General features: G+C 65.7%; 63 protein-coding genes (2 of these 63 cut by a window edge). 28 read left to right on the top strand and 35 right to left on the bottom strand.

The window, feature by feature from the left end; translation table 11 throughout:
* The 3 genes from OG203_RS41970 to OG203_RS41960 all read left to right on the top strand — a co-directional run.
* On the top strand, positions 1-588 hold the final stretch of the coding sequence (locus tag OG203_RS41970; protein ID WP_405162746.1) for an FAD-dependent oxidoreductase. 2,565 nt of this gene lie to the left of the window's left edge; 588 of the gene's 3,153 nt are visible here — the last part of the coding sequence; the start codon falls outside the window, past its left edge; the stop codon is at positions 586-588.
* Positions 589-679: 91 nt separating this feature from the next.
* A complete protein-coding gene (locus OG203_RS41965; protein ID WP_405162745.1) occupies positions 680-1,237 on the top strand; it encodes a hypothetical protein in 558 nt (185 codons plus the stop codon).
* A gap of 212 nt (positions 1,238-1,449) precedes the next feature.
* Positions 1,450-2,343 carry an esterase/lipase family protein gene (locus OG203_RS41960; protein ID WP_405162744.1) on the top strand — a complete coding sequence of 298 codons (894 nt, stop codon included), beginning with the start codon at positions 1,450-1,452 and terminating at the stop codon, positions 2,341-2,343.
* A gap of 7 nt (positions 2,344-2,350) precedes the next feature.
* Here the strand turns inward: OG203_RS41960 and OG203_RS41955 are convergent, their stop codons facing one another.
* The gene (locus OG203_RS41955; protein ID WP_405162743.1) at positions 2,351-2,944 is read right to left on the bottom strand and encodes a TetR/AcrR family transcriptional regulator; all 594 of its coding nucleotides are present in this window, start codon (positions 2,942-2,944) and stop codon (positions 2,351-2,353) included.
* A gap of 89 nt (positions 2,945-3,033) precedes the next feature.
* Between OG203_RS41955 and OG203_RS41950 the strand changes: the two genes are divergently transcribed.
* A complete protein-coding gene (locus tag OG203_RS41950) occupies positions 3,034-3,729 on the top strand; it encodes an SDR family NAD(P)-dependent oxidoreductase (RefSeq protein WP_405162742.1) in 696 nt (231 codons plus the stop codon).
* A 21-nt stretch (positions 3,730-3,750) separates the two neighbouring features.
* On the opposite strand, the gene OG203_RS41945 is transcribed toward OG203_RS41950, so the two are convergent.
* From OG203_RS41945 to OG203_RS41935, 3 genes are all read right to left on the bottom strand, one after another.
* The gene (locus OG203_RS41945; protein WP_405162741.1) at positions 3,751-5,004 is read right to left on the bottom strand and encodes a lipase family protein; all 1,254 of its coding nucleotides are present in this window, start codon (positions 5,002-5,004) and stop codon (positions 3,751-3,753) included.
* Between the two features lie 191 nt (positions 5,005-5,195).
* Entirely contained in the window at positions 5,196-6,404 is a 1,209-nt protein-coding gene (locus tag OG203_RS41940; RefSeq protein ID WP_405162740.1) for a PucR family transcriptional regulator, read from the bottom strand.
* A gap of 109 nt (positions 6,405-6,513) precedes the next feature.
* The gene (locus OG203_RS41935) at positions 6,514-6,663 is read right to left on the bottom strand and encodes a hypothetical protein (protein WP_405162739.1); all 150 of its coding nucleotides are present in this window, start codon (positions 6,661-6,663) and stop codon (positions 6,514-6,516) included.
* Positions 6,664-7,062: 399 nt separating this feature from the next.
* On the opposite strand from OG203_RS41935, the gene OG203_RS41930 reads away from it, so the two are divergent.
* Positions 7,063-8,067: an LGFP repeat-containing protein gene (locus OG203_RS41930; RefSeq protein ID WP_405162738.1), complete on the top strand. Its 1,005-nt coding sequence runs from the start codon at positions 7,063-7,065 to the stop codon at positions 8,065-8,067.
* Between the two features lie 34 nt (positions 8,068-8,101).
* Positions 8,102-8,365, top strand: a complete 264-nt coding sequence (locus OG203_RS41925; protein WP_405162737.1) for a hypothetical protein — start codon at positions 8,102-8,104, stop codon at positions 8,363-8,365.
* A gap of 78 nt (positions 8,366-8,443) precedes the next feature.
* On the opposite strand, the gene OG203_RS41920 is transcribed toward OG203_RS41925, so the two are convergent.
* Positions 8,444-9,595 (bottom strand): hypothetical protein, encoded by a 1,152-nt coding sequence (locus tag OG203_RS41920; RefSeq protein ID WP_405162736.1) that lies wholly within the window; start codon positions 9,593-9,595, stop codon positions 8,444-8,446.
* A gap of 15 nt (positions 9,596-9,610) precedes the next feature.
* Positions 9,611-11,194: a beta-N-acetylhexosaminidase gene (locus OG203_RS41915; protein WP_405162735.1), complete on the bottom strand. Its 1,584-nt coding sequence runs from the start codon at positions 11,192-11,194 to the stop codon at positions 9,611-9,613.
* A 371-nt stretch (positions 11,195-11,565) separates the two neighbouring features.
* Between OG203_RS41915 and OG203_RS41910 the strand changes: the two genes are divergently transcribed.
* Entirely contained in the window at positions 11,566-13,446 is a 1,881-nt protein-coding gene (locus OG203_RS41910; protein WP_405162734.1) for a lytic murein transglycosylase, read from the top strand.
* A 14-nt stretch (positions 13,447-13,460) separates the two neighbouring features.
* Here the strand turns inward: OG203_RS41910 and OG203_RS41905 are convergent, their stop codons facing one another.
* Positions 13,461-14,111 (bottom strand): TMEM175 family protein, encoded by a 651-nt coding sequence (locus OG203_RS41905; protein ID WP_405162733.1) that lies wholly within the window; start codon positions 14,109-14,111, stop codon positions 13,461-13,463.
* Between the two features lie 341 nt (positions 14,112-14,452).
* Here OG203_RS41905 and OG203_RS41900 point away from each other — a divergent pair, with 341 nt between their 5' ends.
* Positions 14,453-14,692: a hypothetical protein gene (locus OG203_RS41900; RefSeq protein WP_405162732.1), complete on the top strand. Its 240-nt coding sequence runs from the start codon at positions 14,453-14,455 to the stop codon at positions 14,690-14,692.
* 40 nt (positions 14,693-14,732) lie between these two features.
* Here OG203_RS41900 and OG203_RS41895 read toward each other — a convergent pair whose 3' ends face one another.
* Both OG203_RS41895 and OG203_RS41890 read right to left on the bottom strand, forming a co-directional pair.
* The gene (locus tag OG203_RS41895; RefSeq protein WP_405162731.1) at positions 14,733-14,945 is read right to left on the bottom strand and encodes a cold-shock protein; all 213 of its coding nucleotides are present in this window, start codon (positions 14,943-14,945) and stop codon (positions 14,733-14,735) included.
* Positions 14,946-14,997: 52 nt separating this feature from the next.
* Entirely contained in the window at positions 14,998-15,360 is a 363-nt protein-coding gene (locus OG203_RS41890; protein WP_405162730.1) for a winged helix-turn-helix transcriptional regulator, read from the bottom strand.
* A 91-nt stretch (positions 15,361-15,451) separates the two neighbouring features.
* Here OG203_RS41890 and OG203_RS41885 point away from each other — a divergent pair, with 91 nt between their 5' ends.
* The gene (locus tag OG203_RS41885; RefSeq protein ID WP_405162729.1) at positions 15,452-16,246 is read left to right on the top strand and encodes an NAD(P)H-dependent oxidoreductase; all 795 of its coding nucleotides are present in this window, start codon (positions 15,452-15,454) and stop codon (positions 16,244-16,246) included.
* 10 nt (positions 16,247-16,256) lie between these two features.
* Here the strand turns inward: OG203_RS41885 and OG203_RS41880 are convergent, their stop codons facing one another.
* The 5 genes from OG203_RS41880 to OG203_RS41860 all read right to left on the bottom strand — a co-directional run bounded on the left by OG203_RS41880 (position 16,257) and on the right by OG203_RS41860 (position 21,651).
* Complete coding sequence (locus OG203_RS41880) at positions 16,257-17,093, bottom strand: SMP-30/gluconolactonase/LRE family protein (protein ID WP_405162728.1); 837 nt, start codon at positions 17,091-17,093, stop codon at positions 16,257-16,259.
* Between the two features lie 65 nt (positions 17,094-17,158).
* Positions 17,159-17,962 (bottom strand): DUF1460 domain-containing protein, encoded by an 804-nt coding sequence (locus OG203_RS41875; RefSeq protein WP_405162727.1) that lies wholly within the window; start codon positions 17,960-17,962, stop codon positions 17,159-17,161.
* Positions 17,963-18,073: 111 nt separating this feature from the next.
* Positions 18,074-18,349 (bottom strand): hypothetical protein, encoded by a 276-nt coding sequence (locus OG203_RS41870; RefSeq protein WP_405162726.1) that lies wholly within the window; start codon positions 18,347-18,349, stop codon positions 18,074-18,076.
* Positions 18,346-19,905 (bottom strand): M1 family metallopeptidase, encoded by a 1,560-nt coding sequence (locus OG203_RS41865; RefSeq protein WP_405162725.1) that lies wholly within the window; start codon positions 19,903-19,905, stop codon positions 18,346-18,348. Before OG203_RS41865 ends, OG203_RS41870 begins: the two co-directional genes overlap by 4 nt.
* A 186-nt stretch (positions 19,906-20,091) precedes the next feature.
* On the bottom strand, positions 20,092-21,651 hold the full coding sequence (locus OG203_RS41860; protein WP_405162724.1) for a M4 family metallopeptidase: 1,560 nt from the start codon (positions 21,649-21,651) through the stop codon (positions 20,092-20,094).
* Between the two features lies 1 nt (position 21,652).
* Between OG203_RS41860 and OG203_RS41855 the strand changes: the two genes are divergently transcribed.
* Positions 21,653-22,012 carry a hypothetical protein gene (locus OG203_RS41855; protein WP_405162723.1) on the top strand — a complete coding sequence of 120 codons (360 nt, stop codon included), beginning with the start codon at positions 21,653-21,655 and terminating at the stop codon, positions 22,010-22,012.
* Positions 22,013-22,390: 378 nt separating this feature from the next.
* On the opposite strand, the gene OG203_RS41850 is transcribed toward OG203_RS41855, so the two are convergent.
* The gene (locus tag OG203_RS41850) at positions 22,391-23,242 is read right to left on the bottom strand and encodes a ParB/RepB/Spo0J family partition protein (RefSeq protein ID WP_405162722.1); all 852 of its coding nucleotides are present in this window, start codon (positions 23,240-23,242) and stop codon (positions 22,391-22,393) included.
* A gap of 1,124 nt (positions 23,243-24,366) precedes the next feature.
* Between OG203_RS41850 and OG203_RS41845 the strand changes: the two genes are divergently transcribed.
* Positions 24,367-24,978: a hypothetical protein gene (locus OG203_RS41845; RefSeq protein WP_405162721.1), complete on the top strand. Its 612-nt coding sequence runs from the start codon at positions 24,367-24,369 to the stop codon at positions 24,976-24,978.
* A 9-nt stretch (positions 24,979-24,987) separates the two neighbouring features.
* On the opposite strand, the gene OG203_RS41840 is transcribed toward OG203_RS41845, so the two are convergent.
* Positions 24,988-25,134: a hypothetical protein gene (locus OG203_RS41840; protein WP_063713426.1), complete on the bottom strand. Its 147-nt coding sequence runs from the start codon at positions 25,132-25,134 to the stop codon at positions 24,988-24,990.
* Between the two features lie 198 nt (positions 25,135-25,332).
* Between OG203_RS41840 and OG203_RS41835 the strand changes: the two genes are divergently transcribed.
* The gene (locus tag OG203_RS41835; protein ID WP_405162720.1) at positions 25,333-26,592 is read left to right on the top strand and encodes an alpha/beta hydrolase family protein; all 1,260 of its coding nucleotides are present in this window, start codon (positions 25,333-25,335) and stop codon (positions 26,590-26,592) included.
* Positions 26,593-26,655: 63 nt separating this feature from the next.
* On the top strand, positions 26,656-27,198 hold the full coding sequence (locus OG203_RS41830) for a YaeQ family protein (protein WP_405162719.1): 543 nt from the start codon (positions 26,656-26,658) through the stop codon (positions 27,196-27,198).
* A 70-nt stretch (positions 27,199-27,268) separates the two neighbouring features.
* On the opposite strand, the gene OG203_RS41825 is transcribed toward OG203_RS41830, so the two are convergent.
* Complete coding sequence (locus OG203_RS41825) at positions 27,269-28,675, bottom strand: FAD-binding protein (protein WP_405162718.1); 1,407 nt, start codon at positions 28,673-28,675, stop codon at positions 27,269-27,271.
* A gap of 351 nt (positions 28,676-29,026) precedes the next feature.
* On the opposite strand from OG203_RS41825, the gene OG203_RS41820 reads away from it, so the two are divergent.
* Together OG203_RS41820 and OG203_RS41815 are read left to right on the top strand one after the other, a co-directional pair.
* Positions 29,027-29,902: a hypothetical protein gene (locus tag OG203_RS41820; protein ID WP_405162717.1), complete on the top strand. Its 876-nt coding sequence runs from the start codon at positions 29,027-29,029 to the stop codon at positions 29,900-29,902.
* A gap of 105 nt (positions 29,903-30,007) precedes the next feature.
* Complete coding sequence (locus tag OG203_RS41815) at positions 30,008-30,406, top strand: DUF4440 domain-containing protein (RefSeq protein ID WP_405162716.1); 399 nt, start codon at positions 30,008-30,010, stop codon at positions 30,404-30,406.
* A gap of 13 nt (positions 30,407-30,419) precedes the next feature.
* Here OG203_RS41815 and OG203_RS41810 read toward each other — a convergent pair whose 3' ends face one another.
* From OG203_RS41810 to OG203_RS41800, 3 genes are all read right to left on the bottom strand, one after another.
* A complete protein-coding gene (locus OG203_RS41810; RefSeq protein WP_405162715.1) occupies positions 30,420-31,160 on the bottom strand; it encodes a DJ-1/PfpI family protein in 741 nt (246 codons plus the stop codon).
* Between the two features lie 110 nt (positions 31,161-31,270).
* Complete coding sequence (locus OG203_RS41805) at positions 31,271-32,518, bottom strand: FAD-dependent monooxygenase (protein ID WP_405162714.1); 1,248 nt, start codon at positions 32,516-32,518, stop codon at positions 31,271-31,273.
* 89 nt (positions 32,519-32,607) lie between these two features.
* Positions 32,608-33,501: an NAD(P)H-binding protein gene (locus OG203_RS41800; protein WP_405162713.1), complete on the bottom strand. Its 894-nt coding sequence runs from the start codon at positions 33,499-33,501 to the stop codon at positions 32,608-32,610.
* A gap of 68 nt (positions 33,502-33,569) precedes the next feature.
* On the opposite strand from OG203_RS41800, the gene OG203_RS41795 reads away from it, so the two are divergent.
* Positions 33,570-34,379 (top strand): LysR family transcriptional regulator, encoded by an 810-nt coding sequence (locus OG203_RS41795; protein WP_405162712.1) that lies wholly within the window; start codon positions 33,570-33,572, stop codon positions 34,377-34,379.
* A gap of 26 nt (positions 34,380-34,405) precedes the next feature.
* On the opposite strand, the gene OG203_RS41790 is transcribed toward OG203_RS41795, so the two are convergent.
* The gene (locus OG203_RS41790) at positions 34,406-34,843 is read right to left on the bottom strand and encodes a heme-binding protein (protein ID WP_405162711.1); all 438 of its coding nucleotides are present in this window, start codon (positions 34,841-34,843) and stop codon (positions 34,406-34,408) included.
* 450 nt (positions 34,844-35,293) lie between these two features.
* Between OG203_RS41790 and OG203_RS41785 the strand changes: the two genes are divergently transcribed.
* Positions 35,294-35,587 carry a DUF1330 domain-containing protein gene (locus tag OG203_RS41785; protein ID WP_405162710.1) on the top strand — a complete coding sequence of 98 codons (294 nt, stop codon included), beginning with the start codon at positions 35,294-35,296 and terminating at the stop codon, positions 35,585-35,587.
* Between the two features lie 139 nt (positions 35,588-35,726).
* On the top strand, positions 35,727-36,647 hold the full coding sequence (locus OG203_RS41780) for an alpha/beta hydrolase (RefSeq protein ID WP_405168171.1): 921 nt from the start codon (positions 35,727-35,729) through the stop codon (positions 36,645-36,647).
* On the opposite strand, the gene OG203_RS41775 is transcribed toward OG203_RS41780, so the two are convergent.
* The gene (locus OG203_RS41775) at positions 36,634-36,780 is read right to left on the bottom strand and encodes a serine hydrolase (RefSeq protein ID WP_405162709.1); all 147 of its coding nucleotides are present in this window, start codon (positions 36,778-36,780) and stop codon (positions 36,634-36,636) included. The genes OG203_RS41780 and OG203_RS41775 overlap by 14 nt on opposite strands.
* Positions 36,781-36,825: 45 nt before the next feature.
* Positions 36,826-37,701, bottom strand: a complete 876-nt coding sequence (locus OG203_RS41770; RefSeq protein ID WP_405162708.1) for a helix-turn-helix domain-containing protein — start codon at positions 37,699-37,701, stop codon at positions 36,826-36,828.
* A gap of 130 nt (positions 37,702-37,831) precedes the next feature.
* Here OG203_RS41770 and OG203_RS41765 point away from each other — a divergent pair, with 130 nt between their 5' ends.
* From OG203_RS41765 to OG203_RS41755, 3 genes are read left to right on the top strand one after another with little or no spacing between them, the layout of a single operon-like run.
* Positions 37,832-38,734 (top strand): MBL fold metallo-hydrolase, encoded by a 903-nt coding sequence (locus OG203_RS41765; protein ID WP_405162707.1) that lies wholly within the window; start codon positions 37,832-37,834, stop codon positions 38,732-38,734.
* A 42-nt stretch (positions 38,735-38,776) separates the two neighbouring features.
* Complete coding sequence (locus tag OG203_RS41760; protein ID WP_405162706.1) at positions 38,777-40,195, top strand: carboxylesterase/lipase family protein; 1,419 nt, start codon at positions 38,777-38,779, stop codon at positions 40,193-40,195.
* A gap of 7 nt (positions 40,196-40,202) precedes the next feature.
* Positions 40,203-40,394, top strand: a complete 192-nt coding sequence (locus tag OG203_RS41755) for a hypothetical protein (RefSeq protein WP_405162705.1) — start codon at positions 40,203-40,205, stop codon at positions 40,392-40,394.
* Positions 40,395-40,455: 61 nt separating this feature from the next.
* Here the strand turns inward: OG203_RS41755 and OG203_RS41750 are convergent, their stop codons facing one another.
* The 3 genes from OG203_RS41750 to OG203_RS41740 all read right to left on the bottom strand — a co-directional run bounded on the left by OG203_RS41750 (position 40,456) and on the right by OG203_RS41740 (position 42,733).
* Entirely contained in the window at positions 40,456-41,166 is a 711-nt protein-coding gene (locus OG203_RS41750; RefSeq protein ID WP_405162704.1) for a DUF3558 family protein, read from the bottom strand.
* 133 nt (positions 41,167-41,299) lie between these two features.
* Complete coding sequence (locus OG203_RS41745) at positions 41,300-42,223, bottom strand: NADP-dependent oxidoreductase (protein ID WP_405162703.1); 924 nt, start codon at positions 42,221-42,223, stop codon at positions 41,300-41,302.
* Positions 42,224-42,304: 81 nt separating this feature from the next.
* A complete protein-coding gene (locus tag OG203_RS41740) occupies positions 42,305-42,733 on the bottom strand; it encodes a nitroreductase family deazaflavin-dependent oxidoreductase (protein WP_405162702.1) in 429 nt (142 codons plus the stop codon).
* A gap of 118 nt (positions 42,734-42,851) precedes the next feature.
* Here OG203_RS41740 and OG203_RS41735 point away from each other — a divergent pair, with 118 nt between their 5' ends.
* A complete protein-coding gene (locus OG203_RS41735) occupies positions 42,852-43,397 on the top strand; it encodes a MarR family winged helix-turn-helix transcriptional regulator (RefSeq protein WP_405162701.1) in 546 nt (181 codons plus the stop codon).
* Between the two features lie 3 nt (positions 43,398-43,400).
* Here OG203_RS41735 and OG203_RS41730 read toward each other — a convergent pair whose 3' ends face one another.
* Complete coding sequence (locus tag OG203_RS41730) at positions 43,401-43,709, bottom strand: SDR family oxidoreductase (RefSeq protein ID WP_405162700.1); 309 nt, start codon at positions 43,707-43,709, stop codon at positions 43,401-43,403.
* Positions 43,636-43,953, bottom strand: coding sequence for a hypothetical protein (locus OG203_RS41725; protein ID WP_405162699.1), 318 nt, complete (start codon positions 43,951-43,953; stop codon positions 43,636-43,638). The genes OG203_RS41730 and OG203_RS41725 overlap by 74 nt, the downstream gene beginning before the upstream one ends.
* Before the next feature lie 70 nt (positions 43,954-44,023).
* Here OG203_RS41725 and OG203_RS41720 point away from each other — a divergent pair, with 70 nt between their 5' ends.
* Entirely contained in the window at positions 44,024-44,920 is an 897-nt protein-coding gene (locus OG203_RS41720; protein WP_405162698.1) for a LysR family transcriptional regulator, read from the top strand.
* 262 nt (positions 44,921-45,182) lie between these two features.
* On the opposite strand, the gene OG203_RS41715 is transcribed toward OG203_RS41720, so the two are convergent.
* Positions 45,183-45,785 (bottom strand): cytochrome P450, encoded by a 603-nt coding sequence (locus tag OG203_RS41715; protein ID WP_405168170.1) that lies wholly within the window; start codon positions 45,783-45,785, stop codon positions 45,183-45,185.
* On the opposite strand from OG203_RS41715, the gene OG203_RS41710 reads away from it, so the two are divergent.
* Entirely contained in the window at positions 45,771-46,715 is a 945-nt protein-coding gene (locus tag OG203_RS41710) for a hypothetical protein (RefSeq protein ID WP_405162697.1), read from the top strand. The two genes, OG203_RS41715 and OG203_RS41710, sit on opposite strands and share 15 nt — an antisense overlap.
* A 634-nt stretch (positions 46,716-47,349) precedes the next feature.
* Here OG203_RS41710 and OG203_RS41705 read toward each other — a convergent pair.
* On the bottom strand, positions 47,350-48,078 hold the full coding sequence (locus tag OG203_RS41705) for a TetR/AcrR family transcriptional regulator (RefSeq protein ID WP_405162696.1): 729 nt from the start codon (positions 48,076-48,078) through the stop codon (positions 47,350-47,352).
* A gap of 111 nt (positions 48,079-48,189) precedes the next feature.
* Between OG203_RS41705 and OG203_RS41700 the strand changes: the two genes are divergently transcribed.
* The gene (locus OG203_RS41700; RefSeq protein ID WP_405162695.1) at positions 48,190-48,876 is read left to right on the top strand and encodes a hypothetical protein; all 687 of its coding nucleotides are present in this window, start codon (positions 48,190-48,192) and stop codon (positions 48,874-48,876) included.
* A 4-nt stretch (positions 48,877-48,880) separates the two neighbouring features.
* Here the strand turns inward: OG203_RS41700 and OG203_RS41695 are convergent, their stop codons facing one another.
* Positions 48,881-49,825, bottom strand: a complete 945-nt coding sequence (locus OG203_RS41695) for an alpha/beta hydrolase family protein (RefSeq protein ID WP_405168169.1) — start codon at positions 49,823-49,825, stop codon at positions 48,881-48,883.
* Between the two features lie 153 nt (positions 49,826-49,978).
* Between OG203_RS41695 and OG203_RS41690 the strand changes: the two genes are divergently transcribed.
* A complete protein-coding gene (locus OG203_RS41690; protein WP_405162694.1) occupies positions 49,979-50,557 on the top strand; it encodes a TetR/AcrR family transcriptional regulator in 579 nt (192 codons plus the stop codon).
* A 28-nt stretch (positions 50,558-50,585) separates the two neighbouring features.
* On the opposite strand, the gene OG203_RS41685 is transcribed toward OG203_RS41690, so the two are convergent.
* Positions 50,586-51,266, bottom strand: a complete 681-nt coding sequence (locus tag OG203_RS41685) for a nitroreductase (RefSeq protein ID WP_405162693.1) — start codon at positions 51,264-51,266, stop codon at positions 50,586-50,588.
* A gap of 97 nt (positions 51,267-51,363) precedes the next feature.
* Between OG203_RS41685 and OG203_RS41680 the strand changes: the two genes are divergently transcribed.
* On the top strand, positions 51,364-51,945 hold the full coding sequence (locus OG203_RS41680; protein ID WP_405162692.1) for a TetR/AcrR family transcriptional regulator: 582 nt from the start codon (positions 51,364-51,366) through the stop codon (positions 51,943-51,945).
* Positions 51,946-51,975: 30 nt separating this feature from the next.
* Here the strand turns inward: OG203_RS41680 and OG203_RS41675 are convergent, their stop codons facing one another.
* From OG203_RS41675 to OG203_RS41665, 3 genes are all read right to left on the bottom strand, one after another.
* Positions 51,976-52,248 (bottom strand): hypothetical protein, encoded by a 273-nt coding sequence (locus OG203_RS41675; protein WP_405162691.1) that lies wholly within the window; start codon positions 52,246-52,248, stop codon positions 51,976-51,978.
* Positions 52,249-52,414: 166 nt separating this feature from the next.
* Positions 52,415-54,304 carry a flagellar motor control protein ZomB gene (gene zomB / locus OG203_RS41670; RefSeq protein WP_405168168.1) on the bottom strand — a complete coding sequence of 630 codons (1,890 nt, stop codon included), beginning with the start codon at positions 54,302-54,304 and terminating at the stop codon, positions 52,415-52,417.
* A gap of 84 nt (positions 54,305-54,388) precedes the next feature.
* Entirely contained in the window at positions 54,389-54,985 is a 597-nt protein-coding gene (locus OG203_RS41665; protein ID WP_405162690.1) for a GNAT family N-acetyltransferase, read from the bottom strand.
* A gap of 223 nt (positions 54,986-55,208) precedes the next feature.
* Here OG203_RS41665 and OG203_RS41660 point away from each other — a divergent pair, with 223 nt between their 5' ends.
* On the top strand, positions 55,209-55,465 hold the 5' portion of the coding sequence (locus OG203_RS41660; RefSeq protein WP_405162689.1) for a DoxX family protein. It continues 217 nt past the right edge of the window; the window shows 257 of its 474 coding nt (coding positions 1-257); its start codon is at positions 55,209-55,211; its stop codon lies off the right edge, out of view.

Below are 55,465 nucleotides of genomic sequence, written 5' to 3'. Positions count from 1 at the left end.
CGCCGGGCGGTACTGCGGGATGGTCGCTACATCGATTGCGACCTGTTCCTGACCGCCACCGGTATCCGGCCGAATATCGAACTGGCCCGCAGCGCCGGGGTACCCGTCGAACGCGGTGTCCTGGTGGACGATCGGATGCGCACCCACGTCCCCGACGTCTACGCCGCCGGTGACATCGCCGAACTCGACGGACAGGTATTCGGGCTGTGGCCGGTCGCGGCCGAGCAGGCGCAGATCGCCGCCGTGAACGCACTCGGCATCGACCAGACGCTCGCCGGCGCCGTGCCCGCCATGATTCTGAAAGGTGTTGGACTGGAACTGTTCTCGACCGGAAAGGTAGAGCCGGAGTATGGCGATGAGGTGATCGTCATCGACCGTGCCGACTCCTATCGGCGCCTGATCCTGTCCGAGGGGCTGGTCGTTGGCGCCACCGTGCTCGGCCACCATCCCGGCGATCTGGCGGCGGCACAGCAGGCGATGGCCAGCAGACGGCCGGTACCGATCACCGCGCGGGCAGCCCTGCATGCCGGAGATTGGTCGGTGCTGACGCACACCGAAACTGCCGGGCAACCGGTTCGGACGATGTGAGGCGGTGAGATCGCGGTGAAACTCGCATGAGACTCGTGCCGCCGACACTCGATGCGTATTCATCCATCGGTCGAATTCCCGGGGGCACCATATGAAACTTTCCACTCTTTCCGCGGCAAAGACCGCCGCGTTGGCCTTGATCGCCTCGGCGGTGGCCACCACCGCGATCGGCGCGGCCGGTTCCGCGCACGCCGAGAACGGCTACTGGCTTATGCACAACCGGGGCACCGGCCAATGCATGACCACCGAGAACGACCCGCACAACGGGATCGGCGGCACCGCCCGGTTCGCCCCGTGCAACTCCGGCGATCGACGCCAGTGGTGGCTGCGCGCGGTGTCCGGACCGGACACGGTCGCGTTCAGCACCCACGACGTGACGTCCAGTGGCAAACATCAATGCCTCGAAAATGCCACGGGCGGTTGGGGTTTGGCCTTCCTCGCCGACTGCGACTTCGGCAACTACCGGCAGTCCTTCACCCTCGAATACGTCTTCTTCCCGGACGGCACGGCCAGCACCGTCTACAAGGCCCAGTTGGACACCCGCCGCCTCAGCGTCCCCTATGCGGCAGGCACGTCCTACGTCACTATCCGCAATGACTTCCCGAACGAGGACCCGCGCATGCAATGGGATCAGCTCGCCACACCCTGAACCTCGGGATCCGACGGGTGCTGGCAGACAAGCCTGTGCCAGCACCCAAACCGACGGGGAAGAATTGTGCTCCTTTCCACCCTGAAGTTCACTGTGAAGTAGATCGCGACGTATGGGGATGCTGGTCGCCGCGGTGTGCGTTAGGCTCGGCACCGGAATATCGCCGCCGAAAACCGACTGCCCGCTATATTGATATCCGTACAGGAGCTTTTGTGCGTGGATCCCTTTTCAGAATATACGCGGTCGGCCTGAGCGCTTTAGCGCTCACATTTCTGGCGTCGACTACCGCATCGGCCGATCAACCCGCACCGGTCCAGGGTTCGTCCGACGTCGACGTCATACCTCCGCCACCGGGCGCGAACAACTGGTCCTGTCAGCCGAGCGCCGCGCACCCTCGGCCAATTGTCTTGGCGCACGGCACCTTCGAGAACCAGCTGGACAACTGGTTCGCCATGTCGCCGAGACTCGTCGCGGCAGGCTATTGCGTCTACTCACTCGATTTCGGTCGCGGCCTCGCCGGCACGGTGTCGGGCATCGGGCCGATGCGCGCTTCCGCGCAAGAGATCTCGGATTTCGTCGACCGGGTGCTCGCGGCAACCGGTGCGCAGCAGGTCGATATCGTCGGCCATTCCCAAGGCGGCGTGCTGCCCCGGTATTACCTGAAATACCTCGGCGGCACACCGAAGGTCCATACCCTCGTCGGCCTCGCACCCGACAATCACGGCACCACCTGGGGTTTGCTCGGTTTACCGATCACCCTCGTGCCACCGGCCACCGACGTGGTCTGTCCGTCATGCACCGAACAGCTGCCGACCTCGGAGTTCTTCACGCAACTCAATAGCGGCGGCGACACGCAACCCGGCGTCAGCTACACCGTGGTCGCGTCCAAGTTCGACGAGTTCGCGACGCCGTACACCACCGGATTCCTCACCGGCCCCGATGTCGACAACATCACCCTGCAAGATGTCTGCCCTGGCGATCTTTCCGAACACATGGCGATGACCTCCGATCCCGTCACCATCCAATTGGTGCTCAACGCACTCGATCCCGAACACAAGGCACCGGTGCCATGCGGTCTCGGAGTCGGATCGGCGCAGACGAAATAGCGGGAACTCAGTTGGGCCGGAGCAAGTCTTCGACAAGGGCGTCAATTAGTGCGGGCGCGATACTCGAGCCCATCAGAGCGCAATAGACGATCGAGCCGATAAGAGCGTCGAGCGTGGCGTCGGGGTCGAGTCTCGGCGAGATCTCGTCGGCTTCGATCGCGCGCGTGAGCATGTCACGTTCCCGCGCACGGCGTGGACCGGCATAGCGCTCGTGAAAGCTCTCGGCCGTACCGGGATTGTGCTGTGCCTCGGCGATGACCGCGAGCAGGACCTTGCCTGCCGGGTCGTTGGCCAGGAATCGCACGAAACCGCGCAGATAGCCACGAATGGTTTCGGCCGTCGGCTGCTCGGTCGGGACGGGCAGAGACTTCTCGCTGTCCGCGATGAGCGTGTCGAGCAGGATCTCGATCTTCGAGGACCACCAGCGGTAGATCGTCTGCTTGGCGACACCGGCCCGCCGCGCGATCGCCTCGACGGTCAGCGCACCGAAGCCGTTTTCGACCAGCAGATCGTCCGCGGCGTGCAGCACAGCGAGACGGGCGGCCTCGTCGCGCTGGGGGCCGGAGCGCGCCCTGCGCGGCTGAGAGTTGGCGACGGGCATGCGAGACACCATACCCATCAGCGCCGCCGCCATGTACTCTAGACGCAACGTCTCGTCTAGAGTAGCTAGACCATCGCTAAGGAGTGCGTGTGTCCACAACGTCCGACCGCCGAGCCCTCATCATCGGCGCCTCCCGCGGGCTCGGGCTCGTCCTCGCCAACGAGCTCATTCGCCGCGGCTGGCAGGTCATCGCCACCACGCGCCGCAGCGGCGGCGAGTTGCAGGCGAATGCCGATGCGTCCGATGGACGGCTGACGGTCGAATCGTTGGAGATGACAAGCCCCGAAGAGCTTGCCGCGCTGCGCGATCGACTCGATGACAGCCGACTCGATCTGCTCTTCGTCAACGCCGCGATCGACCGGGGCAATCTGCCGATCGGCGAGGTGCCGACCGCCATGTTCACCGAGGTGATGATCACCAACGCGTTGAGCCCGCTGCGCGCCGTCGAGGCACTGCGCGGACTCGTCGCCCCCGGCGGAACCGTCGCGGTCATGTCCTCCGAGCAGGGCAGCATCTCGCAGAACACCGAGGACGGCTACGAGCTGTACAAGGCGAGCAAGGCCGCGCTCAACCAACTGATGCGCAGCTACGCGACCCGCAATGCCGACGACGGACACACCAAGCTGCTCATCGATCCCGGCCACAATCGAACTCAGCTCGGCGGACCCGACGCGCCCCTCACCCCCGAGGAGAGCATCCCGGCCGTCGTCGACGTCCTCGAGGCCCAGGCCGGTGCCCCCGGCCTGCAGTTCCTCGACCGCAACGGCAAGACCGTCGCGTGGTAGAACCGCAGGCCGAGGCGGAGATCAGCCGGGGATCTGGAAGTCGGCCTTGAATCGCGGCCCCGGCGGCAGGCCGCGCAGCACCGCGCTGATCCAGGCCACCGCCGGCGGCCAGCCCGCGGTGGCGTTGACGACATGCTCGGGCAACGGCATGGTGTAGAACCGCAGATCGGCACCGCGGTTCCAGTAGTCGTTCACGGCGGGCAGGACCACGGACGCGGGAATCAGCTCGTCCCATATTCCGTGGAACCAGAAGATCGGGCTGTCCGGAATGTGCTGGCCAAGGCTCTGTTCCCGCAGCACCTGCATCACACCCGGCGCGTTCTCCAACGTCATGCCGGGTTGGAAGTAGTCGCTGATCGGCCGGTACATACCGGACAGCGCCACCGTGTAGACACAACGGCTCTGCATGTCCTGAAGGATGGCCTGACCTTCCTTGTTCAGCAGCTTCGCCGCGTCGAACTGTTCGGGGAACTCGCGCGACAGTCCGGCGAAGCCGAGCCACATGGTGAAGTTGCTGATCCCGGTGAGTCCTGGTTGCTGTTTCATCGCATACTGCGCCTGCAGCCGCAGGTCGCCGGGCGTACCGCCGATCGCGGTGCCGAGCAAACGCACGTCGGGAGCGTAACTTTCGCGCATCTCGGCCGCGCGGATCGACCCGGATCCGCCACCCGAATACCCGTACATGGCGATCCCGGAATCCGAAAGGCCGAGCGCCGCATCATTTTTCATGGCTCGCAGGCTGTCGAGCACCATCTTGCCCTCGTCGAAGGTGTTGAAGGTGTTGAACTTTCCGTCGAAGTCGGGGACGTTGATCGCGAAACCCTGTGCCAGCCAACCCACCGCCAGCGCGGCTTCCTTCATGGTGCCGACCTGCAGTGTGTGGGAGGGGTTGCACGCCGAGTTCGTCGAGTCGATCGCCTCCTGGAAGGAAACCACCGGCCTCGGCCCGCCCATCCACGGAATCCCCGGCGTGATCACCGAAGTCGCGGTGGCGATCGGATTGTCGTGCACGTCGTTGCTGCGGAACAGCAGCTGCTTGGTATCGACGGGGAACGGGATGCCGAGTATCCGGGTCTGCACGGTGCGCGAGCGAATGATCTGCCCCGGCGCGTACGAGGCCAAGTCGTCGGGGTCGGCGTACCACGGGTCCTCGGCGGGCACCGGGATGGGCAGCATGTCGTAGATCTGCGGTTCGGCGGGCAACTGCGGTAACTGGTTCTGATCCGGCGGGAAAGACGGATACGGATCGGCCGCCGCGATTCCGGCGCTTGACATCGCAAGGCACAACGCCGTCAGTGGCACCGCTGCCCATGTGAATCTTTCCCCGAACATGCACCCTCGTCTCGTCGCGTGTGATCGGCATCATGCGAAGACCGAACTCGTGTCAGTACACCCCCGCGCGCGAACGTTCCGCTATTTACAAACGGACAGACTCGCCGCTGAGGCAGTTGTGCACATCCATAGATTCAGGCGGAGAACGCCTTCGATTCCAGCAACTGAGCGGTCCGCGCCGCCGACAAGGTCATCGCCTCCGTCGGCCGCTGCGGATCATATCCGGTGAGTTCGGCGATCCGCGCCAACCGGTAGGTGATGGTGTTGCGGTGCACGAACAACAGTCGGGCCGCGGCGTTTTGGTTGCACTCGTTCGCGAAGAACACACCGAGCGTCTCGGCCAGCACCGGTTGATCCGCGAGCGGCTCCAGCACCGAGGCCAGCTCCTTGCGCACCGACCCATCCACTGCCACCGCGTATTCCAGCCGCAGATCCTGCCGACGGCAGATGACCTCGTCGCGCGAGAGGCAGCGACCGAGTTCCGCGACGACCCGCGCCTCCGCGAACGCAGCAGGGATGGCCGCTCGCGACGGTGCCGGCGAAACCCCGATCCACAGCAATGGCGGTGTGCCCGTGCCGATTCCGGGCGCGAGCCGGGTAGACAGATGCTCGATCACCGTCGCGCTGTCGTCGCGCGAACCGATCGGAATCAGCGCGGTCCAGCCGCTGAGATCGCGGCGAAGGAAGGCGCCGGGCAGATCATGGATCCGATGCCGCAGATTGGTCAGCGTGCCGGGGCCGGGATCGCCGGGGCGGACCACCGCGACCACGAACGCGTCCGCGACCGGCACCGCGGCATCATCGAGCCAATCGACCGGATCGCGCCCGGCCAGCAGCGCGTCGATGATTCCGCGTCGGCGTTCCAGCTCGTCCCACGGTCGCCGCCGGGCGTCCTCGACACAGGCGACCGCGATGCGGGCCGTCATCAGCGAGAGATACTCCGACAGCGGGCGGCCGATCTCGGCCAGCGCCGCCCGGCCGGACGCCGACGCGGTGTTCGGCAACTGCGACCAGAGGAAGTCGACCCCCATCCGATAGTTCCGCAGCACGTCTTCCAGCGGCATCCCGTCGTGCACCAGCGACACCGCGCGCTCGACCAGCGGGCCGGTATCTTCCTCGGACGGCTCGGTGCCGTCGCGCCAGAATCGGAAGAACAGCCGCACATTCAGCTCGGCGGCCGGGACGAAGTCCGCGTCGACCAGCGAACTCGGCAGCCCGTCATACACCGGCGATTGCGTCGAGAAGCCGTCTACCAGCGCAATCGCTTCCGCGAGTAGCCGCTCGATCATGCCGGACCGGCGGGTGGTGCGGTCGAACGCGGCAACGGTGCCCGCTCTGGTCACGGCAACTCCCAACGACGATGTCTGGTACCGCCCGGCGGTATGGGTGCCATGAACCCGGTACCGCCGGTAACGCAAATTTAGCAGACCTGCCGCCACCGTCAGCCCGGATTTATCGATCCCCGTCGTCGTCGCCAGTACACCCGCGCAGGGTGCGTTCGGGGTGGTTTCGCTGGTAGGTGCCCTCGGCCCAGAAGCTGAGCGAGCCCCAGACGATCATCGCGGCGATCGCCAATACGGCGAGCACGATAAGCAGGTTCATCGAAAGTCACGCTTCCCGTTCGGAAATCTAGCTCTGCACAGACGGGTGCGATCTAGTCATGCGGTAATGCTGCCCGCCACGCGGCGATCGGGGTATCCGCTGAACATCCGACAGCGCCGCCGCGGCCGGCTGGCCGAGCGCCGATTTCCAGCAGAATCCATGTTTGGTCGCACGATAACCGGGGAATTGCCCGCCTGTAGCTGATCGACCGTCGCAATGCTGATATCGCCTACAGACAGTCCGAGTTCGACCAGGACGGGATGCAGCCAGACGCAGCGACCCTCTTCAACGATCACGTCCAGGCCGAAGGCAACTCGTAGGACCGAATCGCCGCACCGTAAGCGATGGACTGGCCGCGCAGTGTCGGCTCGCGCATCGCACTGACGAATCGAGGAGATCATGCCTGAAATGTTGGATACCCATCGAGGAAAGACCTGGCGTCGCACGTCCCTCACGGTCAACGCCGTCGCGCTGCTCGTGTCCGGGCTGCTGGCCACGGCGCCGTCCGCGCTGGCCGATCCGTCCGCGGATGCGCTCAGCGCGATCGACGCGCACTATTCGGAATTCGGCGGGTCGGGGTCGTTCCTCGGCGCCCCGCTCGGACCGGCCACCGAGGTCGCCGGTGGCGCCGAACGGGCCTACCAGGGCGGCGTTATCTACTACTCCCCCGACACCGGCGCGAAAGCGGTGTACGGCGAGATCCTCGTGAAGTACAAGTCCCTTGGCGGACCGAGCGGCCCACTGAGCTTCCCCACCAATGATGAGACCGGCGCGAGCGATAGCGTCGGCCGATTCAACGACTTCGCCGAGCCTGGCGGGGCCGCGATCTACTGGAAGCCGGAATTGGGCGCATGGACCATCAAGGGCAGGGTGCTCGACGCATGGCGCGAAAGCGGCGGTGTCACAGGGCCTTTCGGTTACCCCCGCGCGGATATGACGGTCGACAACGGTGTTTCGACCGCAGCCTTCGAGGGACCAGGCGGCACCCAAATCCAGTGGTCCGACAGCAACGGACTGGCGACGCAACCGCCGGAGCTAGCCGCCTCCCTACCGGGATTCCGCGCTGGCTCACCTGATGTCGCGGCGCCGAACCCGAATGCCAACGCGACCAACGACTCCGGTAACTCCGGGATCAACCGGTGGTGGGGCATCCCGATCGGTTTGGCCATCACGGCCGTGGTAGGTGGGCTGCTCGCGATGGTCGGCCGTCGACGGGGCGACGCGACGCCGACCGCACCAACGAGGCGGGAACCCGTTGCGCCGAGCGCACGTACGTCGTCGGCGAACACGGCGGGTTTCGTGCCGCCGCGCACCGAGGCGACCACCGCCGCCGGGCAGCGCGGCACGGCGACGATCGCGGGGGCGCACGAAATGCACCGCGACGCACCGCGCACTCGCAGCTAGTCCAGGAAACAAACGACCACGGAAAGGAACGACCATGGAATGGCTACTGGGCTTACTAGGTGGACTGGTCGGCGGCAACATAGCCGGTGCGGGCAAGGGTTTCGGCCTCGTCGGGAATAGTGCGGCCGGCGCGGTCGGCGGCGGCGTCACCGGCGCGATCATCCAGGCGGCGACCGGCTCCGGCCTCGATCTCGGGCAGGTCATCGGTCAGGTCGCTGGCGGCGGCGCCGTCGGCGCGGTGCTGACCGCGGTGATGGCGATGTTCGCAAAGAATCGACAGACCGTCGACCACCGGTAATTCGTTGTGACACACGGATTCCCGGCGGTGCCGCCGCTTTCGAGGTTGCACCGCCGGGAATCCTTCATGCGGGTACCGCTACTCGTCGCGCAGACTCTGCTGCAGCCTGTCGAACTCGGCCTTCGTCATCTCCTCCGGCGACCGCTCCGGCGCCTGCCGGGATTCGACGCCGACCGGACCGATATTGCCGCCGTCGAATACCACTGAGGCCCAATTGTTCTGGGCCTGCAGGGTGCTGTAGGTCGTGTCGTTGTTGACGCTGGTCCGTACCGCATTGGACTGGATGGATCCATTGCAGTTCCAGTCGATCGGCTGGTCCGCCGATCCTGCGGTGCGCCTGCGGGTGTTGTCCGGGCAGAAGTACACCGTCTTCCATCCGGCGGCCACCGCGCCGAGGCCCTGCTTCTCCTGCAACGAATTCTCGTTGAGCGCAGGCGGATTCACGCTCGAGTAACCGAAGTTCGCGGTGCCGTCGGTCTTCGGCACGCCGGAGAACTGGAAGCTGTAGTTCATCACGCTGAGGTAGTTCGGCTTGTAGTTGACGTGGTCGGTGCCACCGTGTTTCAGGCCGAGGTTGTGACCCAGTTCGTGGATGAACGTGCCGACATTCCCGTCGTCGCCGGGATTCCAGTTGCACTTCGGTCCGAGCGCGACGACGAAGGTGTCCGCCGGGATGCCGAGCGAAATGCCACTGCTGCAACCATTGTCGTAGGAATCCGCCCAGATCATGTAGTGGAAGACATGCGAGCGCACGGCGGCGAAGTTGGTTCGCTTGATCGCCGCGACCTCGTCGTCCACCGGCGACAGGTTGCTGTCGTAGGGCACCTGGTTACCGCCGCCGAGATTGTATTTGGCGCCTCTGGCGTTGCCAACGTCCAGATGGATATTGATCCCGTTGCGGCCGTCCGGGTTGGTCACCGGGGAGGCGGCGAATACCGCGACGATCCGGTCGAGCGCCGCGGCGGTCGGCAGGCGCCCGTTCATGTAGTCCAGCTCGACGAAGATATCCTTGTGGTTCGGATCCGCGCCCATCTTGGGCAGATCCACGTCGATCTTCCCGTCGCCGTTGGCGTCGTAACCGTTCTTCTCCCACACGTCGGGCAGGCCGTCACCGTCGGTGTCGACCAGCGCGGCGTCGGGTTGGGCCATCGCGGTGGCCGGGGTCAGGACCGTCCCCAGACCGGCTAGCAGTGCGAAGCAGGCGATAAGAGTTCTTTTGTAAGGCGACACTTCGGACTCCTTCAGCTATTTCCAGTCCACCTGCGGGGAGCGGTAGAAGTTGATGCCCTGCGCGGCCCAGATCGGACCCTGTTTGGCGAGCCGCTGCCGGTATTTGTCCCAGTTGTGGGTCGCCGACGGTGACCAGCCGATCTCGGCGATGCCAGCCAGCCGGGGGAACGCCATGTACTCGATGTCGGGGCTGGTCCGCAGGGTCTCCGACCACAGCGGAGCCTCTACCCCGGCGATCTGCTTCTCAGTAACGCCCTGCAGGAAGGTGGCCGGATCCCAGTTGTAGGAATCCTGCACCTCGACATAGCCCGCCCAGTGCAGGCCGAGCGGTGAGTCCTTGTTGTATTGCATATCCAGGTACGCCTTGTTGGCTGGCGACATCAGGATCTTGTTGCCGCGCTTGGCCGCCGCGGCGACATCGGCATTGGTGTTGGCGGTATCCCAGTACTGCGGAATGGCCGACGTCGGCGGGTTGGTCACGACGATGTTGTGCCAGCCCGTCGCCTTCTTGTCGTAGGTGGCCAGCATCGGCGTCACCTTGTCGTAGAAGGTCTTGTAATCGGCCGCGGAGGTGGAATGCGCCTCGTCACCGCCGATGTCGATGTATTTACCCGGGGTGATCGCGGCCAGTTCGCGAATGACATCCTCGACGAACTTGTACGTAGTCGGGCTGCCGATGCACAGTGAGCTGTAGCCAACCTCGATATCCGTGCGCGGCGGCACGGGCTTACCGTCGCAATTCAATTCGCCATACGACGCCTGCGCGGCGTTGGTGTGGCCGGGCATGTCGACCTCGGGAATCACCGTGATGTGCCGGGAGGCAGCGTAATTCACGATGTCGGTGTACTGCGCCTGGGTGTAGTAGCCACCGGGGTCACCGTTCACCGCGGTCTGCCCGCCGATCTCGGCCAGCTTCGGCCAGCTCTTGATCTCGATGCGCCAGCCCTGATCGTCGGTCAGGTGCAGGTGCAGGGTGTTCACCTTGTACTGGGCGATCTGGTCGATGTAGCGCTTGACCTGATCGGGCTTGAAGAAATGCCGGGCCACGTCGAGCATCGCGCCGCGCTGGCGGAATCGCGGATAGTCGACCACAGCGCCACCCGAGACCGTCCAATCCTGTTGCTGCACCGACGTTTTGTTGATCGCCGCAGGGAACAGCTGGCGCAGCGACTGCACGCCGCCGAACAGACCGTCGGTGGTATTCGCTTTCAGGGTGATCCCGGTTTTGGCCACGGTGAGTTGGTAGCCCTGGTCGCCGACGCGGTTACCCGCGTCGCCGAATTCTAGCGTGATTCCCGGCTTGGCCAGGTCGTATCGATCCACCACCGGTAGCGGGAATCCGGTGGCGGGCCGGAGCAGTCCGCCCAGGTATTCCGCGACGTCCTTGGCCTGGTGTTCGGCGCGGATCACACTGGCGGCCGTCAGCTTGAAGTTCGCGCCAGGGTCGGCCTTCGCTTCGACGGGGACGGGCACGATATCGGTGACAGCGCGTTCGGCTGTCGGTGGGTTATCGGCCGCGTTACCGGTCAAGCCGGGCATGACAAGTGTGGTGAGTGCCACGGCCGCGCCGAATACAAAGGGGTATAGAAGCTTTCGCATAGCGTACCTCCGGTACAACTTTAGGGGGCACACAGAAGTATGGATCAGCGTGCGAGATATGAGTGGGGACCTTCTCAACTGGGGATATGCACCGAATTACCGATCACCGAACTACTCGGCGCCGATCATGCTTCGAATTCCCCACTTCCACTGGGGATCTGCGCGGGGCTCGCGCATGTCATGCTTGCGCCGGTTGTTCGGAACTTGGCGGCCAGCAACCTGGTCGTTGGCTGAGACATCCACTCGTGCAACAGCTCTCAGGCTGGCGCGGCCATGTCACTTGGCGTCGGCACGCGCGAGCAGCGGGAAAGAGCTGTCGCGTCGAAATCGCGGCAGGTCGCCCTCGACGTCGACGAAGGATTGGTAAGACGATGCGAATAACCGGTCCCATTGCCGCATCCGCCCTCGTATTTACCGGCCTGATCATTACCGGTTCCGCGGCGCACAGCACAGGGCGCACAAACGTGCCACAGGGTGTTTTAGCGGCCGCGATGTCGCCGACCGATCAGCCGAATTCGGACGATCAATCGGTCACCGTGCTGCCGACCGAACCGCTGCATCTGCAATCGGATACGCCGCAGGGCGATCCGGGGGCGCTGCAGGTTCCGGTGCCGATTCACAATGTCTCGCTGCCTTCCGTGCCGACTCGCGGCATTCCGGAGATCGCGCTCGCCGCCTACCGCAACGCCGAGTTGCAGCTGCAGGCGTCCATGCCCAACTGCGGGATGTCCTGGCATCTGCTGGCCGGTATCGGGAAGGTCGAGTCGAACCACGCGGGTAACGGGCGCACCGAGCCGGACGGCACCACCCGCGGCGTCATCTACGGTCCCGCGCTCGACGGCACGCTGCCCGGCAACGAAACCATCAAGGCCGCCGACGGCAACTTCGTGCGCGCCGTCGGGCCGATGCAGTTCCTGCCTGGCACGTGGGCGCTGTACGCGTCGGACGGCAACGGCGACCGCAAGTCCGATCCGAACAACATCTTCGACGCCGTGCTCGGCGCGGGCAAATACCTGTGCTCGGGCGGTCTGGATATGCGCGATCCGAAGCAAGAGTCGCGTGCGGTGCTGCGCTACAACAATTCCCTCGACTACGCCTCGCAGGTGCTCAGCTGGTCCAACGCCTACAACACCGGCGGCACTCCCGCACAGGGCGAGCTCGCCCCCGTTCCCGACAGCACGCCCGACGGTGGTATCCCCGACGGCGCCGGTTCGAGCATGAGCGCGGGCGAAACGGCCGTCATCGCCGACCCTACCGATCCCGCTACTCCGACGGACACGCCCGCACCGGACACCACGACCGACCCGGCACCCACGACGGACCCGTCCACGACGACCGATCCGCAAAGCCCCTCGGCCAGACTGGAACTGAGAATCCAGGTGATGATCAATATCCCTGGCCGTGATCCGATCCCCTGCGGCATCTTCTGCCCGTCGCCGAAGGTGGAACTGCCCACCATCCCGCAGACGGTCACGCCGGTGCCGACTCCGCTGCCGACCACGACGGATCCGATTCCCACCACTGTGCTGCCGACTACAACGGATCCGATCCCTACTACTCAAACACCAACCACGACAACACAACCCGGGTCGACTACGCCCCCCGCGCCGACGACGAGCCAGGTCACGCCAAGCCCGACCACGTCGACGCAGCCAATCGCACCGGCCCCCGCGATAGTCGAGCAGCAGACACCCCAAACACCCACCACCACAACAGCACCCACATCTGTCGTCCCCACCACCACGACAACACCGAAACCACCGGCACCGGCCACACCGGATCGGACTCCGCCAGTCCAACCGAACAGTCAGCAGCCAGCCGCACCGGCCTCGACAACCCCGGCCCCCAAACAGCAACCTGTCGCACCAACTCCGACCACCCCCGCTCCCAAACAGCAACCTGCCGCACCGGCTCCGGCCGCTCCCGCTCCCAAACAGGAACCAGGCACACCGGCTCCGGTCGCCCCGGCTCCCAAACAGGAACCCGCCGCCCCGGCCCCCCAGCAAGAACCCGCTGCGCCAGCTACCCCCGCGCCCAAACAGCAACCGGTGGCGCCAGCTCCAGCCACCTCTGCGCCCAAACAGCAACCGGCAGCACCAGTTCCGACTACCGCCGCACCCAAGCCGCAGCCGGCCACCCCCGCCGCCCCGGCTCCTAAACAGCAGCCCGTCGCCCCGACTCACCCTCCGGCCCCGACCGCGAAACCAGTACAACCACCCGTGACCACTCGGCCGCCCGTTCCGCAACCATGATCATCCGCGCGACCTCAACTGGCTCGCCGAGCTTTCCACCGCCGCTTCACCACTCCCTCGACGGGCCCAACGGCTATCCACAGCAGCAGTGACCACAGTCCGACATGCGGTACCACCAAGGCGATGACCAGCGCCAAGCACACCACCGCCACCGAAATCCACCGAACCGCAAGGTCGATCGACGTCACCTGCCCAACATCCACCAGCATCTTCGCCCGATACAGCGCCAACTCCGCCAGCCGACTCGCCGACATCGCCCCGATCATCACCCCCAGGTAGATGCCGATGGCAACCCGGTCACCCCGGTGGGAATAGACATCGAGAACCGTCACCAGCGGCAACGCGACAATGCAGAGCAACCACAACATGTTGATCCGCACCAGCAACGGCGTATACCCGGTCGCCCGCTCGAACAGCCGATGATGCTCCCGCCAAAACGAACTGATCACCACAAAGCTCACCCCCGCCGCGGTGAGCCCATAACTGTTCTCCGACAAGAACTTCGACGTCGACGTATCCGCGACCTCCCGAGCATTATCGACCAACGGCAACACGATCAACGTGATAGCGATAGCCACCACCGCATCACTGAAGAAGATCAGCCGCTCCAGCCCCCGCTCCGTCCGAATAGGCCTGGACACATCGCCGGTCTCTTCCTCGGTCATCCGCAGAGACTACCGAGCACACCGACAATCCTCACCGCCCAGCGCGATATTCGAGTGCGCCCACACTAGGCGCCGACTAGCGTCCAGCCGATGACGCTGTCCCACGATGCCGGATATCGCTTGGTGCGCTGCGACTTCCGAGGTTTCGGCCGAACTCCGATGGCAGACCGGCCATACAACGATGCCGAAGACGAACATCACCCAACTAAGCCTCAACTCTCCACTTCAGCACAAATCCACAATCCGGTAATCCGTCTTGTCAGATTACGCAATCCTTGCTAGGTTGCAGATGTCAGCTATCCATCAGCTACATCAATGCACCGCCTGCCAGGAGGACCTGGATGCGCCACCCCCCGACACCCCGATACGTCGCGATCCTCGAAACCACCGTGCTCATCATGATCGCAATCGGCTTCGTCCTAGCCCGCTTGTCGGCCAAAATCCCCGGCGCCGCAACAAGTTACCTAACCGTCGGCGCAGTCCTCGCAGGCTTAGCCGCAATCACCGCCTTCTACAGCGCCCGCCGAGCCCGCACAGATTTGAACCCACCCACCACCGACAACCCCACCCCCGACCCTTAGCGCACAGTGCCGGAGGCTGGGTTTGCTCAGACGTCGGTGGTCACTCCGGGTAGACGTCGTCGGCTTGCATACCCTTCTGCCCCTGAACGGCAACGAACGTCACCTTCTGGCCCTCTTTGAGGGACTTGAAGCCGTCGCTCTTGATCGCCTTGAAGTGCACGAAGAGGTCATCTCCGCCACCATCGGGGGTGATGAAGCCGAACCCCTTCTCGTCGTTGAACCACTTCACAGTCCCGCTCTGCCTGTCGGCCATAGCAACACCTACTTCATGCGAGTAGTCGAGTCCCTGACGGTCAGGATGCCCATCACGTACTGATCATCCCTTCCTCGACCTTCCGCGGGACGGTTTCTGCGTAGGTGGCTCCCCACCGGTTCAGCCACTCCACGGCCGGTCTGAGAGACGCTCCTAATTCGGTGAGCGAGTACTCGACTCGTGGCGGCACCTCAGGGTAGACAGTCCGGTTGATGAGCCCGTCGGCTTCGAGTTCGCGCAGCTGGCGGGTCAAGACGCGCGGGTTGACGGGTCCGACCAAGCGGCCGAGTTCGCCGAACCTGCGGCGACCGTCGAGCAGGTTCTTGATGACCGTCAACTTCCACGCGCCACCGAGGACCGAGACGGCCACCTCGACGGGGCACACGGTCAACGCGGTCTCTACCTGCTTACGCACGGAGCTCCTACCTCTTCGCTTACCTTTTGGTCCCTATGTGACAGAAATGTCAGTACTTGGCACACCGAGGACTAAGTACGAAAGTAACCCTGTGACTTCTTCCGGATCAATCCTGTGGATCTTCGCCCACCCCGATCCCGGCTCACTCAGCCACTCGCTCTATCGACACGGCGTAGCGCACCTGCGGCGCAGGGGGAATCAGGTCACTGATGTCGATCTGCACGCGGCGCGCTGGAACCCGGTCCTGACTGATACCGACACGGTCGCCGCGGTTGGCGACACACTCTCCGACCGGCAACACCACGCAACGTTGCAGCACACATTGCCCACCGATGTCACTCACCAACAACAGCTCGTCACCGAATCGCACACTGTCATCGTTCAATTCCCGCTCTGGTGGTACGGCATGCCGGCGATTCTGAAAGGCTGGTTCGACCGCGTTTTCACCAACGGATTCGCCTTCGGTATCCGAGATAAGGACGGCGAAATCTGTAAGTACGGCGACGGCGGCCTCGCCGGTCGACGCCTACTGCCCATCGTCACCGCGGGTGACCGTGCCGATGCGCTCGGGCCCCGCGGAATCAGCGGCGACATCGACGACATCCTCTGGCCCCTACTGCACGGCACCGCCCACTACACCGGCATGCTGCCGTTGCGGCCGCACCTCATCAGCAGCGCCGACCGCGTCGACGACGCCACTCATCGCCGATACGTCGACACGCTGACCACACGCCTGGACACCATCGGCACCGAATCGCCCATCCGCTACCGCCCGCTGCGCGGCGGCGACTACACCGCCACCCACCAATTACAACCACACATCCAGCCCGGAAAACGCGGCTTCACCATCCATCGCCTCGACCACCTCAACGGCGAGCGGATCTAGCGAAGCTCAGCTACGGCCGCCCGGCACCCCGGGCGGGCGCGGGGAAGGACACTACTTGTCCGGTGGGTTCGGATGATTCGGGTCCGCCCCAATTCTGGGCTACGACATAGAGATTCGGGTTTTCGCCGCGGCTGAGGGTGCAGGCGAAGGCGCCGCGGTCGAGTTGTGCGGTGGCCAGGATTTCGCCGCCTTCGGCGACTCGGCGGCAGTGGTGGTTGCCTACGTCGGCGTACCAGACGGCGCCGTCGGCGTCGATGCAGATGCCGTCGGGATGGTCGCCCGGGGTTTGCGCCCACACGCGGCGGTTATCGAGGCTTCCGTCGGGGGCGATGTCGTAGGCGGTGAGGCAGTTGGCGTAGGACTCGGCGACGATGAGAGTGACGCCGTCGGGCGTGATGGCCATGCCGTTCGGGAACGCGAGTCCTTCGGCGACCTGCCGGACGCTGCCGTCGGGGGTGACGAGAACTATTGGGCCAGGGGCGAATTCGCCACCGGGGAAGTCGAAGCCGATGCTGTTGACGTAGGCGTTGCCTCGGTCGTCGACCACGATGTCGTTCCACGGCTTGTCCGACACGGTGGCGAGGTCGGCGTGCGCGACGAGCGATCCGTCGGGCTCGAGGCGAAGCAATCTGCGCTGTGCCGAGTCGACGACGAGCAGGCGCCCGTCGGGCAGGAAGTCGATGCACATCGGGAACGACGGGACCTCGACGATCACCTCGGGGCGATGGTCGGCGCCGAGCGCGATCACCTGGTTCGCGCCCCAATCGGAGAACCAGAGTCGTCCGTCGTGCCAGCGCGGGGATTCGCCGAATACGACTCCCTCCAGCAGAATTTCGGGCTTGTTCACGTCGCGGTGTCCTTCTGTAGTCGGTACCGATAGTGACGCGGCGAACCTCGAGAACTCATCGGCGACTACTGCGCGCGATACACCACGATGCCGGGGACCGACTGGACATATTCGGCGAAGGGCGAGTCGACCACCTTGTTGTTCGCGGCGAGCGACGATGCGTTGCGGAAAACCGGCCCGCTCGGCGTCTGCACGAAAATGCCGACGTGGGTGACGTCGAGCCCCGGCTGATCGGTGTAGGCGCCGATGTAGTCACCCGTGCGAAGTCCGCTGATAACACCGCTATCGACACGGGCACTGGGAATGAAAGTGATAGCGCGATCCACCACCGGCAGCCCGGGCAGATACGTCCCGCCGTCACCTTTGGCATTGAGCTGCTTGGCAACGGTGACCGCGCCGGTACTCAGCGCCCCGGTGACATCGGTGGCGGCGACACGCGGAGTGTTCACCCAATCGCTGAAGAAATGCTTGCGCTGCAGGAATTCCACTCGACCGCCGGTATAGCGCGTATCGATCAGGTTCGTGACGAACTGCTCCCGATCAGTGGATCGGCTCAGCGCTTCGACATAGTCGAGATAGGTGAAGCAATCCACGCGCCGGAAGTCGATGACGAGCTGTTCGGGCTCGGTCGACGAGCCGACGAGCATATTCGCCCCGTACGGTGTGCCGAGGAACTGGCGCGACAGCAGCTCGATCAGCTCACCCTTGCTTTGCGCGGCGGGCGCACCGGCCCCCAATGCCGCCAGCGCATCGATCTTCGCCGCGGTCGCATCGTCGATGTACGGCGCACCGACCGCCGCGGGCACCATCGATGCCGTGCCACCGACCAGAGCCAGCAGGACGAGCAGTACGCGGGCGAGGGTGCGCAAGAAGCCTCCAACACGGGTGAACGATCTCTCGAAGAACAACACCACCGTAACCGCACACACCGGTGGACCGCCGCAGGATCCCCGCGCCGGTCCACCGCTGGCGATAAACCGTCAAGCCGCTACATGAGCCAGCTTCTTCTTACTGACACCCTTGATACCGCCGGTGCCGCTCTTCGGTCCCTCCACACTCTGCGGCTCATTGATCGGGCCGCATGGCCGCACTCCCTGCGCACAATGGGGATGGTGGCTGGCCGGCGGCGAAAGGTAGCCGTGCCCGACCGCCGGTGCCGCGTGCAGCGCCGCCACTATGAACGGCGCGATAGTGACCGCGGCGGCGAAGGTCCGCAGTTGCCGCGGCACCACCCGTGCCAGGGAGGCGGGCGTCATTTCCGGTCACCGCGCCCGAACGGCCACGGATCGGTATTCGGCTCATCGGGGGCCGCCTGCATGCCCTGGTTCGCGAGGCTGCCCGGGTACAGGTACTGGCTCGCGGGCCGCTGCTTCCCGTTCAGCCAGGCGTCGAAGAAACCATCCAACTTCTTGGTGGTACGCGACTGAATGAACTGACGGAACTCGGGAATCGACGCGTTGCCGTGCTTGTGCCCCTGCACGAAATCGCGGACGGCGGCGAAGAATACGTCGTCACCGATGTAGCGACGCAGTGCGTGCAGGAACAACGGTCCCCTGGTGTAAACGGTGGTGAATTCGTTGCCCTTGCCCGGGTCGTAGAGCGGTGTCGACCACACGCCCTGCTGGTCGGCACTGGCGAGCGCCTGACGATAGATCTGGTCGGCGTTCTTGTGATTGACCCGTTCCGGGTACAGGATGTCGGCGGTGTAGCTGGCGAAGCATTCGTTCAAGCAGACATCTCGCCAATCCTTGACCGACATCGAATCACCCCACCACTGATGGGCGTTCTCGTGGATCAGCGTGTTCAGGTCCACCCACGGCGCGTAGATCGGCCGAGTTTGGGTTTCCAGCGAGAATTGCAGGTCGGTGTCCACGTAGATGCCGCCGCCCGCTTCCTGCGGGTACGGACCGTACAGCTGCTCTTCGAAAGCGAGCACGCCGGGCAGCTTCTTTTCGAGATCTTTCTTCTGCTGTGCGCCGCCCGGTGCGAAGAAGCTCTCCAGCGGTGTATTTCCGGCCTTCTGTGTCAGCCGGGTGAACTTGTCGATCGCGATCGTCGTCAGATACCCGATGATCGGATCCTTGGCCTCCCAGGTGACGGTGTGCTTACCCGAACCGGCGGGCGCGTCGGAGGTGCGGACCCCGTTGGACGCCACATCCCAGCCGGTCGGCACGGTGGCCTTCACGGTGAAGGTGACCTTGTCCAGCGGTGTGTCGTTGAGCGGGTACCACGTTGTCGCCGAATGCGGTTCACCGGCCGCGAAGGCGCCGCCGGACGGCGAATAGGTCCAGCCGTTGCCCTTGGTGTCGGGCATGGTCCCCGCGTAATCGACGATGACCGTGAACGGCTGGCCCAACGGCAGTGCCGCCTTCGGGGTCACCACGAGTTCGTGCTCGCCGGTCTTCTTGAACTGCGCTGGCTGACCGTTGACGGCGACGGAACTGACTGCGGGACCGGCGAAGTCGAGGTTGAAGGCCGACAGGTTCTGCGTGGCGTTGGCGGTGATGGTCGCCTTGCCTTTGAGGTTGTGCGTCGGCGGGTTGTAGTCGATGGCGACGTCGTAGTGGAGCGCGTCGTAGCCGCCGTTACCGTCCTGCGGGTAATACGGGTCGCCGAGCCCGTCGGAGCCCGGTGTCGGATCGGCGGCGCTGGCCACCGCCCCATTCGGCGAATCCGGCGGCGGGGCAGCGGCAACCGAGGCAACGCTGGCGGTGAGGCTCAACGCGAGAGCCAACGCGGACACCGCGACCGGCCGCGATCTGAGCGCGGCCGGGATCGGACTACCGCTGTCTGACCATCTCTGAATTCGCATGGGAAACAACCCCTTTGGTAGGCGATCCGGAGCGCGAGCTCGGCCGTGCGAACGTGTCGATACCCGAGGCGGATCTGTATTCGACTGCGGGAAATGCCACTTCGGCAATCCGCAGGTACTGCCGGGGACCGGGCCTGATGTTTCGACGGGAGTTACCAGGACCGGTCCCCGTAAAGCGATGAGCCGCTATGCCGCAACGTTCAGCGACGGCATCTTGACGGCCTTGGCCGCATTCGCCACCTGCACACAGTCGGCGGGCGTCGTGCCGGCCACCTGATTGCGGACGTTGGTATTGCACGCCGACACCAGCGCGCTACCCAGGCGCGCGTAGTCCGCGCTGGAGGTCAGCAATGTCTGGGTGGTCCAGTACAGCTGGGCGGTCTTCTCGATACCGATGCCGGTGACCGCCTGCCCGTTCAGGGTGCCGCCATCGACCATGAGCTGCGCGGCCTTGTTGCCGACCCCGCTGTTGATGTGCACCAACCGCGACTGCTGCTGATCGTCGTTGGGATCGGTAGCGCGGTACCAGTATTGGCCGTTGTAGCTGTCGGGCTGCTGGTGCGACTTCGGATCCGCCATATCGCGGATAACGCCCAAAGAGCTTCCCGCGCCGAGCTTCCAGCGATTGGCGGCGTTGTACTCCGGGCCGGTGATGTAGCTCAGCTCGCCGAAGACGTCGGACATGGACTCGTTGATCGCACCGGAGTCGTTGCGGTACACCAGACCGTTGATGTGCTGGGTCACGCCGTGGGTGAGTTCGTGCCCGGTGATGTCCTGGGTGGAAAGACCCTCGCCGTAGGCCATGTGGTCTTCGTTCCAGAAGGCGTTGGCGTACGGGCATGCGGTCAGCGCGCAGATACGGACGGTGGCGCGCAACGCTTTTCCGTTGCCGTCGCCGGTGTCCGCGCCGATGAGGCCGGTCAGATCGTTCATCGGCGTGTACTTCGCGTAGAACTGCTCGGTGGCGCCGAGGTAGTCATAGATCTTGTCGACGTCGGGCACGTTGACCGGGGGTTTGCCTTCGGTCCTCGTCGGCTGGAAGCCTTGGGCGCTACCGCACTGGGTCGGATCCTGCGAGCCGTCCAGGTCGACCGGCGTGCGATTGGCATCGCACACGACCCGGTTGACGTGCTTGGTCTCGCTCCAGCTGTCCAACACCTTTCCTGTGCTGTTGGCGTCGACGAACACGACCCACTGTCCGGGCTGCTTGCCTTGTGCGCCATCACCTTTGACCGAGACCTTGTACGCGGGGACCGCGACGCTTTGCGCGGAGTTCTTGGCAGCGAGCTTCGGGTCGTACCACATGGCGGTCGTCGCGGAGACGGCGAACTTATTGCTCGCCTGCTTGGTTTCCTGAGCGAGCGCGCGCACCGCGGTGGCCGCCACCGCGGCGGGCGGTGTCGCCGCACCGGCCGGGTACTTGCCCTGCGCCTTCTGCGACAGCGCCCCGCTTGCCGAGATCAGCGAGCCGTCGGCGGCCAGCGACTGCGCCACCGAGGCACCGAAGACCGGCACCGAGTCGATCTCCTGACGCAGCCGGACGGTGGTGCCCTTGCCGACCGGGAGCACCTTGTCGACGACGAGGTTGCCGACCGACTCCGCGCCGAAGACCTTCTGCACGCCCTGCGCCCGCGCCTGCGCGGCAGCGGGAGCCTCGGCCGGTATGCCGGGTACCTTCGGCAGCGGGATCTTCGGAACCACCTGCGTGACAATGCCGTCGGGATCGGTGAACACATTCTTCGGCACGGTGGGTAGGTCGAAAATGCTCGGCGGGGTTGACTGCGTCGGCGACGGTGTGACGGTCGACGAGGACGGCGGAGTGGTCGGCGACGTCGAGGTGGTCGGCGACGGTGATGTGGTGGGAGCCGATGTCGTCGGTGTGGTCGGCGACGACGTCGATGGATCGGTGGTCGGCGACAGCGTCGAGGGGGTGGTCGACGGTTCGGTAGTCGGCGACGACGTCGAAGGGGTGGTGGTCGGCGGTGTGGTGGTCGGTGGCTGGGCGAGGGCACCGGAGCTGGTCGTGAAAACCGTTGCCGCTAAAACGAACACCGCGGTAGCGGTGAAGCGAGCCGCCCTTCGATGTGGGTATTTCATATTCAAGTAGAACCACACCGCGGGCGTTGTTTTCGACTGGGGAGTTACTGGGGAGTTCGTATTACGACTTAATTAACTTTCCCGAAGCCATAATTCGGCGAAGTGTCCTCTTCTTGCGCTCCAGCAGCTGCACTTTCGGCGCAAGTGTGTCGAAATATCAAGCCGCCAAGCCGGACTGGCTACGCGAAGACCCCACCCCGCGCCGGTGCTGTCCGACGGACCTTCGGTGCCGCAATCGACTCGCCCGCGCAGCGGCATCCGCTCCGCGGGCGAATGACGCCGCGAACGCCGGGTGGTTGATCACGGCACCGAAGGTTCGTCGGCGCGCAACCTGCGGACAATAGTCGATTCGCAAGTCACGCACCGTATTCCGAGGTAAAATACGCGGTCATTTGCTTTGCAGGCGGTCGCCGATTCTGGTCGCGAAGTCCTGCCAGTTGGCCGCGTTCTGCCGTGCCATATCGAGCACGAGGTTCAGACAGTGTTCCGGGATCCGATCGGCCAGATCGAGTGACTGTGTCGGCGTGCGCGGGCTCGCGTCGAGCCAGCGCAGTACCGTACGTCCCGTTTCGGTCAGGCGCAGCGACGGATCGCGGCGCAGGCTCTGCAATACCGAGGAGGGGCAAACCCGCTCGGGCGGTACCGGATCGGGCGCGAGTGGCGCGCCGTCGGTGCCGTCGCACGGCTTCTTGCGGCGCTGGTGCTCGACGTCCGGGCGGCGCACTCTGCGCATCCGGCCGTCGCGCCCTAATCGATGCCTCGTCTGGGGAACATCCCCAGACGACTGCCTGCGCACCGCCCCGACCGTCTTGTGGTCGAGCCCGGCCACTTCGGCGACCTTGCGGTCCGACCACAGCGGATACATCCGCATGATCCGTAACGAGGCGGCCTTGCGATCGAGAATCGACAGTGGCAGGCCGTGCGCGATGTTGGCCTGTACCGCGAGTACGAACGCCTCTTCCTCGGTGCCGTCGAAGAACTGTGCCCGGATGACGTTGTCCCCCTTCAATTTCGCGGCCTTCAGACGGTGCACACCGTCGATCAGCCGCATGGTTTCTCGATGCACCAGGATCGGCGGCAGTTCCGCCTCCGTCGTCGCTAGCACCTGCGTATGTGCCGAGTCCTCAGCACGCACGCGCAGTGCGCCGCTGATGTCTATCGACTCGATCGGAATCTCGATGACAACGTCGGCAACTCCGACTCTCGCATCGTCGTCCACGTTCAACCTGTGTTCACTCACGGCGGTACTCCTGCGTCGAAGCCGAGATCATTCCGTAGCACACTTCGCCCCGCCGCCAGTACCGATCCGAACCACTACAACAAGCGGGACGAATCGATGCAGTAGGCACGGCGCTGTGCCGGGTCGGGCGGTGACTAACTAGCGCGGACAGCAATATTTCACATTGGCAGAGTTCCGGCAACGATACGGTGTCGAAACGCCGCTGCATTCGCAATCTGCGGATCGCCAGTGTGATTCACGGCGTTATTGGTGAATGGTGTTAACCCGGAGGTCGACGCTCCGCCTTTCGGAAACATTTCGGAAACTACCAGTTCCAGCCCGAAACAGGCGAGAGCGTGGATACGCTTAAGAGTTGGACTTACGCGTCGACCGGGTAGGCGACCACGGACATGCTTGTACGCCACCATAAATGGAGTTGCCAAGCTTCGGAACGCGACGACCACCCTGGCCGCCGCGTGACAACAAAAAGAACCCCGAATCATTTGGATAAGGGCGCAACAAAACCACGGTATTCCGATTCGACGAAATAACCGCTCTATCTACACCATGTGCCCAAGGCACCCCAATTGCGCGTTCGTGTTCAAGTCCCCTCTCGCACACGAAGAACAAGGCGTGTTCCGCCTTCTTCCAAATGATTTCACCTGAGGAACTCACTGCCCGATCATCCCTCAGTTCCGATCCATCCTATCATCGGACCTCCCACCCAGCAGCGCGACGAACGAAAAACTCCGGGTTAGCTCACCCTACGAGAGTCCATACAGCAGAGCATGTTTCGGTGATATCGCGGGGGCGTCGACGAAAACTTTGCCGGAACTCCGGTCACCGGCGTCTCGCCGGATTCACCGCTGCCAAGCCCGGCGTGCGGAGTCGGCGCCCTTGTGACACAAGGATTTACTGGCCTGATCGGACAGGATCGCCGCCGAACTCGGCGACCTCGAGCCGTCGCACACTAGCCGCGAGATTCGTCGTGCGCTACACCCTGCCGCGCGACAAAGCGGCTGCGGCGGAACCCGATCCGCGCGAGCGGAGCCGCCACCCGAGGTAGCGACAACCTGACTCGGGCACCCGTTGCGGTACGGAATCACCCCTAGCACTGCGGTATTGACACCAGATAGCGCTGTGGCATGATGCACAGCCGTGCCGCCGATTCCTACGGTCGAGACATGCTCACCGTCGAATCCGATTCAGTTGCCACCACTTCTCGCCGCGAGCGTCGGCCGCGGTTGCGCGGCGCACTGGCCATCACCATGGCCGCGATCGCCGCGACCGGCCTTGTCGGCGCGGCAGCTGGTAGCGCGAGCGCCGCACCCGCCGCCGACTGCCTATGGGCGGGCACGGGCCATGCGCAAGGTTCCACCGTCGTGGCCGGTGGGCGGGTGTTCACCTGTGCGACAGATCAACTCGGCGCGCCACGCTGGAACCGAGGCGCGGCCGTCCGCACACCGAGCACCGTCGCCAATCCGGGCGCGAGCGCCGCGCCCGCGGGCACCTTCAGCGCCGGAGCGCAACAACCCGGCACCGAGTACACCGACTACTGCGTGGGTACGCAGCTCATCGACGGCAGCGAGTCGGTGTACGAGGTGGTCCCCGACGCGGCGGGCGCCCTGCGCTGGAAGGCGGCGGGACCGATCTCCCAGTGGACCTTCGCCCCTGGCACCGGTCCGGTACCGACCACCCGCTCCGCCAGCCTGTGCCTGCCGGATCAGGTGATCTGGCCGGCACCGAACTCTTACTGATTCGGCGAATCAGTAAGCGATGAACAAGATCTCGTCGCGCGAGTAGTCGTGACCCGGATGATTCTCGGCCAGATGGGCCTTGGTCTTCTCGACAAGATCGTCCTCGTCGACTCCGACAATGGCTTCTCCGCAGGGGCAGTTCAGGTTTCGCTTCATCAGGTGTCCTTTCCTCTCGATCGACAGTCTAGGCTGACGACCCACGCGAGAGCCGCCCGAGTGGCGCCGTGGTTTGGTCCTTTGGGGGTACACCCCTACGCATCACGGGGTACGCCGAGTCGTCCGACGGGTTGACGCGCAGGCAGGCGTACCTTTGCCATCCTGACGTCGACCCGAACGTCGAGGAGGACCAGCGAAGTGTTCACACTGCGCCGCTGCGCGCTGGCTCTGGCCGCTGCCCTGGCCGCTGCCCTGGCCGCCACCACGCTGCTGACCGCATGTGAGCAGTCCGCACCCGAGGCGACCGGCAGGGCGGCGAAGATCACCCTGCCGCCGCTCAGCGGCCCCTATCCGGTCGGCACGGTCGACCTGCATCTGGTGGATTCGCGCCAGGATCCGTGGCATCCGGCCGACAAGCGGGAGCTGATGGTCACCGTGACCTACCCCGCGCAGCGCGGCGGCGATCGTGCCCCGTGGATGTCGCCTGGCGTAGCGGCGGCGGTCGACCGGATCGCGGCCGCCACGCCCGGGGACGGACTGACGCCGGGCGCTATCGACTGGAGCGGTACCAAACGCCAGGCGAGCACCTCGGCCGACGTTGACCGCAAGGACGGCGCGTGGCCGGTCGTGCTGTTCTCGCACGGCTTCGGCGTGGTGCGCGAGCTCAATTCGGTCCGCACCGACGACCTGGCCAGTCACGGCTACGTCGTCGTGTCCATCTCGCACACCTACGACACCGAAGCGGTCGAGTTCCCCGGCGGCCGCCTGGTCACCAGCGATGCCGGCCCGGACCCGCAGTTCCTCGCGACCTCGATCGATACCCGCGTCGCGGACACCCGATTCGTGCTCGACGAGCTGACCCGACTGCAGCGCGGAGAGAACCCGGACGCCGAAAATCGGACGCTCCCAACGGGGTTGACCGGCGCGCTGGACTTATCGAAGGTCGGCATGTTCGGCCATTCGCTCGGCGGCTATACGGCGGGCGAGACGATGTACCACGATCAGCGCATCCGCGCCGGCATCAATTTCGACGGCGGTCTGAGCGTCGGCAAGCCCAGCGAGATCGCGCAGCACGGTGTTGACCGGCCGTTCATGCTGGTCGGCGCCGACGGCGTGAACCCGCAAACGGGACGCAGGTTCGAGCATTCGCACGTGGACGACTTCGACCCGAGCTGGCACCAGTTCTGGACCAACCAGCAGGGGTGGAAACGCGACCTGCACTTCGACGGCGCCGCCCACAACAGCTTCACCGACCTCCAGGTCGCGGTGCCGCAATGTGCCAGCCTGCTGACCCAACAGGCGCGGGAACAATTGGTCGGCACGATCCACCCGGCCCGCTCGGTGAGCGCACAGCAGGACTACGTCGCCGCCTTCTTCGATCTGCACCTGAAACACATCGCCACCGACCTGTTCGACGGGAACAGTCCGCGCCACCCGGACACCAGGTTCATCCCCTGACCCAGGTCACGCGGCACCGCCGCGCGGCAGGACACCCGCGACGTTCACCTAAGCTGCTGGTCTATGGCACTCCCCGCAACACTGCACAACTTCGCCGTCCAACTGGCCGACGTCGACCGCGACGTGTACCAGGACCTGGAGTTGCGGATCGCGCGCCACCCGTCCGAGACCGCCGAGTTCATGGTGACCCGCCTGCTGGCCTACTGCCTCGAATACCAGGAGGGCATCGCCTTCAGCGAGGGCGGCATCTCGTCGACCGACGAGCCAGCGGTGCTGGTACGCGACCTCACCGGCCGCCTCACCGCCTGGATCGAGGTCGGCGCCCCCGACGCGGACCGGCTGCACCGAGGCAGCAAGCTGGCCGGCCGCGCCGCCATCTACACCCACCGCGACCCGGCCAAGGTCCTGGCACAGCTCGCGGGCAAGCGAATCCACCGCGCCGAGGCCATCCCCCTCTACAGCTTCGATCGCGACTTCATCGACGCCGCCGTCGCCGCGATCGACCGCCGCAACACCGCGACCCTCTCGATCACCGAACGCTCGCTGTACCTCGACCTCAATGGCACGAACCTGAGCAGTCCTGTCGAGGAGCACGCGCTCGGGTAGCTCGGAATTCGGCGGTGCCCGAATCGACCGGCCGGGCGGGCAGTGCGCGTACTGCTCGCCCGGCTCTGAATCAACGACTGAGGGATGCCTCGTCGCTGACCAGGCGGAGGCGACGGGCCAAGTCGGAGACGAACACTCGCTCCGGGTCGGCGGTATCGCGGACGCGGCGCCACTCGTCGAGCCGGGGATACATTGCTCGGATCATTTCAGGGGTCGTGCGCGAGTCCTTGGCGAAGTAGAGTCGTCCGCCCGCGGCAAGCACGCGCTGGTCGAGTTCAGCGCAGAACTCGCCGAGTCCCGGTTTCAGCGGGAAGTCGAGGCTGAGCATGAAGCCTGGATGCGGCCAGGACAGTGGTGCATGATTGCCTGGGCCCATGCGCTTGAACACGTTCAAGAACGATCTGTGGCCTGAGTGGGCGATCGCGCGCACCGCGTCGGCGAGTTGTGTCTCGGCACCGAACGGCATCGAGAACTGGTACTGCATGAAGCCGCGGCGACCATAGGCACGGTTCCACTCCCCCAGCAGATCCAGCGGGTGATAGAACTGGGTCAGGTTCTGGATCCGGCCGCGCGCTCGCTGCGGAAACACTCGGTAGGCGGCCTCGGCGGCGATCCGGGAGGTGAGGTTGTTCACCATCCCGTTCGGGAAGATATCGGGCACGGTAAACAATTGCGGCGCATCGAATTTCAGCGGATCCCTGCGCAATTTGATCGGTAGCTGGTCGACCGTGGCCAGCGATCCTCGGCTGAACGCGGCGCGACCGATTTTCGCCCCGGTACTGATCGTGTCCGGCACCGACATCGAGTATTCGTAGCCCTCGTCCGAACCGCCGGCGAGCAGTTCCATCGTCTCGTCGAGGTTGCCGGTGCGATCGTTGTCGACAATGAAATACGCGGTCTCGGTGTGCTTCATCCGCACCCGCGCCCGAATAATGATGCCGGTCAGCCCCATTCCACCGACCGTTGCCCAAAACAGTTCCGCGTCAACACCTTCCGGCGCGATGGTGCGCACCGAACCATCGGCGGTCAACAGCTCCATCGACAACACATGATTACCGAAACTGCCGTGCGAATGATGGTTCTTGCCATGGATATCGGAGGCGATCGCGCCGCCGACCGTCACCTGCCGAGTACCGGGCAACACCGGAACCCACAGACCACGCGGCAACACCGCCCGCATCAGCGCGTCGAGACTGACCCCCGCGTCGACATCGACCACCCCGCTATCCGGATCAATGCTGTGCACGCGGTCGAACACCGTCATGTCGACGACGAGCCCACCGCCGTTTTGCGCCGGATCGCCATAGCTACGGCCTAGGCCGCGCGCGATAACCCCGCGCGGCCCCGCCTCCCGGACGTTCTTCGCCACCGCGTCGATATCAGGCGTTGACAACACCCGCGCGACAGTCGACGCCGTCCGGCTCCAGCCGGTCAGTGGACGCTGATCGATCACCGAGCCCCCATCTCTGAAATTCACCGAACCACCGTAGCGCTCGAGACATGAACTCTCCCCACTTCCGCTGGGGAGAACCGGCCGATGTCTTTCATGTCACTATTCAAACAGTTGTTCAGAAATGGCGGCGTACCCCGCAGCCGTTGACTGGGACATCCTCTCGCGCAACAGTTCTCGGTTCTCGTTCGGCATACCCTTCGGCGACCGCTCACGGCGAGCACATGGGAAAGTCCCCAGCGCCAGCGGTAATGGGTGCGTCTGGCTGTTCAGCGCCCAACCCCGCATATCCAGTCCGAAGCGAGACCCCTCATGAACCGTAAACGCTTGTTACCCATCGTCACCGCCTGTTTAGTCCTGTCCTTAGGGCCGGGCTCCATGGCGGTGGCAGCTCCGCAAACCGCAACCCCCGCGGTTGCCGCACCATTCTGTTACGAAGAGCCTTCCACGCCGCAGGCCGATATCAGTGACCTCAAAGCGCGCTTCAGCAGCTCGAACTGGATGCCGACCCTGCAGGCCATGTACCAGCGTCGCTGGCCGAGTGGGCAGAAGTTGGCGATCGCCCAGGCCAACGACCAATACTGGAATCAGTTCGTGGATACCAGCAGTTTCGAGGCGTTCGCCGAGTCGATGATGGTGGCGATCCACGAGGAAACCCACATGTGGGATCTCGACGCGTCACGCAGCGAGTGGGATGTGTACACCTCGTCCTGGATCAACGCCGCACAGCAGATGACGAATATCCCGCTCTACGGCGGTTTCCCGCGCAAGGAAATCCTGCCGTTGATCAAGGACAAGCTCAGTGACGACATGGATGGCATCTACCTGCGCGACCAGGAGCAGGGCGACTACCACTTGCAAGGCGTGACAGCGGAATTGAACGCGGGACTGATGGGTCTGCCCGCGGTCACCGTGGTGCAGGAGTACATCAAGGGAATCGGCGCGAGCAATGCCAGGGATATCGCCGCGACCAATCTCAGGTACCTGCTGCTGTACTTGCGCGTGGCCAAGGACAAGCACCCCGACTACTGGGCCAAGATCAAGAACGAGCCCAAGCTGCGCGACCTGGTGCTGACCCAATTCCTGCGCACCGCTTACTGGTTGGACAAGTCCGCGCCCTACTCCGGCACGATCGGCGGCCCGAACGCCGACAAGATCACCGAAAAGAACTACGCACCGGAGAACATCTCCATTGTCGAGGAGTTCACCGGACGCAAGGTGCGCACCGACGCCCAAAAGAACTGCACTGCTTGATAGACGACACCCTCGGCCACTGGCCACCTCGTGAGGATCTCGGCCCGTGCTGGATATGATCTTCGGCACGGGCCGAACACGCCGACCGAGACCGAGATTGCCGCTATGCCTGCACACCCCGACCTGGCCGACGTGATCGAGGCCCTGCACTCGGACCTCGCCGAGTGGATGGGCTCGAACGCCCCACCGAAAGTGTTCGACCGATTCGCCAACGCGCTGCACGACGAATTCTCTTCCGTCACAACGACCGGTCAGGTCATCGACCGCGACACCCTGCTCGCCGGTGTCTGGTCGGCGCGAAACGCCCAGCCCGGCTTCACCATCGAGATCACCGACATCCAGGAGATCGCGCACAGCGACACCATCCTGACCGTCCGTTTCACCGCCGAGAACCAGCAGGGCGACACCCGCTCCCGCCGCCTCGTCACCGCGATCCTGCTCAGCACCGACCACGGCTACCTATGGCGCCTTGTCCACGAAACCGCCGCTCCCCCAGCCGAATAAGCCGACCAGCCTGCTAGGTCCGCTTACTCTGGCGAGCGCGGATCCGCCTGAGAGCCTGTTGCCACAACACTTTTGGCACAGCGATCGCTTCTTTGACGAGCGCCCCGGCATCGGCGCCGTCGGCACCGACGCGGGCCATCTCCACCATCGCTTTGCGGCGGAAGGCATCGGAGACCTTGCTCGGGTGGCCCGCGTCGAACGGCGGGCGTGGGTCGTACTCCATCATGAGCTGAGCCGTCTCGGCCCGCTCTTTCCCCGCGATTTCGCCGAGGAGCCACAGGCCCATGTCGATCCCCGCGGACACACCGGCCGCGGTGACGTACTTCCCGTCATGGACTACACGCTGATCCCGCATCGGCTTCGCACCGAGCACCGCCAAACTCGACTGCGCCGTCCAGTGCGTAGTGGCCGGCCTACCGTCGAGCAGGCCCGCGGCGGCAAGCACGGTCGCCCCGCTGCACACCGAGGTGGTCCACGTCGTCGTCTCATCGACCTTGCGCAGCCACGCGTGCAATGTCGCGTCGGCGACAACCGCCAGCGGCATACCGCCGGGCACCAGCACAATGTCCGGCGACGGTGTCTCCTCGAACGTGTGCGTCACCCCCAAGGCCAAGACACCGCTGTCGACAATGACCGGGCCGACCTCGTGCCCGACGAAGCGAATATGCGAGTCCGGAACCCATCGCAGCGCCTCGTACGGCCCGATCGCATCAAGCGCGGTCATCCCCGGATACAGCACAATCGCAATCTGCACAGTTACCACCGTAATTGGTCAGACGATCATGGGGAACTGGTGGCGGCATCTCGCGAGAAGCTGCCGCCACCAGTTCCCCGTGATCGCTTGTCCAGCAACATCTCAGGCGTTCACCGGCGGGCGGCGAAAGGCGAGTAGTCCGGTAACGGATATTTGGTCCTTGCGTTTGACAGGCGGGTGAGTAGGGCCCGCACCGGCGACAGCGGCCGCGACAGATATACCGCCATGAAGGCGAGTAATACCGCGACCCCGCGACGGGTTTTGGGATGACGCAGCCGCACCTCGGCTTCGGTGCCCTTCTGCACCTCGGTCACCAGCGGCCGTAGCAGTTCCTCGTAGCGGTCGAACGCTCGCGCGAAATCGGTTGGTGTCTCGGCGATTTCACCGGCGAGCAGATAGGCGCCGATGAGGGCGAGCGCGGTGCCCATCCCGGTCATCGGCGATCCGCAGTACGCGGCGTCACCCAGCAGCACCACCCGGCCCTGCGACCATTTCGGCATTCGGACCCGGGTTACCTCGTCGAAGTAGAAGTCGGGGGCCTTGGCCATGCTGTCCAGGATCGACGGAATCACCCAGCCGTGCCCGGCCAGCCGGTCGCTGATCAAGCGCTGCTGCGCGGCTACATCTCCGCGCAATGTGTCGTCGACGGGTATGCGGGTGGCGATGATCGCCATCGAGGTCGCCGGGTCGGGGTCGGGGCGCACCGCGACTGTGCTATCCGGTACGAGATGCACACCGACCCAACCGGTTTCCAGCCTCATCCCCGGCGGCGTTGGGATGGTGAAGAATCCGATATAGGCGCCGAGGTATTCGGTGAACCGCTCGCGCGGACCGAACACCCGCGCGCGCAGGGCCGAATGCAGGCCGTCCGCGCCGATCACCAGATCGAAGTCGGCCTCGGCACCGGAGGCGAAGCGCACCCGCACCGCATCGGCGTCCGCACTCAGGCCATCGACCCACTCGCCGTAGCGATAGTCGAGTTCACCGTATTCCGCTGGGCGAGCGTCGATTTCGTCGAGAAGCACCTGGTTGAGGTCGCCGCGACTGATCTCGATCTCCGCGACGAACCCCTCACCACCGAACATCTCGGCGGGCATCCGGGCCCGCTGCCGACCGCGCTCATCGATGAAAACCATGCCGCGCTCATCGAGTTGACGCCGCCGGATACCCGGCATCAGACCCATCCGTTCGGCCACCTCGCGGCTGGACCCGCGCAGGTCGACGGCTTGCCCGCCGGGACGCGGCGTGGCGGCACGCTCGACGACTGTCGTGTCGATGCCAGCGCGCAGCAATTGCAGTGCCACCGCGTTACCCGCAATACCGCCGCCGCACACCAGAACTCGAATCGAACCAGACATAGTGAACCCTCCCGCGCGACACCCTCGACCTGGCCAGTGTTTCAGCGACGACCGCGACGGGACAACCCAATTCCCCGCTGGCCGCTACCTCATGCCTGGACCGCCGAGGCGAGGACCTCCGTGCACCACTCGCGGAAGGTCGTCGGGCTCGCGGTTTCCGGGGTGCGCGGCACGGCGTCGTCGAGGCCGTCGTCTTTCGCGAGCATCATGTCGACCAAGCCCTGCGCGTGCGCGTCGCCGACGCCGTATCCGGCGAGTGCGGCGCGGAAGTCGTCGACGGACTGCCGCTCGTAGCGCACCGGTCGGCCGAGCACGTCGGTCATGATGCCGGCCATATCGTTCGCCGAAAGGTCCTCGGGGCCGAGCACGGGGACTTCGCCCGTTCCCGTCCACGAGCGGTCGAGCAGGAGGCGGGCTGCGGCCGCGGCGATGTCTCGGGTCGCGACCACCCGCGCTTTGCGGTCGGCGTCGATGATGTCGGTGAATACGCCGTTGTCGCGGATCGAAACCACTTGCCGCAGTAGGTTATCCATGAAGGTCGGGTTTGCGAGCGCCCGGTAGGCCACGCCCGTACCGGCGATGAGGTCGTCCATGGCCAGTGACGCGGTGACGTGCCCGGCGTGGCCCGCGACGGGAGTGCCACGCCCGAGCGCCGAGACGCCGACCACGTGCCCGACTCCGTTGGCGGTAAAAGCTTTGGCGGCGGCGCGAGTGAAATCGGCGAACACGGCGTCCAGGCTCGGTGCCCGCGGGTTCGGCGGGACGAGCCAGAAGACGGCGTCCGCGCCGGTGAACGCCCGGTCGACGACCTCGGCGTCGTCGTGCGAGCCGGTGACGACGTCGACGCTGGCGCGGACCGCGTCGGAGAGTTTCGCCGGGTCACGCACGATGACGCGCAATTCTTCACTGCGAGTGGGGTTTTCGAGCAGTAGGTCGAGCAGCTGGCTGCCGATGTTGCCGGTGGGGACGGTGATGACGATCATGGTTCGAGTCTCGCGGCGACCACCCGCGACCGTCCAATACCCTTTCCAGCAATTGATACCCTGAAGGCATGGATCTCGATCTGCGCAAGCTCCGCTACTTCGCGGCGGTGGCCGAACAGCGGCACTTCGGCCGAGCGGCGGAACGGCTCTACATCGCCCAGCCGGTGCTCAGCCGTCAGATCAGGGCTTTCGAGCAGGAGTTGGACTGCACGCTGCTGGTGCGGACCACCCGCAGCGTGGAGCTGACCGCCGCAGGGAAGCAGCTTTACGAGGAGGCGAAGGGGATCCTCGCGACGGTCGACGCGGCGGTGCGGCGCGTGCACGACGTCGACCGGGACGTCCGACGGCTCGTCGTCGCCTTCTCCCCCGGACTGCATGTGTCGGCGGCGATTCGGGCGTTCACCTCGCGCTATCCCGATGTCGAGACCGACCTCGTTCCGACGCGCTGGTGGGAGCCGGACGCGCCATTGCGGGACGGCCGTGCCCAGGTCGGGTACCTGCGGGGCCCGTTCGAGGCTTCGGGGTTGCGGACCATCCCGATCGGCCACGAAACCCGAGTCGCCTGCATGCCCGCCACACACCCGCTGGCGTGCCGCACCGCGCTCACCAGCGCGGACCTCGATGGCGAGCGGAAGCTCGATACGCCGAACAGGCGGACATCCTCGCTCGAGGAGAAGTTCGAGCTCATCGCGGCTGGACACGGCATCGCGCTGCTGCCGATGAGCGTCGCAGTTGCCTACGCCCGTCCCGACATCGTCCACCTCCCGGTGACCGACGCCCCGGGGATCGAGACGTGCCTTGCCGTCGCCGCGGACCGGCGCGAGAAGGTGTTGCGCGATTTCCTGGAGATCGCTACCACGACGCTGCGGCGCGCCTGAGCAGATCGGACGGTATCGGTCGCCGATTACTCGGTGCGAGAGCGGTATTCGTGCCACCGGTCTACCGCGGTCCGCACCGCCTCCTCGTCTTCGCTCGCATGAGCCCCGGAGGCACCGGCCGCGCCGAGCACCACCCCGTCGTCGGTGACCAGGATGCCACCGGCGAACGGAATGAAGTCACCGTCGTGCAGGTGCTGGATGCTGTCGACGATCGCGCCAGGCAGCTTGATCAGACCTGACGGCTGCAACGCCAGTAATGCGGTGCGCGCCTTGGCCACCGCGATCCGGCTGGTCATCGGCATCCCGCCGTCGGCGCGCCGCAAGACGATCACCGCACCGCTCACATCGATAACGGCCACCGCCAAGGGCGGGAAGCCGCGCTCGGCACCGACCGCCAACGCGGCCGCCACCAACCAGTCGGCATCGGCCAAGTTCAATCCGGGAAGTCGAGGAGTCTCCGTCACGGCATCGAATCTAGCTGGAGCGCAACCGTAGCCGCGCGCGATTATCCGCCAACCCGAGTCACATGGAAGTAGGCAACGTGGCGGTCGCCTTCGGTGATGACGACAACGGTGCCGGGCTGGACCCTGTACTCTCCCGTGTTTTCCACAATCAGCCATCCGCCGATGGCGGGTGACCGCCAGGCGGCACGGTCCTCCACTCGCAGAACGAACGACGCCAGTCCGCTCGCGGCATCGCGCGGGGGTACGAATGCATTTGGGGCATAGTTCTCACCGGCCGGTGTCAGTGGTGGACCTGACGAACGACCACCTTGTTCCGCTGTGAGCCAGACGATCTGACCACTGAACGGAGGCTGCTAGCAAAGCGCACTCAGGCATTCTGTCGCATGGGTCCGCAACTGCCAATCCGCCCTGTGCCTGGCCGACGTACTCGAGGGTTTGCATAATGAGGCCATGACGGCGTACGTGATCTCCGAGGTTCGAGTACTCGACGAAGCACTCGCCCAACGCTACCGAGAGCTTGCCGCCGCATCGATCGCCCGATACGGCGGACGCTATCTGGTGCGCGGCGCCGTACCGGAGCCCGCCGAGGGTGCGTGGGACGATGAACGGCGCCTGATCATCGTCGAGTTCCCCAGCGCTGAGCGGCTTCGCGAGTGGTACGCGTCCGCCGAATACGCTGAAGCCCTGCGGATTCGGGAACACGCGCTGGAGCGGCGGCTGCTGTTCGCGGAGGGACTGAGCTGACCTACATCGAAGCCCCTGCGGTGCTTGCCGCGCGATCGGGAAAAGCCAATTGTTGTGGCCCACCTAGAGATTGGGTGCTTGCCTGCCAGCCACATCGCCTGATCTGCTGATAGAACGTGCTGTATCGATGAGGAGGACCATGGAGATCGGGCTCGACCAATTGACCGATGCGGGGTTGGCCGCTTACGCCGAGGAGAGTCGGCAGTTCAACGCCGCCGCGAAGCCTGTCGCTGGGCCGCGCACGCCTGAGGAATTACAGCAGGTCCGCGATAAGCAGTCCGCGCTGTTGATTCAGTCGGGCAGCAGGGCTGTCGAGCGGATCGTCGAGGCCGACGGACGCCGGGTTCCGGTGCGGATCACCGTGCCCGAGGGGACTTCGGTCCGGGGTGCCTGCCTCTATATTCACGGTGGCGGTTTCTATATCGGCTTGGGCGCCGGGGGCGATGAGCGCAATGCTCGTCTTGCCGACGCGCTCGGGGCGGTTGTGGTGAGCGTCGATTACCGCCTGGCGCCCGAGGATCCGTGGCCAGCGGCTCCCGACGACTGCGAAACTGCCGCGCGCTGGCTCCTGGAACAGGGCGAATCCCTTTACGGGGCAACCGAACTGGTGATCGGCGGATCCTCGGCGGGAGCGAACCTTGCCCTGGTCACCCTGTTACGCCTGCGCGAGCAGGGTCTGAGCGAGCGGTTCGCCGGTGCGGCACTGCAATTCGGCGCATACGACCTCAGCGGGCAAACTCCCGGCGGCCGACTGTACGCCGATGAGTACTTCATCCAGACCTATGTCGGCCACGTCACCGACCGGACCCACTCCGAAATCTCCCCCCTCTACGCCGACCTCCGTGGCCTGCCGCCGACACTGCTGATCGTCGGCGATTCGGACATCCTGCTCGAGGACAACCTGGCGATGGCGGCGCGGCTCTCGGCCGCGGGCAACGCTGTTGACCTCCGGGTATACCCAGAGTCCCGGCACAACTTCACCGCCTCGCCAACCACGATGGCCACCACCGCGAACCGAGACATCGAAACGTGGCTTGCTGACCGGATCAGCGCGAGATGACGACGCCCGCACTCCGCGGCAACAACATTCGCACCGTGATCCGCCGGTCCGGCTCGAACTCGGGCAGGTAGTCCGCCGCCGGTGTATCCAGCGCGATCTTGCCCTCGGCAACCAGTTGCAGGGTCGCGGTCAACCGCAACCGTGATCTGCATCACTGGCGCTGCGCGGTGAGATCTGTTCAGACCGTGTACGACAACGACTGGTTGGCGTCGGCGGGAATGGACTGCGCGAGGAGCGCGAGGGAGTCGGCCGCACTGGATCCCTTGGGCGTTGTGGCGACTACGACGGACTGATCGGGTGAGCGGGCGGGGATGAGGATCTGCTGCGTGACGGTGAGTTGACCGACCAGCGGGTGATGTAATTCGTAGGCGTCGGCCTCGCAGGGCTTGACCCGGTGGTCGCGCCACAGCTCCACGAATTCCGGGCTCTTCATGGATAATTCGCCGATCAGTGCGGCCAGTAGCGCGTCATCGGGGTGCCTGCCCGCGACGAGCCGCAGATTGCCGACCACGGCGCGGGCTTTGCGCGGCCAGTCCGCGTACAGATCGCGGATGTGCGGATCCAGGAACAACATTCGAGCCTGATTCGGCCGGTCCGCGGCACGATCCGGCGCGGTGCGATCGATATGTTCGGCGAAAAGCGCATGCCCCAACGCATTCCAGGCAAGGATGTCGGTTCGCCGACCGAGGACCATCGCGGGCGCCGTCTCGAAGACGAGCATCAGGTCGCGCGTCAGTGGGTGCAGTCGCTCCTGCGGTGGCTGCCTGCGCCGCGGGCGGCGCGCCGCGAGTCGACGCAGATGCTCGTGCTCGTGTTCGTCGAGCCGCAGCGCGCGGGCGAGCGCGGCGAGGATGGCATCGGAGGCGTTGCCGGACTGGCCCTGTTCCAGGCGCGTGTAATAGGACACGCTCACCCCTGCCAGCTGTGCCAGTTCCTCCCGACGCAGCCCCGCCACCCGCCGTTGACCAGGGAATTCGGGGAGACCGACATCCTCAGGGCGCAGGAGCGCACGCCGGGCTCGGAGGAATTCCCCTAGCTGTGTGGACGCACTCATAAACCCAGTGTGCACTGCCGGCCACCGGGGAGCCTGACCCTGCCAGGGGTACGCAGCGGCCGGGCTGGCACGCCGGGGCGCCAGGGCAGCACGCTGAAGCAATCAGCAGCGAGCAACCTAGGAGCGGAACATGCACGAGATCGTGCTGGGTGATGTCACCATCACCCGAGTCATGGAGTACTACGGTTCGGTCGATATGGCGCCGCAGACCTTCTTTCCGGACAGTCCCGAAGGCGCCTGGAATCGGCATAAGCCTTGGCTCGCACCGGATTTCGTCGACCCGGACACCGAAGGCTGCGTCTCGGCCGTGCAGACCTGGCTGCTGCGCAGCGAAGGCAAAACGATCCTGGTCGACACCGGCGTCGGCAATCACAAGGAACGTCCGTACGCGCCCGTCTGGGGTCATTTCGACACCGATTTCCTCGGCAACCTGGCCCGGGCCGGAGTGCGACCGGAGGACGTCGACCTGGTGATCAACACCCATCTGCACGTGGACCATGTGGGCTGGAACACTTACCTGCACGATCGGCACTGGGTCCCGACGTTTCCCAACGCCACCTATCTCATGCCCAGTCGCGATTTCGACTTCTGGAATCCCGCCAACGGGCACCCGACCGTCTTCGGCCGCGGTAATCAGAACGTCTTCGAGGACAGCGTCGCCCCGGTGCACCAGGCCGGGCAGGCCGTGCTGTGGGACGACAGCTACCGCATCGACTCGAATCTGCGATTGGACCTGGCGGCGGGGCACACGCCGGGATCGTCGGTGCTCACCCTGGAGTCGGGCACCGACCGTGCCGTGTTCGTCGGCGACATGCTGCACAACCCCTTGCAGTTCGTCGAACCCGACACCAACAGCTGCTTCTGCGAAGACCCCGCGCAGGCCAGTGCCACCCGCCGCCGACTCCTCGGCTGGGCGGCCGACAAGAACGCACTTGTGCTGCCCGCGCACCTCGGCGGGCACGGCGCCGCCGAAATCAGCCGCGACGGAGACACATTCGCCGTCAAGGAGTGGGCCCCGTTCACGCGCCCCTGACGCGCGGACAGCAGATCCGATCCGAGACACCAGGAGGTTGCCATGTCCGACCCGATTGTCACCACCACCGAAGGCGCCGTCCGCGGTCACGTCACCGACACCGCGCACGTCTTTCTCGATATCCCTTACGCCGCACCACCGCTCGGGCCCGCTCGGTTCGACGTGTCGACACCGCACCAGCCATGGTCCGGCGTTCGAGACGCCACCCGGCCCGGTCCGACCGCACCCCAGCCGGGTCGCGACTTCGGAAAGCTCGACATGTCACCGTATTTCGGGCCCGGCTGGGTTCACGGGGCGGACTATCTGACGGTGTCCGTGTGGGCGCCCGCGCAGGCCAGCAACAGCCCGGTCATGGTGTTCGTGCACGGTGGTGGATACGTCAGCGGATCGAACCGTGCGCCGCTCTACGACGGCAAGGCTTTCGCGCGGGACGGCGTGGTACTGGTGACCGTCAACTACCGGATCGGGATCCCCGGATTCCTCGATCTGCCTGGCGCACCGGCCAATCGCGGCATGCTCGACATCGTCGCGGCGCTGCGGTGGGTGCGACGCAACGTCGCGGCGTTCGGCGGTGATCCGGACAACGTCACGCTGTTCGGACAGTCCGCCGGGGCCACGATCGTCGGTGGATTGCTGGCACTTCCCGAGGGACGCAACCTATTCCATCGTGCCATTGTCCAAAGCGGCAGCGGCACCGGTGCGTTCTCGCCCGAACAGGCCGCACGGGTCACCCGTGCGGCCGCGGACACCCTCGGAATCAAGCCGACAGCAACGGATTTCGCCGAGATACCGGACGAACGTCTGGTCGCGCTGGTACCGGAGCTGACCGGCATCGACCTGCGCACCGAAACCAGCGCCGACCCGCTCGCCGGGCTCAGCCCGTTCGGCCTGGTCCTCGACACACAACCGGCCGACGCCGTAGCGGCCGGTGCCAGCGCCGAGGTGACACTGATCGTCGGGACGAACACCGAGGAGGCCAATCTCTACCTTGCGCCGCAACACGATTCGGCAGCGACGAGCGAGGACGCGGTATACGCCACCGCCGCCGGAGTCGACACCGACCCCAAGGCACGTGTCGCGCGGTACCGCGCCCGACACCCACAAGCGAGCCTGACGGAACTGCAATCGACCCTCCTGGGAGATGCCCTGTTCGGAACGGGCAGCCGACGCCTCGCCGAAGCCCATGCCGCACTCGGGGCCTCCCCCACCTACACCTACGAATTCGACTGGCAATCCACCGCTTTGGACGGCCGACTCGGCGCAGCACACACCGTGGAACTCCCCTTCGTCTTCGACCGCCTCGACCTACCGCCACTACACGGCAGCCGCGGCCTCCTCGGCCCGGCCGAACCCCCTAAGGCGCTCGCCGCGCGCATGCACGGCGCCTGGGTGCGTTTCGCCCACACCGGCGACCCCGGTTGGACACCATCCCACGCCCACCGCTTCACCGGGCAGGAGTGACGCCTGTTTGTTGTATGCCGAAGGCTCGGGCGAAGTCTGGGTCACGACCGCCGATGGGCATCGTGCGCAGATCGCGGGGCACGCCGACAATCCGGCGCCCGGCCTCGACACCGGCGGAAAGCCGTTGGATCAACCGCAGCGGCAGCTGATCGAGCGGCTTTTCTACCACCACCCCGGGCGGGACGATCCTTCTCGTTGAGCGAGCGTCCGTGTGATCGGCGTGCGGCCGGTCTCGCGGGAGGGATTGTGCGGAGCCCGCGCTAGGGCAGCAGGCCGACCAGGCCGGCGCTGATGCGACGCGCTGCGACGCACGGTTCTTCGGGCGCGTCGGGACGCAGGTTCCTGGTGATGAACGAGACGAGGCCGCCCGGGACGGTCACGCTGACGTAGCAGCCGATTTTGTTCGTATCTTGGGCGGCACGATATTGGTAGCCCGCTCGGTCGCCGACCGGTACCGGGTTCACATTCACGTAGCGGCCGCTCTGGATGAAGTCCTGGATCGTCTTGTGCGTCGACACGATCGTCAGTTCGGACTTGCCCGAGGTGGACGGCCAACGGCAGCTCTTGTCGTCAGAGTTGTCGACCACCTGCGTGGCGCTGGTGTTGAATCCCTGCTTGGCGACAGCGGCGAGGTTGATACCACAGGGATCCCACTGCGCGGCGGGCGCGGGCTGCTGGGCAGGCGGAGCGGGTGCGACAGGCGGAGCGGGCTGCTGGGCGGGTGCCGGTGCGGGCGCCTCGGGTGCGGGCTGCTGGGCGGGTGCTGGTGCGGGCGGAACGTTTTCGCCCTCGTTGTTCCCGCCACCCGTGGATGGGTTCGTTGCCCCGGCGGATGTCGCGGCCGCGGCGGTTGCCTGCGCGTTACTCGGGGTCGGCTGGCTGTTGTCGGAACTGCTGCCGCATCCCGTGAGCAGCACTGCGGCGCCGACTGCCACGACCATGGCGCCCATCGATTTCCCTCTACCGAACATGCACGAAACCCCTTCATCACCAACGATTTTGGGGGCGGCAAACCTCCCCCCCGTAGCTGACTTTACGGTTGACATCGAGGGCTCAGCAAACTTCTAGATGCCCCCAAAGTACCTGCCCCCAACAGTGGGGCCGCTAGGGTTCGAGGACGATCTTGCCGCGAGTGTGGCGGTGTTCGAGTTCGGTGTAAGCCTCGCGGACCTGCGCCAGCGGATAGACCTTCGCGATCGGGACTTCGAGGTTTCCGTCGGCGATCAGGCCGACCAGCTCGGTGAGCACCTTGGCGCCCGGCCCGGCCTCTGCCCCGCCGTCGGTCTTCACCCCGTGCTTCGCGGCCGCCGCGAAATCGGCGATGGTGTCGATCCGCTCGACCGCGACGCCGAGGGCGAGGGCCAGCTCGACGTACCCGTTGCCGTGGGTGTCGATGAAGGCGTCGACGCCGTTGGGTGCGGTGGCCTTGATCCGGTCCGCGACGCCGTCGCCATACGCGATCGGGAGCACGCCGTGGCTCCGCAGCCACTCGTGGTTGCTCTCGCTCGCCAGGCCGATGACCGTTGCCCCGGCACGGCGCGCGAGCTGGACGGCGAGCGAGCCGACACCTCCGGCAGCGCCGGCGACGACGACGGTCTCGCCCTGCTCGAGCTGGACGGAATGTACTGCACCCCAAGCGGTTACACCGGCGACGTACAAGCCGCCAGCCACCTCCCACGAGATGTTCGCCGGCTTGCGTATGAGGTCGCCGACCTCGACCAGGACCAGCTCGGCCTGGGAAGCCCGCCGCTGCGAGAACCCGATCACCTCGTCGCCGGGCGAGAATCCGCCGACGTCGGCGCCGATCTCCTCGACGACCCCGGCGAGGTCGCTGCCCTGTCCGGAGGGGAACGTCGAGGGGAATATGTGCGCCACCGCGCCCGTGCGGATGGCCGCCTCACTGGGGTTGATGCCAGCCACCTTGACCCGTACGAGGACCTGCCCGTCGCCGGGCACCGGGCGTTCGACCTCGTCAACTCGCAGGACATCGATTCCGCCGAATTCGTTGTACCTGACTGCTTTTGGCATAATCGTCGATCTCCGTTCGGTCTGAATTCGCCTGGTAGCACCGCGGAGTCAGCCGTTGGTGCCGACGACGAGCCGGGTCGGCTACGCCCGGCTGAGTTCGAGAACGGGAATGGTCCGCACCCCAGCGGTTTGGCGTTCGTACTCGGCGAAGCCGGTGTAGCGGCGCGCTTGCTCCGCGTAGATGAGATCGCGTTCAGGGCCGGGCAATTCGCGGACAGTCACCTTGTACGCCTCGGTTCCGCGTTCGACACTGCCGTCACCGGCGGCGGTCAGGTTGTAATACCAGTCCGGGTTGTGCGGTGCGCCGCCCGTGGTCGCGAAGACGTAGATGATGTCGGGCTCGGTGTCGTGCGGGAGATACATGACCGGGCTGACGTGCTCGCGTCCGCTTTTGCGGCCGCGATGATGCAGCAGGGCGATCGGAGCACCTTCGAAGACCCCGCCGACCCTGCCCTCGTTCGCGCGAAACTCCGCGATCGTCTTGGCATTCCAGTCGAGCGCCTCACTCATATCAAACTCCTGCCGATCATGGATCGGGCGCCGACCAGAGTCAGCGTTTGTTTCTATGTAAACAACTTTAGGCCGCCAGAGAGTTACATGTCAACAAAAGCTCGGTAGGCTCGCGGTCATGGATCAGGAGTCGCTGAACGAGCGGGAGACCCGCGCCTGGGTGCGGTTCCAGCACATGCGCATCGAGGTCAACGTTGTGCTCGCCCGCATGTTGACCCGCGACTTCGGGCTGACCGAGGCGGATTTCGTGATCTTGCTCAGACTGTCCAACAGCCCGGAGAACAGGTTGCGCGCCCGCGACATGGCCGCCGCGCTGCAATGGGACCGAAGTCGCCTGTCCCGCCAGGTCTCTCGGATGGAGACGCGCGGCACGGTCATGCGCGCGCCGAGCGAGGGCGACGCCCGCGGCTACGACGTCGCGCTCACCGATGCGGGCCGCGCCGCATTTCAGGCCGCGTGGCCGTCATACGTGACAGGCATTCGCCACTGCTTCGCCGACGTGCTCGCCCCGGATCAACTCGACGCGCTCACCGACATCGCCGAGACGATCGACCGCCACTTCACCGCTGAGCACTGCCCCGGCGGACTGAAAGACCCGGCGAAGGCAGACGGTGCTCGCACGACAGCGGCCGGTCTCGAGTTCCGTACGGCAGCGGATCAATGAACGTCAATGCCCATCGGAGCAGAGCCGAACCGCCGCTGCCTCTTCCGGGACTGCCAACCGACCGAGCGGGCCTACCGCTCGAGCGTGTTGGTGCCCGCCGCCACCGTCTCGAAACCGGGTGTGGGTCGGGCCGGGGCACACGGCGTTGACCCGAATGTTGTTGTGCGCGTGCCTCTGAGCGAACGCCAGCGCTGCCGATCCCGCTACCTGCGCCCGGTAACCAACCCCACTGTGCCGCTCAGGCCAGTACCTTGTGGTTCGCCCAGGCGACCTTGTACGGGTGCCGTGACTGCCAGCGGTGGATGACCTCATGCATGCCGGGCGCGGTGAATGCCTGTGCCAGCGTGTCGATGTCGGCCACGCCGATCTGCACGATCGCGGTCGCGATCAGCGCCGGAATGGCCTCCTCGCCGGGGACGGCGATGTGGTGGCCGGCCGCGAACGACTGCACCAGACCGCTGCCGAGCATGACCTGTTCGATATCTGCGAGGTACTGATCGAGTGCGGTATCCGGTAGTGGCTGATCGAAGGAAACGATCATCGTATGGTTGATCATGCAGCAATTCTTCTTGGCGCCAGCCGAATGTGTCCAAGATCTGTTCGGTATTCGGCGATAACCTGTGGGCATGGTTGAACTGGAGACTCGCGAGCTCGAGTACTTCATCGCGGTTGCCGACGAGCTGCACTTCGGGCGGGCCGCCGTTCGGCTCTCGATCGCTCAGCCCGCGCTGTCGAAGGCGATCCGGCGGATCGAGACTCGGCTCGGTGTCGCGCTGTTCGTCCGCTCCAGCCGCCACGTCGCGCTCACCGCGGCAGGCGAGGCGTTGCGGGAACACGGGCGACATGCGCTCAACGCGGTCAGCGCCGCCGTCCGCAGCGCCCGGCGCGCCGGTGACACGCAGGCGCACCTGCGGCTCGTGCTCAAACCCGGCGGCGATGCCGGTCTGCTGTCACCGATCCTGGCCGAGTACGCCAACCAGCCCGACGCCCGGCGGGTGGACATCCTGTTCAGCGGTCCCGCCGATCGCACGGACTTTCTGCGCGACGGGCGAGCCGACGTCGGCCTGCTCTACGCGCCGTTCGACGATCTCGACGGTCTGGCCCACGAGACGCTGCACACCGAGGACCGCGTGGTCATCGTCCCGGCCGGACACCGGCTGGCCGGGTGCGCGGCCGTGCGAATGTCCGATCTGGCGGGTGAAACGCTGCCGCGTTGGAAAGGCGTCCCCGGGGGCGACGGCACCGGTCCCGAGGTCGCCGACGTAGTCCAGTTGCTGCACCTGATCGTGGTCGGCCGGATGATCGGGGTGCTGCCCCGTTCGCTGGTCGAACCGGTCCCAGCTGGCGTGGTCTGCGTCCCGGTGACCGACGCGCCACCGAGCCACCTGGTCCTCGCCTGGAATGCGCAGGACCGCCGACCGCTGCTCGCATCGTTCGTGACCGCCGCACTCGGAACACCCCAACCAGGCCCTGAACCATCGTCACCGCCGACTGCTGTTGGTCGGATGATCACGGGGAACTGAGGGCGGCATCGGCCGAGAAGCTACTTACGTCAGTTCCCCGTGATCACTTGTCCAGCAGTGCATCTCGGAAGTTGCCAGCCGGCACGCCGACGATCGTGGCTTCCGAGGTGGGCGTGGGGGCCTGGCGCTTGCCGGAGATACAGCCGGACTCCGCTTGCGGCTCGAACCACGGCGACGCGCGCCGTGACGCTTGCGGCTGACCGTCTCGGGCCGCGTAACCGCGGTTGGATCTCCCATGCCAATGGGCGCGGGATGCGGTGGGTCAGTGCGGGGTCGGTGGGGTGGGGTTGCGTGGTGTGAGGTTCATATGGATGTCGTCGGCTGCCCATAGGACGAAGCGTTCGATGGGGACTACGGCGTGATCGGCGGCGAGTTCGAAGCGGAATCGCTTTACCAGGACCGCGAGCATCAGTTCGGCTTCGACCATGGCCAGGGAGGCGCCTTCGCAGCTCCGTGGGCCGACGCCGAAGGGGATGTAGGCGAGCCTGGGACGGTTGGCGGTCCCCGCCGCAGTGAACCGTTCCGGATCGAAAACCTCTGGCTCGGGCCAGTATTCGGAGTTCAGGTGCACGGCCCAGATCGGGTAGAAGATCGTGGTGCCCGCGGCGACCGTGTGCTCGCCGATGCGAAGCTCCTCGGTGGTTTCGCGGGCGCCATAGGGTCCCGGCGGGTAGAGCCGCATCGACTCCTTGAGGACCATAGTCAGATACGTCAGGTGTTTCAGATCGGCGTAATCGGGAGCGGGACGGCTACCAAGGACGCGGTCAAGTTCTTCGACCACCCGCTCGGCGACATCCGAATGCTGCGCGAGCAGGTACAGGGTCCAGGAAACGGCGACACCAGTGGTGTGGTGGGCGGCAAGCATCGTCACCAACACGGTGTCCCGGATCCGCGCCGCAGGCTGTCCCGCGGCGGCCAGCGCGGCGATCAGATCGCTGCTCTCGCCATGGTGCGCCCCGTCGTCGTGATGCGCGGCATCACCGCGCTGCCCGCCGTCACCGTGCTGCGCACCGCCACCGTGCTGCCCGCCATCACCCTGCTGCTCGCCACCGTTCTGCTCGCCGCCGTGCTGCTCGCCGCCGTGCTGCTGCACGGCGTCACCGTGGTGCTCGCCATCATCGTGGTGCCCGACGCTGTCGCGCTGCCCGACGCTGTCGTGGTGCGCGGCGTCACCGTGCTGCCCGCCATCACCCTGCTGCTCGCCACCGTTCTGCTCGCCGCCGTGCTGCTGCACGGCGTCACCGTGGTGCTCGCCATCACCGTGGTGCCCCACGCTGTCGCGCTGCCCGACGCTGTCGTGGTGCGCGGCGTCACCGTGCTGCCCGCCGTCACCGCGATCCGCGCCGCCACCGTGCTGCCCGCCGCCACCGCGATCCGCGCCGCCGTCGTGGTGCCCGACGCCGACGTGGTCCGGGGCACCACCGCGCTGCCCGCCGTCGCCGTGATCCGCGGCATCACCGCGATCCGCGCCGCCGTCGTAGTGCGCGGCATCGCCGTGCTGCCCAACGCTGTCGTGGTGCGTGGCATCACCGTGCTGCGCGCTGCTGTCGTGCTGCGCGCTGCTGTCGTGCTGCGCGGCGACGGCGTGGTGGCCGCCGCCGCTGTGGTGGCCGCCGCCGCTGTGGTGCGCGGAGAGCACGCCGTCCACGGTTGCCCGCAGGTACGTCAACGCCTGTTGGGCGCGAACCGCGCGGGACTCGTCGGTGCCCGGCATTTCGACCTGATACAGCCGAGACAGTTGCTCGGTCAGCACATCCTCGAACGCCGCGACGATCTTTCCGGCCTGTTCTGGTGAGTCCGCTCCACTGCCGAGCGCATAGGCGCAAATCATGCGCAGTGACAGCGCACTGAGGTTCTGTTGCAAGGCGATTGGGCCGTGTGTGGCGGCTTCGGCCCACTGGTCGGCCAATTCACCGGTCAGTGTCACGAACTGCCCGAAATGTGTTTCGTGCGAGCGACGTCCGGCCAGGACCGACAACAGCACCCGCCGCCACGGCGTGTGCTCGGCGGCGGGGATTGTCTGGAGATTGCCTGACTCTTGCAGTGGGGCAAGGAATTCGAACAACTTTTCCGGGCGCTTATCGATCTTGGCGGTCGCCTCGAGCAGTATCGGGTCCGCGACCGATACCGCCGTCTGCGCGCCCGGCAGTCGAAATTGGACCACCGGGCCGTACTCGTCATGCAACTTCAGCTGGTAGTTGTGTAACCCGCCCGCGGCCACGATCTCGGCGAGACCGTCACCCTCGCAACGAGGTCCGGGGATCGGTGCGGAACTACTGTCGACGCCTGGTTTCATGACATCCCTCCACGACCATGCTCCCGCTTCCGAACCCCAGATATCAAGCCTTCCTGGCCGGTTCCCGCCGGATCCACCGTTGATGCGGTGAACCCGTTGGAGAGCAACGGGTTTCGCTCACTTGTTGGCGCGATCAGCGGCCGCTGCGCCGCTCGGTCAGGTTGTCGACAATGAGGCCGAGGGTGAAGTCGAACCGTTCGTGTCCTGTGCCGGAGGTCAATTCGGCCGCATAGCGTTTGGTCTGGGGGAACTGATCGGCGGGGAGCGCGGTGAAACGGCTGATCAGCTCGTCGCGGCTGACGACCCATTCGTCCTGTTGGCGCTGTCGCTGCGTGACCAGGGAGATCTCCAGTGTGTAGGCGGCGACGTAGAGCGAGAGCGCGTCGATCGACCAGGCCGCCGTCTGCGGTTCGATGCCACCGGCGAGCAGGATGGCCAGCATGCCTTCGCTGACGCGCATCACGTCGAGGTTGGTGGAGACCATGGCGAGCGCGGCGCGGGAGATGCCGGGGTAGCGCAGGTACTGGTCGCGGGTCTGGGCGCAGACGTCGAGGATTTGCGCGCGCCAGCTCGCCGGATCGGGTTCGGGCAGTACCAGCTGGGCACAGAGTCGGCCGATGATCAGCTCGTCGATGTCGGCCTTGTTGACGACGTGCGCGTACAGCGAGGCGGGTCCGGTGTCGAGTACGCCCGCAACGCTGCGCATCGTCAGGGCGTCATAACCCTGAGTGGCAACGACTTCGAGCGCGGCGTCGGTGATCCGGTCGACGGTGATCGGCTCTTTCCTGCGCGTTTGCTGCGCTGACGACGCGGCCGGTTGAGCGTGCCTGGCGGCGCGACGCTGTTTCGGATCCACTGGCATGCGACCGAGCATACCTCGACACGAACACAGTTCGACACATAGAACTTAGTTCGCGACCGGACAATTCCGGTCTGCCAGTTCCCGATGAACGCGAACCTGCATGATGGGCGCATGCTCCCCACCGACCACCTGGCCAAGGCAGACCGTCGCCCAGCCGTGATCGACACTCCCCTCGGCACCGTCGGATTCTCCGTCACGCTCGGCGCGGACGCGCTACCGGCCGAGCCGGATGCCTTGTGGTACTTGCCGAATGGCTCGCAGCTGCACCGGTGGGGACATCGAACTGCCACGGTCGATCTGTTGATCGGCAGTATCGATGTCCCCGCCTGGGACGGCGGCGCACCGGTCCCGGTGTGGGCCGCGATCTGGCAGGTGCAGGCGCGCGCGAAGGTGCCTGGACTGGTCGTCTCGGCCGAACTGACCGATCTTCCCGCCGACGCTTACGGCGGCCAGGACTCCGGCGAATGCCTCGCGGCCGTGAGCGTCGAGACCGAGCGCTTCATGGTCTCGATCGGCGGCCCGGATGCCGAGCTGCTCGCCATGCAGGCCGCGGACGGTCGGCTGATGCCGACCAGCTGGGCCCGCCCGCTACGGAACGGCACCTCCGAATACGGTGTGCGATACACAGATCCGGCCCGAGTCGCGTGGCACCTGCCCGGCCTGACCAACGCGGAGGTGGCCCGACTGTGCATCGCGACCGCCTGGTGTCCGCACGACGACGAGCGACCCGCGGCCTGGTTCGCGGTCGATATCCCCCTCGACACCGCCTACCACCACCTCATCACCGATCCGGCCTGACCGCTTACTTGTTGTCGATGCCGCCGATCGGGTCGGCGGCCTCCGCGAGCTCGGCCTGCACCTGCTTCCACGCCGTGTCGTCGATCCCGAGAACGCTGCGGAGGTAGGCCAGGGAAGCCTTGCGAATCAACGCGACTCGCTCCGGGCTTTCGTCGGTGGTGTCCTTGGCGTTGTAGCCCTGGATTCCGCCGAGCAAGTGTTCGCCGCCGAACACGGTGAGCAGGCTCTGGGCACCCGGGCTGTGGGTGTACGCATCGGTGAACCAGTCGGGGCCGCGAGTCGAGAGGTGGGACTGGTCGTTGTCACCCGCGACCACGAGGGTTGGCGTGGCCAGGCCGCTGAAGTCGGGATACATGAAGGGGAAATTCTCCGCGGCGAAGGGCGCTAGCTCGTCGCCACCGATCCCGGCGGCGGCAAGCAGCACACCGGCTTTCACGCGAGCATCCGTCAGGTCGGGCCCCGGCTGCCCGTCCGCGTCGAGAACGCGCGCGCCGAGCAGCATGCCGACGGTCTGTGCACCCCAGGAGTGTCCCGCGACGGCGATGCGGTCGCGGTCGATGCGGTCACCGAGGCCGGGAACCGCGGCGACGATGTGGTCGAGTTCGTCGAGTACGCGCCCGACATCCTGCACCCGGATGCGCCAGATGTTCGAGTATCGCGGGTCCTCGGGGGTGATGCCGAGGGTCCGCGAGTCGAGGAACGTTGGCTGGATGACGACGAAGCCGTTGCCGGCCCAGAAATCGACCAGCGGCTCGTAGGCGGACATCGACTCGCCGAAGCCGTGCGCGAAGACGAGCACCGGGAGCGCGGTGCCTGAGGCGGGCGCCGACACGCGCACCTGCAGGTCGTCGCCGCGCTCCGGTGCGGGCAGGACGACCGGCTTGACGCTGATGATCGGAGTGGTCAGTACGGGGACGGCGCTAACGGCGACCGTGCCGGGTGCAGGCATGTTGATCTTCCCTTCGATGGCGATGAGCGGCGTGTCCGCGTAGGTTCCGACGGCGTGAGCCACCGGTTAGACTCTTAAGCGGAACACTGCTCCGAATATACGGAACAGTGCTCCGCTTAGCAAGACGACCGCAACGAGAGGAAGGAGCGCCACGTGAGCGCAGGCGCCGATCCGCTGCCGACGACCGCCAAACGCGCGGACGCCCGACGGAACGAGAAGACCCTGCTCGATGCCGCGGCGTCGATCTTCGCCACCGACGGAGTGGACGCGCCCGTCCGCCGGATCGCCACCGAGGCGGGCGTCGGCATGGGCACGATCTACCGGCACTTCCCCACCCGCGCCGACCTCGTCGTCGCCGTCTTTCGGCATCAGGTCGACGCCTGCGCCGAAGCCGGACCCACCCTGCTCGCGACAGCGCCGTCACCGTTCACCGCGCTGCGTCAATGGGTGGATCTCTTCGCGGACTTCCTGGTCACCAAGCACGGGCTCGCCGCCGCGATGCGTAACGACCCAGACACCTTCACCACCCTGCACGGACTGTTCATCGATCGCCTCGTGCCGGTGCTCGCCGACATCCTCTCCGCCGCAAGGGCTTCGGGCGAGGTCACCGCCGACTTCACCGCCTACCAACTGCTCCGAGCGATCGGCGACATCTGCGCCGGCGCGGAAATGGTTGACGCACAGTACGACTCGCGCCTCACCATTCGACTGCTACTCGACGGATGCCGGTAGGAACGACCCGAAGTTTGCTGGCCGGGGCTCAACCGTGGAATCGAGTGGTCTCGCCCAGTTCGGCGCGCGGCATCGGAAAGGCGTTCGCCGGTGACGATTCGTCGGCGTAACCAAAGGAAATGCCGAGCAAGATCTTTCGGTCCTTGATGCCCAATTCGGCACGGATGGTGTCGGCGTAGAAGCTCAGAAGTCCTTGCGGGCAACTGGCTATGCCGTACGCGGTCATTGCGAGCATGAGCGTCTGCGCGTAGATGCCGACATCGGCGGCCATGCGCACCTCGGCGTTGGGTGCGGTGAACAGCAATGCGACGTGCGGAGCACCATAGAAACGCAGACTCTCGGCGTTGTACGCCTCGCGCGCGGCGTGATCCTCTCGTCCGATCCCCGCCGCCGCGTAAAGCCGCTCCCCCGCCTGCTGTCGCCGTCGCTGATACGTGCCGCGATAGAGGTCCTCGCTGTAGGGGAAGTCCAAGGAGAGATCCTGCCGGACATGGGCAGCAACCAATGCCTCCCCAAGGCGATCTCGAATGGCGCCGCTGACCACCTCGACGTGCCAGGGTTGCGTATTCGAGTTGGACGGCGCCGCGCCGGCCAGGGAAAAGACGGCCCGCAGCGTCTCGGCGGGCACGGCCTCGGGGCGGAACGCTCGGGTGGCCCGACGCCCCCGGATCAGCTGTTCGGCGTACTCGGACAGGGGGATGGTGATCATGACCCTCACTTTCAGATCTTCCAAAGTAAACGGAAACGTTTACCTGGGAGCGTAGCAACGGTCGCGATGGAAGTAAACGGAGACGTATACTTAGGCGATGGTCGAGCAGAACGTCACTTCCCGCCCCGGGCGCGGCGGACGCCAGCGCATCCTTGCCGCAGCCATGACACTGTTCGAGACGCACGGGATCAACGCAACGAGCATGGAAGAGGTGGCCTCGACGGCCCCGGTCTCGAAGCGCACCCTCTACATCCACTTCCCCAGCAAGGACGACCTGGTGGTGGCGTACCTACGGCACGTCGTCGAAGCCGGACTCACGATGGAAAGCGTGCTCGATCGACAGGATCGCACCCCTCGGGAACGACTGCTCGAGTTGTTCACCGTCCCCGACAACGGCACCGGCCTCATTCGAGGCTGCCCCTTCGTCGACGCCGCCGCCGAGTTCCCCGACCCCGACAGCCCCGCGCACGCCTACGCCCGCCAGCAGAAACAGCGCTTCACCCAGCGCATCGCCGCGTTGCTGAGCGAACTCGGCGCAGCACAGCCGGACATCCTCGCCGAGCAGCTCGCGATCCTCGCGGACGGAGCCGCCAGCAGGGCGATGGTACTCAACGACCCCACTTGTGGTCAGCACGCTCGCGCGGCCGCGACGGCACTGCTAGACGCCGCCACCGCCTGAGGATGACGATTGGCCGATGCGGGCCGGTGCTCAATTCCCGTGGCATGACCAATAGTTCGGGGGCAGCGGCTTGACAACCGGCGCTGTGTTGATCCCCCGGGGTGCCGCAGGCACAGGCGCGTCGTACTGGCCCATGAACACCGTCAGCCCGCCGATGCAGATCGCCAGCGCCGCCGCCGCGCCGAGCAGTGGCCGCACCAACCGAATCTCCCGCGGCTGCCATAACCGCACCAAATGCACCAACCGCCATAGTCGCCACAGCTGCCCGAGCCGCCAAGGTTGCCATCGTCGCACTTCAGTCATGCCACAGTCCCATCCCTCGCACTGCATAGGCTGAATCGCGCTGGCGCCCACTGCGTTACACAGCGGATATGCCGCTGCCGATGCGGGAAGGTTGCTGCGGTCGCTTGTCCAGCGCCTGACGGACACGGAATCGTCGATCGCGCAGTGATCGTGCCAAGCCAACGCGCTATCGCGACGCGTTGGCGCCGACCACGTGGCATCGCTCGATCTCGTACTCCGGCACCCGATCGATGCGGTACCTGGCGTATTTCAGCGACTGCTGGACGTTGCGCCGGAACCGGTCGAAGGTGAGCGGTGCGCGCGTGGAGGCAAGCAGGTCCCGAGTTTCCGGGCAGCTCATGGCGGTTCGGATCCGGGTCACCCAGCCCTCGTCCAGGAACAAGGGCATCCGGGGATGCTCGACCGACATGCCAGCGTCAACGACCGCCCAGTCCGCGTCGAGGTTCTTGTCATGGCCGATCCTGGCATTCGGGAACCGAAAAGTATGTGCGGCAAGCGGATACGACAGGCCAACCGGATCGATCACGCGGACATCGAGGGGCATGTTCATGCTGATCATGCCGAGATTCACGAAGAACACGGTATGTTCGGCGCCACCGACCGGGATCGGCGTCGGAGGCGGGACGATCTGCCAGTTCCAGGACGGCGAATTGATGAGCAGCCCGCCGTTCGGGCTGCTCGCGATATCGCCGATCATGGCCCGTATACGCGGGTAGTTCAGATAGTCCTCGGCGCGGATCGGGTGATCGTGGCCGGTGCTCTTGACGTAGTAGAGCCGCTCGTCCGCGATGCCAGAGGCGGTGATCCGATTGCCGGTCTTGATGGCGGTGACGTCGGCCGCGAACAGCGCCCAGCCCACGGTCGCGGCCAGCACGATCGGGACGACCCAGTCGATGCGGCGCGGAACCGCCTGTGCGGCCGAAAGCTTCAGCGGCAGCACCATGACGGGCAGCAGCAGGCAGAACAGCGGCGGCAGCAGCATGCGGCCGTGCATGAAGTCGCCGCCGACACGGATCTCGTAGATAGTCAGCAGAGCACCGCTACTGAACATCAGGGCGACCACCGCGGCCGGGGACCGCAACCGCCCACTGATTCGGTGAATACGTTCGCGCAGAGACAGTTTCGAATCACGGTCGGACCAAATAGCGGCAGGACTACCGATCCGCCGGGACCGCACCGCCAGCACCGCCGCCGCACTCAGCACTACCAGCGGCACCCACAACCAGTACGGCCCAACCAGATTCCACAGGTAGCTCAACCCCTGCCGCCACTTCGCGCCGCTCGCATCCTTGGCAACGGCCGTGTTCGGATATGGCAGACCGTAATAGCCCATGCGCCAGATCTGATAGGCGACCGGCACCAGGCCCGCCACCGCCACGATCAGCGCACGGAACAGCCACGGCCGCATCCCCGGCAGCGGCGCGCCGCAGATCATGACCAGCGCCAGCGCGCCGACCAGCGTCAGCTCCGGCCGGATCAGCGGCGCAAGACCTGCGACAAAGGACAGGCCGAGAACGCTTGCGCAGCTCACCTTTTCGGCGCGACTCCAGCGGATCAGCCACCACCACAGCACCGCAAGCCAGCAGATGACCAGGCTGGACTCCAGCCCCGAGGTGGCATAGTCGCGGGCCGGAGGGACCGCGACATAGACGAGAGCGCCTGCCGGAAGCAGCAATTGGGCACCGCCCTGCCACAACCGGGCCGCGCCGAGCATCGCGAAGACGATGGCCGCGACCGACAGCGTCAGCGCGACACCGAGCACCACGTACTCCAGCCGCGCCTGCGTCAACCAGCTGACGAACCAGACGAGATAGGTCCAGGCGGTACTGGTGTTGACCTCGACGCGCTCCCCCGCATTGAAGACCGGGCCATTGCCCGCCAGCAGGTTTCGCACCGTACGTAGCACGGTCAAACCGTCGTCGGCGATCCAGCGCCGCTCCCAGCCGCCGATCGCGAAAAGCACGGCGGTAAGCACAATTCCGCCGACGAAGGTCGCGCAAGATGATCGTTGAATGGAACTCCCCCTTATTGGTACGGGCGAACCATATCGCCCGATCCAACGAGGGCCAACCCAACAATCTTGGGGGCTGCAGTGCGAGGCACGGCGCTGCGCTGTGCGTTAAACGCGCTGCGCAGTCCGTTAAACGATGCTGCGGTGCGGCGGGCTGGCGACCGAGGGTCGCTGGCCGCGCCACTCGTGCTCCAACATCGCGTAGACCATCGTGTCGCTCCACTCGTTCTTGAACCACAGGTCCTGGAGGTGGACCGCTTCGCGGCGCATGCCGAGGCGCTCGAGGACGCGAGCGGACGCGTGGTTGCGCGCGTCGAGTTGAGCGGTAATCCGGTGCAGCGACAGGTCTTCGAACGCCAAGCGCAAGAGGGCGGCGGCCGCCTCGGTGGCGTACCCGTGGCCCGCGACATCCGGAGCGAAGACGTATCCGATCTCGCCGGTACTGTTTTCGGCGTCTCGCCAGAAGAGGACGACATCGCCGAGCAGGCGACCGGACGCCCGCTCTTCGACGCACAGATTGAGTCCCTGATCCACCTCGGTCAGTTCGGTCCGCGCCCACAACCCCGCGACCCGCTCGGCAACGGCTTCGCGAGACAGGGGCTCGTACGGCAGATAGCGACAGACATCCGGTTGCGATTTGTAGGCGTGTATATCGTCGATGTCCTCGGAAGTCACGGTGCGAAGCAAGAGTCGCTCGGTAGTGATCGGTAGATCCGGGTGCAGCACGATTTCCGACTATAGGTGAGTTCGCCACGGCCCGGCTCGACGGCGGCGATCAGGTCGTCGCGGCCCGCGCGGAACCGCCAGACGCAGGCGATTCAAGTGGGGACACCACCGCGCCAGATAGCGCCCCGTCGCCAGTTGCTGAACAATTCATCGCTGCGCATCGTAGTCACAGATACGGGTGGCGCTTCCGATCATCCGACTCCTGCGGATTCGAGGTCGTGTGATGCATCTGTTGTCTTCCGAAGCGAACTCTGGGCCCGCGCCGGGCGGTCGCGGCGCGGTGGTACTCGGTCTGTTTCGCATTCTGGTCGGGCTCTCCTTCACCATCCACGGGCTTTCCACGTTGTTCGCGTGGCCGGTGGCACCGCACGGCGGTCATGCCGCGACGGTGGGTAGCTGGCCGGGTTGGTGGGCGGCCGCGATTCAGCTTGTCGCCGGCGCGTTCGTGACCTTCGGCATCGGCACCAGGATCGCCGCGTT

It is taken from the genome of Nocardia sp. NBC_01499, assembly GCF_045040275.1.
Lineage (GTDB): Bacteria > Actinomycetota > Actinomycetes > Mycobacteriales > Mycobacteriaceae > Nocardia.
This window is presented reverse-complemented; position numbering and strand designations above follow the sequence as displayed.

Excerpts from the sequence above, each read along its gene's own strand:
- OG203_RS41965 (WP_405162745.1), top strand. The coding sequence starts at position 680 with ATGAAACTTTCCACTCTTTCCGCGGCAAAGACCGCCGCGTTGGCCTTG.
- OG203_RS41955 (WP_405162743.1), bottom strand. The coding sequence starts at position 2,944 with ATGCCCGTCGCCAACTCTCAGCCGCGCAGGGCGCGCTCCGGCCCCCAG.
- OG203_RS41945 (WP_405162741.1), bottom strand. The coding sequence starts at position 5,004 with ATGTCAAGCGCCGGAATCGCGGCGGCCGATCCGTATCCGTCTTTCCCG.
- OG203_RS41935 (WP_405162739.1), bottom strand. The coding sequence starts at position 6,663 with ATGAACCTGCTTATCGTGCTCGCCGTATTGGCGATCGCCGCGATGATC.
- OG203_RS41930 (WP_405162738.1), top strand. The coding sequence starts at position 7,063 with ATGCCTGAAATGTTGGATACCCATCGAGGAAAGACCTGGCGTCGCACG.
- OG203_RS41925 (WP_405162737.1), top strand. The coding sequence starts at position 8,102 with ATGGAATGGCTACTGGGCTTACTAGGTGGACTGGTCGGCGGCAACATA.
- OG203_RS41915 (WP_405162735.1), bottom strand. The coding sequence starts at position 11,194 with ATGCGAAAGCTTCTATACCCCTTTGTATTCGGCGCGGCCGTGGCACTC.
- OG203_RS41910 (WP_405162734.1), top strand. The coding sequence starts at position 11,566 with ATGCGAATAACCGGTCCCATTGCCGCATCCGCCCTCGTATTTACCGGC.
- OG203_RS41905 (WP_405162733.1), bottom strand. The coding sequence starts at position 14,111 with ATGACCGAGGAAGAGACCGGCGATGTGTCCAGGCCTATTCGGACGGAG.
- OG203_RS41900 (WP_405162732.1), top strand. The coding sequence starts at position 14,453 with ATGCGCCACCCCCCGACACCCCGATACGTCGCGATCCTCGAAACCACC.
- OG203_RS41895 (WP_405162731.1), bottom strand. The coding sequence starts at position 14,945 with ATGGCCGACAGGCAGAGCGGGACTGTGAAGTGGTTCAACGACGAGAAG.
- OG203_RS41870 (WP_405162726.1), bottom strand. The coding sequence starts at position 18,349 with ATGACGCCCGCCTCCCTGGCACGGGTGGTGCCGCGGCAACTGCGGACC.
- OG203_RS41865 (WP_405162725.1), bottom strand. The coding sequence starts at position 19,905 with ATGCGAATTCAGAGATGGTCAGACAGCGGTAGTCCGATCCCGGCCGCG.
- OG203_RS41845 (WP_405162721.1), top strand. The coding sequence starts at position 24,367 with ATGATGCACAGCCGTGCCGCCGATTCCTACGGTCGAGACATGCTCACC.
- OG203_RS41840 (WP_063713426.1), bottom strand. The coding sequence starts at position 25,134 with ATGAAGCGAAACCTGAACTGCCCCTGCGGAGAAGCCATTGTCGGAGTC.
- OG203_RS41830 (WP_405162719.1), top strand. The coding sequence starts at position 26,656 with ATGGCACTCCCCGCAACACTGCACAACTTCGCCGTCCAACTGGCCGAC.
- OG203_RS41820 (WP_405162717.1), top strand. The coding sequence starts at position 29,027 with ATGGCGGTGGCAGCTCCGCAAACCGCAACCCCCGCGGTTGCCGCACCA.
- OG203_RS41815 (WP_405162716.1), top strand. The coding sequence starts at position 30,008 with ATGCCTGCACACCCCGACCTGGCCGACGTGATCGAGGCCCTGCACTCG.
- OG203_RS41805 (WP_405162714.1), bottom strand. The coding sequence starts at position 32,518 with ATGTCTGGTTCGATTCGAGTTCTGGTGTGCGGCGGCGGTATTGCGGGT.
- OG203_RS41800 (WP_405162713.1), bottom strand. The coding sequence starts at position 33,501 with ATGATCGTCATCACCGTCCCCACCGGCAACATCGGCAGCCAGCTGCTC.
- OG203_RS41795 (WP_405162712.1), top strand. The coding sequence starts at position 33,570 with ATGGATCTCGATCTGCGCAAGCTCCGCTACTTCGCGGCGGTGGCCGAA.
- OG203_RS41785 (WP_405162710.1), top strand. The coding sequence starts at position 35,294 with ATGACGGCGTACGTGATCTCCGAGGTTCGAGTACTCGACGAAGCACTC.
- OG203_RS41780 (WP_405168171.1), top strand. The coding sequence starts at position 35,727 with ATGGAGATCGGGCTCGACCAATTGACCGATGCGGGGTTGGCCGCTTAC.
- OG203_RS41770 (WP_405162708.1), bottom strand. The coding sequence starts at position 37,701 with ATGAGTGCGTCCACACAGCTAGGGGAATTCCTCCGAGCCCGGCGTGCG.
- OG203_RS41765 (WP_405162707.1), top strand. The coding sequence starts at position 37,832 with ATGCACGAGATCGTGCTGGGTGATGTCACCATCACCCGAGTCATGGAG.
- OG203_RS41760 (WP_405162706.1), top strand. The coding sequence starts at position 38,777 with ATGTCCGACCCGATTGTCACCACCACCGAAGGCGCCGTCCGCGGTCAC.
- OG203_RS41750 (WP_405162704.1), bottom strand. The coding sequence starts at position 41,166 with ATGTTCGGTAGAGGGAAATCGATGGGCGCCATGGTCGTGGCAGTCGGC.
- OG203_RS41745 (WP_405162703.1), bottom strand. The coding sequence starts at position 42,223 with ATGCCAAAAGCAGTCAGGTACAACGAATTCGGCGGAATCGATGTCCTG.
- OG203_RS41740 (WP_405162702.1), bottom strand. The coding sequence starts at position 42,733 with ATGAGTGAGGCGCTCGACTGGAATGCCAAGACGATCGCGGAGTTTCGC.
- OG203_RS41735 (WP_405162701.1), top strand. The coding sequence starts at position 42,852 with ATGGATCAGGAGTCGCTGAACGAGCGGGAGACCCGCGCCTGGGTGCGG.
- OG203_RS41730 (WP_405162700.1), bottom strand. The coding sequence starts at position 43,709 with ATGAGGTCATCCACCGCTGGCAGTCACGGCACCCGTACAAGGTCGCCT.
- OG203_RS41725 (WP_405162699.1), bottom strand. The coding sequence starts at position 43,953 with ATGATCAACCATACGATGATCGTTTCCTTCGATCAGCCACTACCGGAT.
- OG203_RS41720 (WP_405162698.1), top strand. The coding sequence starts at position 44,024 with ATGGTTGAACTGGAGACTCGCGAGCTCGAGTACTTCATCGCGGTTGCC.
- OG203_RS41715 (WP_405168170.1), bottom strand. The coding sequence starts at position 45,785 with ATGCTTGCCGCCCACCACACCACTGGTGTCGCCGTTTCCTGGACCCTG.
- OG203_RS41705 (WP_405162696.1), bottom strand. The coding sequence starts at position 48,078 with ATGCCAGTGGATCCGAAACAGCGTCGCGCCGCCAGGCACGCTCAACCG.
- OG203_RS41700 (WP_405162695.1), top strand. The coding sequence starts at position 48,190 with ATGCTCCCCACCGACCACCTGGCCAAGGCAGACCGTCGCCCAGCCGTG.
- OG203_RS41695 (WP_405168169.1), bottom strand. The coding sequence starts at position 49,825 with ATGCCTGCACCCGGCACGGTCGCCGTTAGCGCCGTCCCCGTACTGACC.
- OG203_RS41685 (WP_405162693.1), bottom strand. The coding sequence starts at position 51,266 with ATGATCACCATCCCCCTGTCCGAGTACGCCGAACAGCTGATCCGGGGG.
- OG203_RS41680 (WP_405162692.1), top strand. The coding sequence starts at position 51,364 with ATGGTCGAGCAGAACGTCACTTCCCGCCCCGGGCGCGGCGGACGCCAG.
- OG203_RS41675 (WP_405162691.1), bottom strand. The coding sequence starts at position 52,248 with ATGACTGAAGTGCGACGATGGCAACCTTGGCGGCTCGGGCAGCTGTGG.